General features: G+C 44.4%; 46 protein-coding genes and 1 tRNA gene (1 of these 47 running past the window's edge). 29 read left to right on the forward strand and 18 right to left on the reverse strand.

What is annotated here, in order from left to right; translation table 11 throughout:
* The coding region (gene tssD, locus F453_RS15315) for a type VI secretion system tube protein TssD (protein ID WP_309546380.1) at window positions 1-135 on the reverse strand (135 nt) is incomplete at its 3' end.
* A gap of 1,268 nt (window positions 136-1,403) precedes the next feature.
* Here tssD and F453_RS0109000 point away from each other — a divergent pair.
* The 11 genes from F453_RS0109000 to F453_RS0109050 all read left to right on the forward strand — a co-directional run bounded on the left by F453_RS0109000 (window position 1,404) and on the right by F453_RS0109050 (window position 14,343).
* Window positions 1,404-1,826: a GPW/gp25 family protein gene (locus F453_RS0109000; RefSeq protein WP_009236140.1), complete on the forward strand. Its 423-nt coding sequence runs from the start codon at window positions 1,404-1,406 to the stop codon at window positions 1,824-1,826.
* A gap of 13 nt (window positions 1,827-1,839) precedes the next feature.
* Complete coding sequence (locus F453_RS0109005; RefSeq protein ID WP_018967725.1) at window positions 1,840-3,615, forward strand: type VI secretion system baseplate subunit TssF; 1,776 nt, start codon at window positions 1,840-1,842, stop codon at window positions 3,613-3,615.
* Complete coding sequence (locus F453_RS0109010; protein ID WP_018967726.1) at window positions 3,612-6,053, forward strand: AAA family ATPase; 2,442 nt, start codon at window positions 3,612-3,614, stop codon at window positions 6,051-6,053. The genes F453_RS0109005 and F453_RS0109010 overlap by 4 nt, the downstream gene beginning before the upstream one ends.
* Complete coding sequence (locus F453_RS0109015) at window positions 6,038-6,973, forward strand: hypothetical protein (protein WP_018967727.1); 936 nt, start codon at window positions 6,038-6,040, stop codon at window positions 6,971-6,973. Before F453_RS0109010 ends, F453_RS0109015 begins: the two co-directional genes overlap by 16 nt.
* Before the next feature lie 14 nt (window positions 6,974-6,987).
* The gene (locus F453_RS0109020) at window positions 6,988-7,878 is read left to right on the forward strand and encodes a TssN family type VI secretion system protein (RefSeq protein WP_025790035.1); all 891 of its coding nucleotides are present in this window, start codon (window positions 6,988-6,990) and stop codon (window positions 7,876-7,878) included.
* Window positions 7,865-9,016: a hypothetical protein gene (locus tag F453_RS0109025; RefSeq protein WP_018967729.1), complete on the forward strand. Its 1,152-nt coding sequence runs from the start codon at window positions 7,865-7,867 to the stop codon at window positions 9,014-9,016. Before F453_RS0109020 ends, F453_RS0109025 begins: the two co-directional genes overlap by 14 nt.
* Before the next feature lie 15 nt (window positions 9,017-9,031).
* Complete coding sequence (locus F453_RS0109030) at window positions 9,032-9,502, forward strand: type VI secretion system TssO (protein ID WP_018967730.1); 471 nt, start codon at window positions 9,032-9,034, stop codon at window positions 9,500-9,502.
* Window positions 9,503-9,782: 280 nt separating this feature from the next.
* Window positions 9,783-10,229, forward strand: coding sequence for a type VI secretion system TssO (gene tssO / locus F453_RS0109035; RefSeq protein WP_009236149.1), 447 nt, complete (start codon window positions 9,783-9,785; stop codon window positions 10,227-10,229).
* Window positions 10,230-10,241: 12 nt separating this feature from the next.
* Complete coding sequence (locus F453_RS0109040; RefSeq protein WP_018967731.1) at window positions 10,242-11,183, forward strand: PKD domain-containing protein; 942 nt, start codon at window positions 10,242-10,244, stop codon at window positions 11,181-11,183.
* Window positions 11,184-11,215: 32 nt separating this feature from the next.
* Window positions 11,216-13,453 carry a type VI secretion system protein TssR domain-containing protein gene (tssR, locus tag F453_RS0109045; protein ID WP_244869416.1) on the forward strand — a complete coding sequence of 746 codons (2,238 nt, stop codon included), beginning with the start codon at window positions 11,216-11,218 and terminating at the stop codon, window positions 13,451-13,453.
* A 341-nt stretch (window positions 13,454-13,794) separates the two neighbouring features.
* Window positions 13,795-14,343 (forward strand): hypothetical protein, encoded by a 549-nt coding sequence (locus tag F453_RS0109050; protein WP_148295825.1) that lies wholly within the window; start codon window positions 13,795-13,797, stop codon window positions 14,341-14,343.
* 261 nt (window positions 14,344-14,604) lie between these two features.
* Here the strand turns inward: F453_RS0109050 and F453_RS0109055 are convergent, their stop codons facing one another.
* The 3 genes from F453_RS0109055 to F453_RS0109065 all read right to left on the reverse strand — a co-directional run bounded on the left by F453_RS0109055 (window position 14,605) and on the right by F453_RS0109065 (window position 18,896).
* The gene (locus F453_RS0109055; RefSeq protein WP_018967734.1) at window positions 14,605-16,032 is read right to left on the reverse strand and encodes an aspartate ammonia-lyase; all 1,428 of its coding nucleotides are present in this window, start codon (window positions 16,030-16,032) and stop codon (window positions 14,605-14,607) included.
* A 166-nt stretch (window positions 16,033-16,198) separates the two neighbouring features.
* On the reverse strand, window positions 16,199-17,614 hold the full coding sequence (locus F453_RS0109060) for a hypothetical protein (protein ID WP_018967735.1): 1,416 nt from the start codon (window positions 17,612-17,614) through the stop codon (window positions 16,199-16,201).
* An 811-nt stretch (window positions 17,615-18,425) separates the two neighbouring features.
* Complete coding sequence (locus tag F453_RS0109065; protein WP_018967736.1) at window positions 18,426-18,896, reverse strand: hypothetical protein; 471 nt, start codon at window positions 18,894-18,896, stop codon at window positions 18,426-18,428.
* Window positions 18,897-19,242: 346 nt separating this feature from the next.
* Here F453_RS0109065 and F453_RS0109070 point away from each other — a divergent pair, with 346 nt between their 5' ends.
* Window positions 19,243-20,604 carry a TrpB-like pyridoxal phosphate-dependent enzyme gene (locus F453_RS0109070; protein ID WP_025790033.1) on the forward strand — a complete coding sequence of 454 codons (1,362 nt, stop codon included), beginning with the start codon at window positions 19,243-19,245 and terminating at the stop codon, window positions 20,602-20,604.
* A 314-nt stretch (window positions 20,605-20,918) separates the two neighbouring features.
* Here F453_RS0109070 and F453_RS0109075 read toward each other — a convergent pair whose 3' ends face one another.
* From F453_RS0109075 to nusB, 7 genes are all read right to left on the reverse strand, one after another.
* Complete coding sequence (locus F453_RS0109075; protein ID WP_025790032.1) at window positions 20,919-21,602, reverse strand: hypothetical protein; 684 nt, start codon at window positions 21,600-21,602, stop codon at window positions 20,919-20,921.
* A 102-nt stretch (window positions 21,603-21,704) separates the two neighbouring features.
* Window positions 21,705-22,685: a calcium/sodium antiporter gene (locus F453_RS0109080; protein ID WP_018967740.1), complete on the reverse strand. Its 981-nt coding sequence runs from the start codon at window positions 22,683-22,685 to the stop codon at window positions 21,705-21,707.
* A gap of 318 nt (window positions 22,686-23,003) precedes the next feature.
* On the reverse strand, window positions 23,004-23,453 hold the full coding sequence (locus F453_RS0109085; RefSeq protein WP_018967741.1) for a DUF5606 family protein: 450 nt from the start codon (window positions 23,451-23,453) through the stop codon (window positions 23,004-23,006).
* A gap of 13 nt (window positions 23,454-23,466) precedes the next feature.
* Entirely contained in the window at window positions 23,467-24,060 is a 594-nt protein-coding gene (coaE, locus tag F453_RS0109090; protein WP_018967742.1) for a dephospho-CoA kinase, read from the reverse strand.
* An 8-nt stretch (window positions 24,061-24,068) separates the two neighbouring features.
* Window positions 24,069-25,055: a CdaR family protein gene (locus F453_RS0109095; RefSeq protein ID WP_018967743.1), complete on the reverse strand. Its 987-nt coding sequence runs from the start codon at window positions 25,053-25,055 to the stop codon at window positions 24,069-24,071.
* Window positions 25,056-25,058: 3 nt separating this feature from the next.
* Window positions 25,059-25,388: a preprotein translocase subunit YajC gene (yajC, locus tag F453_RS0109100; RefSeq protein WP_018967744.1), complete on the reverse strand. Its 330-nt coding sequence runs from the start codon at window positions 25,386-25,388 to the stop codon at window positions 25,059-25,061.
* A 46-nt stretch (window positions 25,389-25,434) separates the two neighbouring features.
* Window positions 25,435-26,553, reverse strand: coding sequence for a transcription antitermination factor NusB (gene nusB, locus F453_RS0109105; RefSeq protein ID WP_018967745.1), 1,119 nt, complete (start codon window positions 26,551-26,553; stop codon window positions 25,435-25,437).
* A gap of 663 nt (window positions 26,554-27,216) precedes the next feature.
* Here nusB and F453_RS0109115 point away from each other — a divergent pair.
* The 6 genes from F453_RS0109115 to pdxT all read left to right on the forward strand — a co-directional run bounded on the left by F453_RS0109115 (window position 27,217) and on the right by pdxT (window position 36,122).
* Complete coding sequence (locus tag F453_RS0109115) at window positions 27,217-30,363, forward strand: SusC/RagA family TonB-linked outer membrane protein (protein ID WP_018967747.1); 3,147 nt, start codon at window positions 27,217-27,219, stop codon at window positions 30,361-30,363.
* A gap of 7 nt (window positions 30,364-30,370) precedes the next feature.
* Window positions 30,371-32,017: a RagB/SusD family nutrient uptake outer membrane protein gene (locus F453_RS0109120; protein WP_018967748.1), complete on the forward strand. Its 1,647-nt coding sequence runs from the start codon at window positions 30,371-30,373 to the stop codon at window positions 32,015-32,017.
* 252 nt (window positions 32,018-32,269) lie between these two features.
* Window positions 32,270-33,094: a class I SAM-dependent methyltransferase gene (locus tag F453_RS0109125; protein ID WP_018967749.1), complete on the forward strand. Its 825-nt coding sequence runs from the start codon at window positions 32,270-32,272 to the stop codon at window positions 33,092-33,094.
* 475 nt (window positions 33,095-33,569) lie between these two features.
* Window positions 33,570-34,676, forward strand: coding sequence for a hydroxymethylpyrimidine/phosphomethylpyrimidine kinase (locus F453_RS0109130; protein WP_018967750.1), 1,107 nt, complete (start codon window positions 33,570-33,572; stop codon window positions 34,674-34,676).
* A 2-nt stretch (window positions 34,677-34,678) separates the two neighbouring features.
* A complete protein-coding gene (gene pdxS, locus F453_RS0109135; RefSeq protein WP_009236169.1) occupies window positions 34,679-35,554 on the forward strand; it encodes a pyridoxal 5'-phosphate synthase lyase subunit PdxS in 876 nt (291 codons plus the stop codon).
* A gap of 4 nt (window positions 35,555-35,558) precedes the next feature.
* The gene (pdxT, locus tag F453_RS0109140) at window positions 35,559-36,122 is read left to right on the forward strand and encodes a pyridoxal 5'-phosphate synthase glutaminase subunit PdxT (protein WP_018967751.1); all 564 of its coding nucleotides are present in this window, start codon (window positions 35,559-35,561) and stop codon (window positions 36,120-36,122) included.
* 266 nt (window positions 36,123-36,388) lie between these two features.
* On the opposite strand, the gene F453_RS0109145 is transcribed toward pdxT, so the two are convergent.
* Both F453_RS0109145 and F453_RS0109150 read right to left on the reverse strand, forming a co-directional pair.
* Entirely contained in the window at window positions 36,389-37,162 is a 774-nt protein-coding gene (locus tag F453_RS0109145; RefSeq protein ID WP_234398495.1) for a hypothetical protein, read from the reverse strand.
* A 301-nt stretch (window positions 37,163-37,463) separates the two neighbouring features.
* Window positions 37,464-38,660 carry a hypothetical protein gene (locus F453_RS0109150; protein ID WP_244869417.1) on the reverse strand — a complete coding sequence of 399 codons (1,197 nt, stop codon included), beginning with the start codon at window positions 38,658-38,660 and terminating at the stop codon, window positions 37,464-37,466.
* Between the two features lie 229 nt (window positions 38,661-38,889).
* Here F453_RS0109150 and F453_RS15695 point away from each other — a divergent pair, with 229 nt between their 5' ends.
* The 3 genes from F453_RS15695 to F453_RS0109165 all read left to right on the forward strand — a co-directional run bounded on the left by F453_RS15695 (window position 38,890) and on the right by F453_RS0109165 (window position 41,645).
* On the forward strand, window positions 38,890-39,105 hold the full coding sequence (locus tag F453_RS15695; protein WP_148295824.1) for a hypothetical protein: 216 nt from the start codon (window positions 38,890-38,892) through the stop codon (window positions 39,103-39,105).
* Window positions 39,106-40,689: 1,584 nt separating this feature from the next.
* Window positions 40,690-41,040, forward strand: a complete 351-nt coding sequence (locus F453_RS0109160) for a hypothetical protein (RefSeq protein ID WP_025790028.1) — start codon at window positions 40,690-40,692, stop codon at window positions 41,038-41,040.
* Window positions 41,041-41,285: 245 nt separating this feature from the next.
* Window positions 41,286-41,645 carry a hypothetical protein gene (locus F453_RS0109165; RefSeq protein WP_244869418.1) on the forward strand — a complete coding sequence of 120 codons (360 nt, stop codon included), beginning with the start codon at window positions 41,286-41,288 and terminating at the stop codon, window positions 41,643-41,645.
* Window positions 41,646-41,868: 223 nt separating this feature from the next.
* Here F453_RS0109165 and F453_RS0109170 read toward each other — a convergent pair whose 3' ends face one another.
* The 4 genes from F453_RS0109170 to htpG all read right to left on the reverse strand — a co-directional run bounded on the left by F453_RS0109170 (window position 41,869) and on the right by htpG (window position 46,754).
* The gene (locus F453_RS0109170) at window positions 41,869-43,443 is read right to left on the reverse strand and encodes an Rne/Rng family ribonuclease (RefSeq protein WP_018967757.1); all 1,575 of its coding nucleotides are present in this window, start codon (window positions 43,441-43,443) and stop codon (window positions 41,869-41,871) included.
* Between the two features lie 517 nt (window positions 43,444-43,960).
* On the reverse strand, window positions 43,961-44,290 hold the full coding sequence (locus tag F453_RS0109175; protein ID WP_255346234.1) for an HU family DNA-binding protein: 330 nt from the start codon (window positions 44,288-44,290) through the stop codon (window positions 43,961-43,963).
* A 181-nt stretch (window positions 44,291-44,471) separates the two neighbouring features.
* A tRNA-Arg gene (locus F453_RS0109180) sits at window positions 44,472-44,545 on the reverse strand.
* Between the two features lie 154 nt (window positions 44,546-44,699).
* A complete protein-coding gene (gene htpG, locus F453_RS0109185; protein ID WP_018967758.1) occupies window positions 44,700-46,754 on the reverse strand; it encodes a molecular chaperone HtpG in 2,055 nt (684 codons plus the stop codon).
* A gap of 249 nt (window positions 46,755-47,003) precedes the next feature.
* Here htpG and F453_RS0109190 point away from each other — a divergent pair, with 249 nt between their 5' ends.
* The 5 genes from F453_RS0109190 to F453_RS0109210 all read left to right on the forward strand — a co-directional run bounded on the left by F453_RS0109190 (window position 47,004) and on the right by F453_RS0109210 (window position 54,013).
* Window positions 47,004-47,930 (forward strand): WYL domain-containing protein, encoded by a 927-nt coding sequence (locus tag F453_RS0109190; protein ID WP_018967759.1) that lies wholly within the window; start codon window positions 47,004-47,006, stop codon window positions 47,928-47,930.
* A 60-nt stretch (window positions 47,931-47,990) separates the two neighbouring features.
* Window positions 47,991-49,721, forward strand: coding sequence for a DUF262 domain-containing protein (locus tag F453_RS0109195; protein ID WP_018967760.1), 1,731 nt, complete (start codon window positions 47,991-47,993; stop codon window positions 49,719-49,721).
* Window positions 49,711-51,459, forward strand: a complete 1,749-nt coding sequence (locus tag F453_RS0109200) for a DUF262 domain-containing protein (RefSeq protein ID WP_018967761.1) — start codon at window positions 49,711-49,713, stop codon at window positions 51,457-51,459. Before F453_RS0109195 ends, F453_RS0109200 begins: the two co-directional genes overlap by 11 nt.
* Window positions 51,460-51,583: 124 nt before the next feature.
* Window positions 51,584-53,233 (forward strand): ATP-binding protein, encoded by a 1,650-nt coding sequence (locus F453_RS0109205; protein WP_018967762.1) that lies wholly within the window; start codon window positions 51,584-51,586, stop codon window positions 53,231-53,233.
* A 207-nt stretch (window positions 53,234-53,440) separates the two neighbouring features.
* A complete protein-coding gene (locus F453_RS0109210) occupies window positions 53,441-54,013 on the forward strand; it encodes a metallophosphatase domain-containing protein (RefSeq protein WP_018967763.1) in 573 nt (190 codons plus the stop codon).
* Window positions 54,014-54,131: 118 nt separating this feature from the next.
* Here the strand turns inward: F453_RS0109210 and F453_RS0109215 are convergent, their stop codons facing one another.
* A complete protein-coding gene (locus F453_RS0109215) occupies window positions 54,132-54,905 on the reverse strand; it encodes an amidohydrolase (protein WP_244869419.1) in 774 nt (257 codons plus the stop codon).
* A gap of 615 nt (window positions 54,906-55,520) precedes the next feature.
* On the opposite strand from F453_RS0109215, the gene F453_RS0109220 reads away from it, so the two are divergent.
* The 3 genes in view from F453_RS0109220 to F453_RS0109230 are tightly spaced (each overlapping or abutting the next) and all read left to right on the forward strand, a layout consistent with a single transcriptional unit that may run on beyond the window.
* The gene (locus F453_RS0109220) at window positions 55,521-56,516 is read left to right on the forward strand and encodes an AAA family ATPase (protein WP_009236183.1); all 996 of its coding nucleotides are present in this window, start codon (window positions 55,521-55,523) and stop codon (window positions 56,514-56,516) included.
* A complete protein-coding gene (locus F453_RS0109225; RefSeq protein ID WP_018967765.1) occupies window positions 56,517-57,395 on the forward strand; it encodes a DUF58 domain-containing protein in 879 nt (292 codons plus the stop codon).
* Window positions 57,392-57,671: the 5' end (the start) of a hypothetical protein gene (locus F453_RS0109230; RefSeq protein ID WP_018967766.1), read on the forward strand. The gene runs 800 nt beyond the window's last position; 280 of the gene's 1,080 nt are visible here — the first part of the coding sequence; the start codon lies at window positions 57,392-57,394; its stop codon lies beyond the right edge, outside the window. The genes F453_RS0109225 and F453_RS0109230 overlap by 4 nt, the downstream gene beginning before the upstream one ends.

Here is a 57,671-nt window from a genome sequence, read left to right on the forward strand (position 1 = left end):
CACCGACACGTACCCGCCAGTAACGCTCGAGGCGGGCTTGCCCTTGGCGTCGGTGTTGCGTTTGAACTCGTAGTTGGAATACAGAACGTCGTACTCCTTACCTCCCATTTCCAATGTGGCTCTGAATGAACTCATAAATCTTGTTTTAGGTTGTTGTTGAATATTTACACTATGCGTCTTGTCCTTCCATTTCCCCCATGCGCGAGGGCAACGAAAAGAGAACGCCGTCAACGCCGCCTGATTCCGCCTCAGCCCCTCATGCGCAGCTGTTTTCCATGGCAGAACGTAAGGAACGCGGCCAAACGTGGTTGATGTTGCAAATCTAGACATTTAATCCCAAAAAATCAAGAAAAAGGAATCCGAATCTCAAAAAATTAACCCTCTTTAAACCTAGGAGGTGCGTATCAAAATTTTACATAACGAATCTTAATTCCGGGTGTGTGGGCAGCCCGAAAAGACACGAGGGCACCGAAACGACAAATGGGCCATGTCCCTTGGCGTGCCCTTCGGGCCCTTCGGGGCCTGTCGTGCGTGCGAGCGACCTTATGCCCTAAGGCGTTCAGGAGCAGTTCACCATCCCATAGCAATAAGCCCTGAAACCCCAACGGCAAAGCCCAAGGACACAACTCGCTAACCGCCCGCCTCGTTACAGGTAAGATGGAATGCCATTACAGACAAGGCGGAACAATGCTCCAGATAAGATGGAACAGTGTTCCGGGTGACATGTAACAGGGTTACGTCTTAGCGATAACGACACATGATTTAATCTACTGACAACCTATTAACTACCCTTTGGTCATGAAAACCCATCAAAACCGCCTTCGGCTTTATGCCGAACAGTCGCCTGCGCTACATCGGTCAAGAGGGAAAACATAACGCCATTGCCACGACATCAGTATAAACCCTGCCTTATATATATTAAGGTACGCGCGCACGCGAGAATTAGAGAATACAAAATGCGATGATAACTTGGTGCGTTTTTTGCATATCTTTGCAGCCTTCCACCAAGGCAAGCCGCCTCAAAACGCATCAGAATTCTTACGCATGGTTGTTTTCTCAGACAGAAGCACAAAAATACAATGTTGCGCCCTTTCGACCCGTTAACACATCAAGAAACCAACCACAACAGTCAGCACACGGAGGTATTGAAATTTATACAGAAATATTTAAAGATCACTTTCTCCCGCTCAGATAACAGAGTGAACTTAAACACTTACAAGCAAACGCAGAAACACCGTATAACATTGATTGTAAACGACTAACGAAACAAAGCCGCAAATTGAAAGTACCTGTTCACTTATTATATGCACAGAAATAATGGAGATCGCCACAAAATTTAAGCGTAAAAATTTTTGTCTTTCAATAAAATGTTATACATTTGCGGAAGTTATCCTAATAATATCATGGACTACCTAAAATTACCATTAGATTTGCCCTCAGCCTTAGAGGGAGATTTGGAGCGATGCTCCTATGAGGAGTCTATCGCCCAGCATATCATGCTGCTCGTCGTTTCACGATATGGAGAAATGGAGAGTAAGGACGATTATGGTTCCATGATTTGGAACTTGGAGTATAACCAAGCGGTTTTCAACAAGGATTGGGAGGAAGACGTGCGAAAATCGTTAGCGGCTACCATTGCCAAATACGAGCATCGCCTGAAAGACATTAGTGTAGATGTATACTTGACGGCTGCCGAAGAAGAGGTAAGAAACAAATATCCCAACGCCCGTCGGCGTGTACAAATAACGGTAAATGGGTTGCTGATTTCGAATGACAAACCTTTCTATTTCAACACCTACCTTTACATTAGTCCCCTTTCCCAATAGTAAATTTACAACCATGATAGACAATCGACAGCAAGACATAAAAGAGCGGATTTCGCGGTATGCAATGAACCTTTGGGGAATAACCGACCCAAGCAAGATGGATCCAGTAGTGGATTTGCTGCTAGACGCGTTTGCCTATAACAGCAATAGACTGTATCAAGATATAGAAGCAGCTGATGCGGCAATCTTGCATCGGTTAGCACGCTTGTTGGTTCCACACAAATGGTCTTTACCCTTCCCTGCCCACGCGTTGCTAACAATCTGTCCAGCTTCAGGCAACATTCGTGAATGTTCAATAGAAGATCAATTCTATGTGGACAAGATGTTTTTCGGTAAAGGCACAGTCCGTCTTTTCTTTACACCTCTTGCCGCATACCCGTTGGTTGATGGGCATGTGAGATCTATTGTTGACGGTAACAGGATGCGTACATGTTTCACAGACGGCAGACGAGCCGTATCAATATTGCCAAACAAAGACGAAGACAACGAACTTTCCATTTGGGCTGGTGTCTCCATCTCAGAAATGAACCTTTTGAGCACGGATTCATTAACATTTTGCATCTTACCAGAAAACGATAGGCTTTCACCCCTTATCAGGGACATACAAGTATATGATACGGATAATCATATCATGCGTACACATACTCCGATGTTTTCTCTGCCCGAGAAGGAAAAGTATTATTATTTTGAAGACATCAACGACTACTATGCCGACAACTATGTTACCATAGACTTGGCAGGACATGAGCATAGGGAAAGCTTATGCTGCACCCCATTGCCACGTATATGGAACTCCGACGGCATGGATGGCAAGCTAGAAAAGCTCTGTTGGTTTAGGCTACAATTTCCCAACACATCGCAAGACGTAGATTTTGATGAAATACGTATCTTACTCAACACCTTTCCTGTGGTGAATAGACAACAAGCCTTTAAGAAACATGATTTTTCAAAAGAAGGCTCTATCGTCTCTCTTCCATACAGTGCAGAAACACATTTTCTACATATCGATAGCCTTCAAGACAACGAGGGGAGAAACTATACTGATATACAAAGTCACTATGAAGGCAACCCAAGCGGTGCTTTTAGCGTATACTTCGGAAATCTTGAGAGATTTGACACAGATAATGCACGTAGCCTTATAATAAAGCTAATGCACCTGTTGCGTGAAGACGGAATGGCTTTCTCTTCCGAAAACTCGGAAATTCTTGGCGGTAAACTTACTGAACTTTATGAGAGTATAACTTCGATGGGTAAGAACAGCTATGATTTGGTACAACGCGGGAATAGGCCTCGCGTATTTCTGCTGACTTATCCTGAAAAAGGAGCAGAAAATGTGGAAGTAAAATATTGGCTTTCTAATGGACCTACAGGTAACGGATTAGACGAAACGACCCCGTTATCCCACCACATGACAGACAAGTACCTAAACGCAGGCTTCCGCTTCCAAACAGAAACCAAGCAGGGAACTGCGCACAAAAATGAACAAGAGCTAATAAGCAGCCTGCGTTATGGCCTACTAAGCAGAGACAGAGTTGTTACTGAAGAAGATGTGAGCAGTTACATCTTCCATAAGCTAGGCAATGCTGTAAAAAACGTAGACATTCGCGATGGAGTGGCGATTTCTCCTGATATAAAAAAGGGAATTGTACGGACTACGGAAATAAGGATAAGCTTGAAACGTAGTGCAGGAGGCCATGCGACAGACTTCTCTATCACTGCTCGGTTCTTAGAAAAGGAATTAACGAAACGAGCCATCAGTAAAATACCTTTTAAAGTGTCTTTCGTATGAGTGAGCAAAATTACAGCAACAGCCTGTTGTCAGCCATTAAACTGGCAAAGGCGATGGCACGGCAAGACAGACATCAATCGTATGGTGTTGCCCATCTAGCAACGGCAATGATGACAGAACAGACAGGGTTGAGGGACATCCTTACATCCATGCAGAAAGATGTGGCATACATTATGGATTGGTTCGACACGCATAAAGAAATGTATGTGTCGGTAGGGAATAACACTTCAGACATCGTTGCCGATGGTGAAGTAAAACTTGTGATGGACGAGGCAGAGAGGTCAAAAATTAAGTTGGGAACCGACTATGTAGACGCCCTCTGCGTGTTTACAGCAATCGTAAGAGATGGTGTAGTGTATTCACATCAACAAATAGAAGGTTTGGGTGTCTCTGAACAAGACATCTTGGAATATTTCAATGCTGCAGCTTCTCCTTTCGCAAACGCAATGGGACAAGAACTACCAACTTCTATCCAATATGCTTCAGATCTAAAACGAGGTGACATCTTGGAAGAAGGAAAGACCATCATAGGCCGCGGTAAAGAGGTAAGACTTATTCTTGAAAACTTAGAAAGGGCGGAGAATAAAGGCGTCTTATTGGTTGGAGCACCTGGTGTCGGCAAAACGGCAATCGTAAAAGCATTGGCACATGAAATAGCAACCAACAAGGACGAAATGATCAACCAGACTGCACTTATTGGACTGAACACCTCTAAGGTTTTGGCACAAACGTCTTCAGAAACCGAAGTAGGGCAAAAGATAACCACTTTACTTCAAAAACTGAACCAAACCAAAAACAAGACTGTTGTTGTTATAGACGACTTGCAGATGCTCTTGGAAAATGGAAATGCCTCTAACGCTATCGGACTGGTGAATATCTTGGATGCGCAAATTAGCGAGGGGACAGTAACACTATTGTTGCTTCTTTCGACGGACGCTTATCGAAAGCATCTAGAAAAACACCCCATAGCCAACCGTTTGAATGTGGTGAATGTGGAACAACTTGAACCCAATGTGTTGAAAAGTGCCCTTCTGGAGCATCGGACACTATTACAGGCTCATTATGGGCTGAATATTACGGAGGAAGCCATAGACAATGCCTGCTATTTGGCAAACAGATATTATAAAGAAAAAAGTCAGCCTGCATCTACTTTAGACCTTATTGACAGCACAGCAGCTTCGGTAAGATTAAGCAACAAGAACGCACCGGAAACAATTGCACAACTAACCAATAGCTATAACAAATGGCTAAACCAACCTGTTGAGGAAATAAACGAACGCGACCTACATCTGCTTTATCATACAGTGTTTAGTAAGCTTAGTGTGGTTATCACCTCTAAAATTGCAGACAACTTCGTGCTTACCGATGATGATTCGACCAAAGATAAACTGGATAAAATAGGCCTAATATTAAAAGAGCTAGCCGATGTAGCAGCCCAAGGCATCCAGGCTGTTTCTTCTCTTGAAGTGGAAGCGGTAGTTGCAGGAGACACCGGTATACCCATAGGGAAGATACAGGCTCAGGAAAAAGATCGTCTACTGGGCATCGAATCCAAATTAAGAGAGCGGGTAAAGGGTCAGGACAAGGCAATAACAACACTATCTGATGCCATTATCGAGTCACGAAGCGGACTTAGTGACCCCAAGAAGCCCATTGGTTCTTTCTTCTTTCTTGGACCAACAGGAACAGGTAAGACAGAACTAACCAAATCGTTAGCCGAACTTCTCTTCGACGATGACAATGCAATGATACGTTTTGACATGTCGGAGTTTAAGGAAGAACATTCAGCCGCATTACTCTATGGAGCTCCTCCTGGATATGTAGGCTACGAAGAGGGCGGCCTACTTGTTACTAAAATACGACAGAAGCCCTATTCCGTAGTGTTGTTTGACGAGATAGAAAAGGCCCACAGCAGTGTTTACGACGTGTTCTTGCAAATGATGGATGAAGGGAAGATACATGATAAGCTGGGTCGTGAGGGTGATTTTTCTAACTCTATAATCATCTTCACCTCGAACATCGGCAGTCAATGGATTACCCAACAGATACAAGAAGGACGCCAACCAAAATCTAACGAACTGATAGAGGTGATGTCAAAATACTTTCGGCCAGAGTTTCTTGGCCGTCTGACAGAAATCGTCCCTTTCTCTCCGATTACAGAGCCTGTGGCACAAGAAATATTCACGTTACAGTTCTCGCGTCTACAAAAACAATTACTGGACCAGAAGAACATCCGAGTGGACTTGGCTCCGGAAACAGTTTCTTATCTCACAGGCAAAGGATTCTCACCACAATATGGCGCACGACCGATAGCAGGCGTAATCAGAACTTACCTGAAAAAGACGATCTCAAAACTGATTGTTTCGGAATCCGTCAAGCAAGGCGACAGCGTAATCGTTAATTATAAGGAAGGAAACTTGCAATGGGAGTGCAAATAAACACAAACGAAAGAAACATGGAAGAATTCTCAAAAAGCGAGGTAGGAAGATTACTTGCCGAGGTATTCTTTAGAGAACTCCTATTCATCTCGGGAGACGAAAATCTCTCAGATAAACTTGTGGTGCGTAACCATGGGATGAATAGTCGTGTGCTATCGCAAGACGTTTTGGCTTTTCAAGTGGAAGATCTTCCTGGAACTTCGAAAGAATGGTTCGTATTACACCTTGCCCGTAATGGCATTTACCACCAACTGCCTGAATTTCTTTTCCACCCAATCTCTCTTAGCACACCAAGTATGACCAATAACGAGGTCGTAGAAGCAATGCGTGCCAATAGAAAGAAAGAAGCTGATGCCATCAAGTTCTTCCAACCTTTTGATACAGAGTTCTTTTTGGATGGAGTTAACGTCTTTAAGCGCAGCTTGAATCTCTTTACGAACCCATACGATAGCCGCATATTACGAGGTGTAGGCTCTCTTTTTTGTCCTCAAGAAGGTTTGTTAAACTATGGAGAGCGGTACAGACTCTTCTTGTTCTTATGCGACGCTGATAAATATAAGGAGAATCTGACTAAACTAGAAAGCCTTCTTGACACAGTATTACGTGTGCCCATATCCTTACAATATAAATCTCACTACATAGAAGAATCACCATACAAGACCTTAGGGGATTGTCACTTAGGAGTAGATTCTGGACTCTTTGGCCGCTTTATTGGCGAGTTAGACGATGTAGAAGCAAAACTCTGTTTAGTGAAAGGTATCGAAAGCGACAAATTACTTAAAGAAAGGACAGAAGCACTAAAGTTTGTCTTGTCATTCTTCATCGTGTCTGCAAGGCGTGTTAATGTCGTTTATACAATTAAGTCGAATAATGGGTTTGTGCTAGGAACAAACTTCCTAGGTTATGACACAGAGCTATAAAAAACATCAACAGAATGAAACCATTAATATTGTTTTTCCTAAAATACTTGTTAGCACCTCTACTTGCAATGCTGCTATTGTTCATTGCAAGTGCCTTGAAATCTGTTAGGCAAAAACTCAGCATGAAAAAAGTCATCATTTTTTCGTTAATTGCTGGAATTTGCTTAGGAATACCTGCCCTCTTTGGTTTTCTGAGAAACGAGTTTGTGTGGGGCGGGCTAGTTCTTGCTCTCGTTTCATACCTCTTACTTGGTGTGCTTTTTCTCATCGCTTTAAAGGTTATGACAAAAGACGGAACTAAAGGTCCAAACGATGGTATTAGCATCCTACTCATTGTCGTATCCTCCGTAGTGGGCGGGTGGATATACTATTTGGTCTTTGACTGGGCGAGTGAAGGCTTAACTTATTCTGTTTGGGCTATGACAGTCGTGCTTTGGTTTACAATTCCCTATTTTGTTTATCAAAGCTTTGAGAAATTCCGCAATATACAACCACCTGTATATGCATTATGGAGATGTGATAATGGCGGATTTAACCGTAACTATTGGGACACGTTCGACAGTTTTAGGGCAAGGACCGTGAAGGTGAAAGTAAAAAGGAGAAGAGGAGATGTGGGCTATACAACATTAACCGTTCGACTTTCTGACGGTATTCCCTTGGGAAACTGGTTCGACTGGTTGATCGAAGACCAGAATAGACGTTTCCCCCAAGCTCAGATAGATACGAAGACTGAGAATCCAGATAGCGGTTGGATTTTTTATACCAGCAAATGGTTTAAGTACCCGCTCTTTATACGTATGCTGGATCCAAATCTGCCCGCAGGGGAGAACCGCATTAAAAAGAACCAAGTGATCTATATAAAAAGAGTAATGAGCATAAACAACATACAACATGAAGAAGATTGAATACCTGCCAATCAATTGGGTTAATGGTCTTAAATTGAACAATGGCCATTTTTTCGAAACTTACTATAACATGATGGAGACGGTAAGGCTGAACCGCGAAGAAGGTCTTACATCCTATAACTATGGATTTGGCGAAAGACTCGAGCATGCCAGTTCGCCCATTGAGTTGGAAACAAAGGGAGATACTATTGACACACTCTCTATACATTTGAAATCATGCAATGCCATAACTCGTGGTGGTTTTTCCATCATTTACAACCAAAGTCTCTATGGGGAGTTCGTCCCATCTGTGAAGATAAAGACACCAGATGCAGATCTAGAGAAGGAGAAAGTAATTTACATCATCCTTTCTGTCAGTCCAGATAAAATGCTCCCTGTGGGTGTACCCGATCCCGAAGCCACTCCCCTACACCATCCCTATGCCCTACCTAAAGTATGCATACAACTGATGACAGAAACGCAAGCTAATAAAGACTTCATGGAAGGTAACTGCATCATCGCAGGAAGAGTTATAGCAGAAGGTGCACTATTTGAAATAGACAATCAATATGTCCCGGCAACACAGCGCGTATGCTATGATACACGTCTGTCGTCGTTTCTTGATGAATTTAGAAAAAGCATTGAGGTGATTCATAACTATTCACTGTTAATTTGCCGCAAAAACATTAGAGATTCGCGTAGAGATAAATTAATGGAAAATACTTTCGTTCTTTGCCGTTCTGTACAAAGGTTCTTCGATATGCATTCCTTCCATCTAGAACAACTGGCTGCTGAGCAACCTCCCGTGTATATGGTAAGTCTAGCTAGTATGCTTGCACACAGCTTGCACACGGCTCTGCATACCATGCCTGAGAATGAAGCAGAATATCTATTGCAATATTATAAGGAATGGACAAATATCAATCCTGCCGATTTTCAGCAAGCGATAGGTGACGTGAAGAATGTCAGATACAAGCACACGGATATTCTTCCCTCATTGAAGAGTGTCGGTAACTTGATGGCATTGTTAGAAAGACTCTTTAAAAAGATGAGTGAATTGGAATATGTCGGACTGATGCGAGAGAATATTGTGTTGAGCGAAGACAGTGCTGGTCATTCTCCTGAGGAAGAGAAAAAGGGATGGCGTGTGTGGGAGTAAAATTAACCTTTGATCATGGAAGCAAAAAACAAAAAAGAACGTAAGAAAGCAAGAACCGCATTCCTGGCATGGTTTGCACTCACACTGCTACTGTTCTTCACCTTTGGAGTATTTACACTGACAATAGCCCAAAAAGGCATCAGTATGCTCGAAGAGAAGAAAGCACGTTATGACGGGATATTTAGGAAGCAGGCCGATTACAACTTTCGTATGGATGAGATATACAGAAACATGCACAGCTTAACCATCAAAGAAAGGACAGGTAATGAACACAGACTGCTACAACAGATCATTACCCAAGAGCGCGACAAAATGCTTGACGAGATAGGTATGTCAGACAATGACAGTAACAATTACATGCTCTACAAGTCTGTGTTGGCGCAAATCCGTACGACACAAGAGACCATAGACAATTATGACAAGGAAGCTCGCAAACGAGTGTATAACCTTGGCCAATTGCAAAAGGGTCGGCAAAGGGTCCAATAAGAAGTGGGCTAGGAGTTTGCATTAACCGGTTAATCCCTATAATCAAATGGATGGCTTGGGCGTTTATTGGAAAGATACGGATAGGGTACTCAGTCAAAAGAGACACTCCAATTATGAGGGGCAATCAATACGAGCCTTCTCGTTAACTTTCCCTCTAGTTGTCTATCTAACCCCAAGCTAAAGTAATGAAACAGTATCACACAATGGGCACTAACTTATAATAAGCAGGAAGCCATGCTGTGTAACTAGAAATATCATTTTGTATAATAAAATATAGAATATGACAAAAGACGAGAATATTTGGACAGGAGTTAAATTTGTCTTATTACTGGTTTTCTCAGTAGCGTTGGCGTACATTCTTCTATGTAAGTATGTTATACACATCCCTGAATCAAAGACCGACTTGCTTATAAAAGAGATCAACGAGTCTGAAGCGATACTTACCGACCAAAAAAAGATGGCTCAACAGTTTGAGCGGATTAAGGCAGACATCGACTCTCTGAACTTCGAGATACAGCAAGTGCAGCATACTGGTGAAATTAAAATGAGAATTTCACGGATGCAAGAAGCATACAAGAAGCACGGGAGTAATCCCAAGTACTTATACTGCGTACAGGCATACAAGTTTCTACAGGGGTATTTCGACGTACGCGAAAACTTAAGCTATACCATTAGCGACAACAAACTCATTGAGGAAGATATCGAAAAGATAAAGGCGAACATCTAAACACGAGTTGTTATGAATGAAAGACAAAAAATCCTATTGGCAATAGCTGCCTTCTTAGCCATTGTCGTCATTGTGCTTCTCTTGCTGCTTCCTTCACGAACGTCTTCAAAAAGCTTAGACTTCTACATCCATGACAGCAATGGAAACAATCAATTGGAAGTGAATGAGGCTATCAGGTTCATCATCAACAATCCTGACGGTGTGGCAGACAAAGCTGTGCTTTGGAAAATGGGCAATGGCGACAGCGTAATAGGACATCCCAACATTCAGTATAAGTATAAGAAAGCTGGGAGATACCTCATAACACTTCAAGTTGATGGAAAACGCATTCTCGAAAGGGCAATACTGGTGATTGCCGTAAAAAAGGATGTGGAAATAGACTCTATCCCTAAAATTAATGGTGTGTCGCAAGGATATGAGGGTGAAGAACTTGTCTTCTCTGCAGAAGGACATGGGATGGACACATGGTATTGGGAATTTGGCGAGAGTGGCACTGTTGACGCTTTCGACCGGCAAGTAGTATACAAATACGATAAGCCTGGCAAGTACATCATCAGGCTTAAAACCAACACAACACTTTTACCTATAGAACACGAGATTACTATTCTGCCCAAAATAGAAGACATTATGGATCAAGCGCAAATCGATACCCTCACGCTTGTACAAAACGATATCAAGAGACATTTACAAGCGATAGCCAACGCAAAGGTATCAGATAGAGCTACCTTCTATTACAATATGAACTACATTAAGGACACCTATTTTTATTATGATGCAGACCAGGTAATGGTTGAGGTGAATGGTAAACGCTTCAATGTTTTCCCTGATTATTGCCAAGGTTTGCATTTCTTGGAAAGCAATCGTAACAATCGGGTTCTTATTGAGGATGCTAAGATCGACGATTTACATCGAATCACCAAAATTCAAGTAACTCAAAAATTTGTCGGAAAATGAAATTGTCTATCTACAACATACATTATTCTTGGATGGCAAGAACTACTGCTGTCCTTCTCTCCCTACTATTCCTTAACAGTGTTTACGCACAGGTTACAAAGTACGAACGCTTGCATTGTGTGGGCCATCAATCCTTTAACTTTGTACCTAGCACTAGCCAACATCCGTATTTGCATAAAAATAAAGACTTGCTTGTAGTCTATTCCGACAGAGATGGGAATAAGGCTTATTCAAATCGTTTTGCACAAAGGGTACTAGGAGAACAGAAGATGGGCAGTCCATATTACGTTGTCGACGAGAAGAATGGCTTTTGCAAACTAGTAGCTGCATCGCCAAGTATCGTAGGAAAGCCCAAGGGAATGCTAAGCCTATTCTATGGCAGTAAAAGACATCTCAAGGATGCAGCAAGCGCTCCGTTTGTTGGATGGATACCCAAAGATCGTTTATTGCCTTTTGGACATGCTTTTGTCTCTCCATCAAACAACTTACCCATTAAATTCCGTGTGGGTACTACTGCTATCAACAGGCTCTTCAACCTACACCCATATTGTTCAATCGATAGCATACTAGTGTTCAAAGATCCTTTCTTTGACAATAAAACATCAAAGAGTGTCTGTTGGGGACAGATTGTATATGCCTATAAATACGATGAAAGTAAGCAGGCCGTTCTGATTTCCGATAAACCCACGCTGAACGATACAGAAAGAAAGGTATTGGGATGGGTACCAAGCGACATGGTTGTTGAAGTAGGACAAAATAGTTCCTGTTTGTTGGAAAACGAGCAGATAGGCGAATTTCCTTTACAATCTAACTTTATTCTCTTCCACAATATCAACAACAAAAGTAAAGACAATGTAACAAAGCTGCCAGTGTCCGTGTGGGATGACGAGCGCAGTTATATCATCAACATAAAAGGCGAAAACTTCCCCGTAGCTGAAATAAAGCGGATGAACAACGGAAGTAGGCGCCTAAATGTTCATTTATTGTTTTTTGAGAAAGACAGGGCAGAAGTTCGGGCGCTGGCAAGTTCCTTACAAGACATTGCCATGAAAATACCTCACACATTTCAAACGGCATTTTCGATGACCTCTATTTCCGAAAATGGTAACCAGCATCTAAAATGCACACCCAACTATGCGCAATGGCTAACCTTTCTTGAGAAAACAACTTCCGGTCATACAAACGGCACTACATCCTCAGTGGGTTTTGAAGCAGCTATCAATACTATATTCAGCGAAACACCTTATGTGAAATTTGAGAATGACGTCTTCATTGTTTTAGGAACGGATGAAATTCCCACCTTCACTTCCGACATCAAATCTAAGTTAGCAGCCCGATCCGCCTGCCTATTGTTTGTGCAACTATATAATAAGGACAACACCTCTTATCAGAATTTTATTCTCCAATCCAAAGAACTACTCGATGCCAATATTGCGGGATATATGAATTTCATTACCCAATATATTGCAGACCCCAAGCTAGACAAGCCCAGCCTATTTAAGGAGTTAAGCACTGATAATGAAAATGCCTATCTACTAGATGTGCCACAGAATAGCATAGCCACAGGCGGACTAGTCTTTCCAAAAGCCAATGGCAGACTATCAAATCCTGGCCTCTCCAATATACTAGACACGCTATTTGTACAGATCTCCACAAAAGATAGCGAACTGATAACATCACTCACCAAATGCAAGAACAAGTTGGGCGTGCAACGCGCCGTTCCTACAAAATATGTTGAACAATTATGCAAAGCCTCTTTCCTATCTATCAAAAACCTAGATAGAGTAAGTATAAACGAGACTATCTATGCCAAAATTCAACCAAACGACTCTGTCCTTAATGATACCACAAGCGGTTATCTTTTCAATGCAAACGAACTGAAGGCTCTATTTGATGGGTGGCGAGAACTCATGCCCTATTTTACATCAGGTATGGGAAAGAAAGAAGTCAAAATTTTGCGGAAGCTGTATCATAGGCAATGTCGCAGTATTAATGACATATATCGACGGAAGGTACTCTCAGGCAAATCTTTGCTTTCCTATCTTTTCTATTACAAAACAGGCGTTCCTCCTATAGAAGAAAGGAGTAGGATGATGAGAATAAAAGACCTGACATGGAAGAAATGCCAACTAAACAGTTGGGACACGTCCTACCATAATATGTACCAACGACTTCTGCGTTTGGAAAAGCTTTTTAAATCTAACAAGCTTCGAACGATAGAAGTATCTGGCGTTACCTACCACTTTATACCCACACAAGAAATGCTTTAAGCCTGATTATAGAATCTATGCTTACACAGCTTTATTGTACGTTATAGGAGATTCAAAGATACTAAAAACAAGATTCTATTGACATGACTAATTTAGGGGCATTAAAGGAGTGGATTGTAGTTTGTAATAGATGTCTTCAAGAGAACAATGATATTAAGTCGTTTATAGACAACTATATCAAGACATTCCCTAAAACACGGAAAAGGCATATACAACTCTCAATATTGATACGTTCTTCCATGAATTTAACTTCTATTGCCTTATTGGCGAAGTTTATGGTTCAAAACAGTATGCCCTCATATCTCAAATTATCCGTAGGCATTCTTTTACGCAATTGTTTTATGGATATATTACTGGGATTGTATATTGGAACTATGGATGATGCAAATGTAGATGAAATTGCAGAGGTTCTACAGATTGACTATGTTAAGTCCTTGTTTGAGCAGTTTGAGGTTTATCGTGACAAAGTGGGAGACATAGGTTTAGAAGAGGAACTTATTGAACACATATACACACTAGAACTTGAAGATAACTATCTTAATTATCTTGAACCTAACAAGAATCCAAGCGATTTGATTCCTGGGAGTGAACGTGAAATGTGGAAGACAATTCCAAAGAAGAACGTTAGAACTCTTCTTGAAGACAAAGAATCTAAAAATGAACTAAACCTCAGGAGAATTTATGAGATCTTAAAGAACTCTAGTTTATCAGAGTGTGCAATCAACTTGTATGCATACTACAAATATTTTTCACAATATGAACATTTTTCTGAATTAGGATTTGGAAATGCTATTGTCTCATACGATTCTGACAATATCAATATGGAAAAGTCGATCATTCGCTTATCCGAATCAATATCATTGATAAAACAGCAACTTACAAATAAGTGATTGAGAATATAAAGAAGCACAAGATAGCCAACGCATTACAAGTGGGGTATCTCCATAAAAGACACTAAAAAACTTTCACTGCTGTATACCTATTTTAACGTGAGTTCGATGAATTATAAGTGTCTGTAAATTTCGCTAATCACGTTATTTACAGACACAATCAAATGAGGAAGAAAAAGACGAGTGATACCAACAACTTGAAAAAGAGACTATCTAGCTTATAGATAGTCTCTTTTTTACTAAACCCAAAACAACAAATACTTATTTCTTAGGTTTTATACCGAGTTTTACAGGTTTTATCATATTCTCGGGTTTCATTATTGTATCGAGGTCTTCTTTCGACAATATGTCGTGTTCGAGAATAAGGTCATACACGCTGCGTCCCGTTTCGATAGCCTCTTTTGCTATCTTTGTCGAGTTTTTGTAGCCTATCACAGGGTTCAGAGCCGTTATGATGCCGATACTGTTGTGTACGTAGTTGCGGCACACCTCTTCGTTGGCGGTGATACCGTCGATACAGCGGATACGAAGTGTATCGAAGCCCTGTATCAGTATTTCTGACGACTCGAAGCAGCACTGAGCTATAACAGGTTCCATCGGGTTGAGTTCCATCTGAGCCTCTTCGCTCGACATAGCCACACAGAGGTCGTTGCCGATTACTTTATAAGCAATCTGATTCATCACCTCAGGTATGACGGGATTTACTTTGCCTGGCATAATGGACGAACCCGGCTGCATCGGAGGCAGGTTTATCTCGTTAAGTCCACAGCGGGGACCCGACGAGAGCAGACGTAGGTCGTTGCATATCTTGTTCATCTTCAGAGCTATCATACGCAGAGCCGATGAGTAGCCTGCCAGTGAAGAAGTATCGGAGGTGGCTCCTACAAGGTCGTCTGCCAAAATGTATTTATGCCCTGTTATCTTGGCAATAGCCGCCGTGCTCTTTTCGGCATATCCCGGTTCGGCACAGATACCCGTACCGATAGCAGTAGCTCCCATATTGATAGTCAGGAGTTCTCGTGCAGCAGCTTCGAGGTGTGGCAATTCGTTGCGTAAGATGCTTGCAAAGCCCGCAAAGGTCTGACCCAAAGTCATAGGTACGGCATCTTGCCATTGTGTACGTCCCATCTTTATGACGCCTGCAAACTCTTTTGCCTTACGTTCGAACGAACGGATAAGCTCTTCGAAGTGCGGCACGAGAGCCAGATATGTGTAATACAGACCTATATGTATGGCTGTAGGATAAGCGTCGTTGGTGGATTGCGAACAATTTACGTGGTCGTTAGGAGAACAGTGTGCGTAATCGCCCCGTTTATATCCCATAAGTTCCAGAGCACGATTGGCAATTACTTCGTTGGCATTCATATTGGTGCTCGTGCCAGCTCCGCCCTGAATCATGTCTATCGGGAACTGTTCGTGATGCTTGCCGTCTATCAACTCCTGGCACGCCGTCTTGATGGCTTTTGCCATATCGTCTGTGAGCAGACCCAGTTGGTGATTGGCTTCGGCTGCTCCCATCTTAGTGATAGCCAGACCTTTGATAAACAAAGGATACTGGCTTAGTTTGAAGTTGCTTATTGGAAAGTTTTCCAAAGCCCTGAGTGTTTGGACTCCATAAAGAGCCTCTTCGGGTACTTCTCTCGAACCGAGCAAATCGCTTTCGATACGTGTTTTTACTGATTTATTCATGTCTAAAATTTTAAATGATTATCTGTATTTATACCTAAACTCATTTCATGTTTAATGTCATGAAATGTGTTATAGCCTCTACTTTTACACCGTCATAGCTTACAGAATGTCCTATGCGCAAGGGTAAGTTTCTCATTTCAATGCAGTGGAATTATGACGAAACGAATTAATAGCCCACCTCAATAGATGCAGGGAAAATTCGACATGGGTCGAAGTATTCTGTGCAGCTGTTAATCATGTCCTGCAAAGTAGGCTTCACATAACCGCGGTAAAGCTGTTTGCCATTTACGATGAGCGTTACAGCCTTGTTCATATCCACAAGCTGATCGTTAAGATATATGCGCAGCTTTCCGCCTTTAGACTTCTTATAAGAACGGTTGAACTTCATTTCAATGCCCCACTGCTTATCCTTCTCAACAGTTGTGTATTCCACATCATTGATATTCATTGTAATGACATTGTCATTAATCATCATCTCATAATAAGTGCGATGCTCCGATGGAGACACTAGAACCTGTAGGTTGTGGAAACCCGAACGTCGACGGCCGTCCATTTCAAAATCTTCCCAAAGAACGGTCTTAGGATACGGATTCCGAACAAAGCGTTTGAGCCATGGGGTTGTTAGGCTATAGTTTATTCTATGCTGCATATTTGGAAGCAAATTGATGCGATGCCGAAAGAGCGGACGATTGTCTGCCGAAAGGGGACGCACCAATTGTGCAGAGTCGAAAGCAACTTGTGTGTAGTGGGTTAGAATATTACGATAGAATCCCGTATCGTCTGCACCTGTGAGAAAAGAAAAACCCATGTTGGCACAATTCTCAACAGGAGCATTCTTTAGAGGTTCACCACCGGCCATCGGACCAGCTGCAGCCCAATAGTCTGCATAGAATGAGGCTAGCCGTTGGCTACCATAACCACCTTCGGATATGCCAAACACGTAAAGGCGATTGGCGTCAACAGCTCCGTCAACAAGAACTTGTCGTATAAGTTTCTCCCAAGCAAACTGTTTAGATAGTTGCCACCAACGATAGTAGTTGCCCTCGTTGGGTATTTGGGGAATAAAATAAAGCGACGGAGCATCTTGGAACAAGTTTCCCAATATCAACCCATTCTGCCACTCTTGTTCTTTTGGACCCGAACCATGCAAATATAAGAAAAGCGGCATCTTCCCATCCGCCTTACCTTTTGAGCCAAAGTAGTAGGGCATAACCGCATTCGGTTCCAATTCTTGTGGTAGGCTCCATGATGCACCACCACCATTTTGCAAACTTTCGGGCTTTATGAGTTTCTCTTCCTGCAATTCGCGATTGGCCTCACACCAAGCACTCCACACCATCTCCTTGCTACTAACTACGTCGTTGTCCTTCAATTGCTTTTGTATCTTGGTAGCATCGTTCGTGTTGCGAGTGTAGTTCGCCTTACTCTTCAGCGCTGCGTTCTGCTTTGCCTTTAAAGTTTGCAGGAAATAGTTCTTCACCTTCTCCTGTAGGTTGTGCGATTGTGCATCCGCGCTGTTTATAGTAGCAAACAGAGCAAGAGTTACCGACAACGTTGCGGCAAGTTTATTGAAATGTATCATAAGGTATATGTCCGACTTTTACTGCTCAGTGTATTTTATGATTTAGGCTGACTGTTTAACCCTCTCACCTGTTAGAACAAGTTGATACGGCTAAACATTAATACCATTTACGGTTGTCAATAGTTTTGATGGACAAAGGTAAACATTTCCCAATGATTGTGCAAGCATATTTCTCCAATTTATATTCACAACATTATACCCCTATCCTTAAACCCATCTACGTCAAGCACCCTACAGCCCCATGCTTATTATTAAGTGAAATGCTTATGACTTATTTTAAATAACACGTTAATTCGTCATCCAGAAGCATTAAGCTATGTTGTACTGCTGTTCCAGATGACATGGAACAGTGTTACAGCTTATATGGAACAAGATTCCAGATGGCATGGAACACGGTTCCATCTTACATGCAACAAGGCGTCTTACTAGAAAGCTCATCGCTAGGGCATATCTCATCGTGGCTGAAAGCATAAATCTATGAATAGGAGAAACTATCTATCTGAACGCGTGGGCATAAAAAATGATGTAAATAGGGCATGGAGTAACGATTAGCCAGTGCAAGTCACACTTTACATGCCCTACCCTATGCATGGACGCAAACATACGTGTGTGACACAACCTGGCGAACACGCAGATTTTGCGAGCCATATAAACACCAATCGGCCATTAGCTCTTCTCAATGCCATAATGGTTTGAAGAAGATCTAATGGCCGATTAAGCTTAAATCAAAGCGCCATGGCAGGCCATGCACGTGCATGATAAAATGCCGTTTGTAAGGGCCTATACGCCTAAACTTTTTTATCAGTCGTCCTTATGATGCCCTAACATATACCGGACCAGAATAGTTTCCTCGTTCTGCTCTTACGCCATTTTTATTTACCTGTCGTACTCTATACGAAAGCCAAATATAGCCGTTGGAGTATTTATCCACAGCAATGTAGCTGCCTTCGGCCAAAGCCACCTTTGAACCATTAACATCAATATCTTCACCATCAAACTCCCACGAGCCTCTCTGAGACAGGTCTACACTTTTGCCAATTCTATTCTTGGGATAAACCAAGGTTACGTCTATATCTCTAGAATTAACCTCCAACCTAATCTTATAGGTTGCGCCCCGGTCCTCAATGGTTGCACTTTCTATGGGGAATATACCCCTAGAGTAGCTAATTGTGTTGGGCTGCTGATCTTCTATCATACCGTCGTCTTTACGACAACTAGTAAACAATGTACCAAAAACCAAAAGGGCTACTGCCAGTAAAGATAAAGCTTTAATCTTTTTCATAATCTTATTCTTAGTTGATTGTGCGTGCAAAGATAGGCAAAAGCCATGTCGAGGCATCTACATACCCTGCAATTATAAGTAAAGCTATGTTTTTTTAACTTTTCGAAATTACACAGAATAGAGCTACTTACACGCGCTTCACCAAATATATTTGGATAACTTGCAAGCCCGTTGCAAGGGGGATAACCTAAGGAATAGACTTAAAATAAGACTTAAGGTTTGCTGTTTTCGATGATATTTTATAAGTTTGCAAGACAAAAGGGCGATACCATTGTATGGCAGGCCTTGAATTGTTACACACACGTGGGTTATAAAATACGCCACCAACAACTAAACACTCAGAATTATGAGCAGACAAAAAAGATTTTTATTGCAAGAAAGCGACTTGCCAAAGCAGTGGTATAACATTCAAGCCGATATGCCGCATAAGCCCTTGCCACCACTAAACCCCGCAACAAAACAACCCGTGAGCGTGGACGACCTTGCTCACATCTTCTGTAAGGCATGTGCCCAACAGGAACTTGACACCAAAAACGCATGGATTGACATTCCCGAAGAGGTGCAAGAAAAATACAAATACTATCGCGCAACACCGCTTGTGCGAGCATACGCTTTGGAAGAGGCACTCGGAACGCCCGCACACATATACTTTAAAAACGAAAGTGTGAACCCATTGGGCTCGCATAAGGTGAACTCAGCCTTGCCTCAATGCTACTATTGCAAGCAAGAAGGCGTTACAAACGTTACTACCGAGACCGGCGCAGGACAGTGGGGAGCAGCCCTGAGCTATGCTGCCAGCGTGTACGGACTGTCGGCTGCCGTGTACCAAGTGAAGATTTCGATGCAACAAAAGCCCTATCGCTCACTCGTGATGCGTGCTTTCGGCGCGGCTGTCACTGGTTCGCCATCGATGTCTACTAGGGCAGGTAAAGACATTATCACGCGCGACCCACTACATCAAGGCTCGCTTGGCACCGCCATCAGCGAGGCGGTGGAGTTAGCCACCACAACACCCAACTGCAAATACACATTAGGCTCGGTGCTCAACCACGTTACGCTGCACCAAACCATTATCGGATTGGAGGCCGAAAAGCAAATGGCCATGGCCGAGGAATACCCCGACGTGGTGATAGGTTGCTTTGGTGGAGGCAGCAATTTTGGCGGTTTGGCCTTCCCCTTTATGCGACACAACATCTTGGAGGGTAAAACCACCGAGTTCGTTGCTGCCGAACCAGACAGCTGTCCCAAACTTACGCGGGGCGTATTTAAGTACGACTTCGGCGACGAAGCTGGTTATACGCCATTGTTGCCCATGTACACATTGGGCCACGATTTCAAGCCTGCAAACATTCATGCAGGCGGATTGCGCTACCATGGAGCGGGCGTGATTGTATCGCAGCTTATAAAAGACGGCTTGATGCGTGGCGAAGACATACCCCAACTTGAAACGTTCGAGGCGGGTACGTTGTTTGCTCGCACGGAAGGTATCATCCCTGCACCCGAAAGTAACCACGCTATCGCTGCCGTTATACGCGAAGCGAAACGCTGTAAGGAAAGTGGTGAGAAGCGTGTTATATTGTTTGCGCTGTCGGGACATGGACTAATGGACATGACCGCATACGACCAATACCTCAATGGCGACCTGCACAACTATTCGCTTTCAGAAGAAAGCATTGCACAAAGCCTTAAAGCGGTTCCAGAGGTTTAATAGCACATTAACAGGACTTGTGGGCTCGCGAGCTACTCACCTCAAATCATGAGGTTACGTAACTTGCTTGCTTAACAAGTCCTTTTTTAATGAACAAGTGGAAAAGTTTACGAGTTAACAAGATGGCGAATTGACGAGTAAACAAGTTAACAAGATAACTAGCTAATGAGTTAACGACGGTTGGAAGTTCACAAACTTCTCCAGCGCAGACAGGTTTGTTGGCAGATTTAGCCACATGTAGCTGAATAAATGAGATAAAACAAACGCTTGGCTTGGAGAATTAACTGCCTAAGCCAAGCGTTCAGTTACATCACTTACTTGCCAGATGTAAGTATCTGGTCTAGTTTTTCGAGCAAAATAAACGGATTCTTCTTAAAAGCCTTCAAGTCAAATTCCTTGCTGTCGATGTATTCTTCCATCTGTGGGAAACGTTCGAACATGCGTTTCAAGTCGGCCTGTTTGCCTATCACCGTTCCACCCATCGGCACATGGTAAGTCACGGCAATGTTATCACCATCTACGGAATAGCTGAAAGGCAAAGAACGTTCGGTAAAACTACTCCTAACACCCGTTATAACGCGAGTTGAAGCCATAGAGATGTAACCCGTAACCTTCTTTCCCTCGTACATAACCAACCAAAAATACCGCTTTGGCGAGGGACTCATGCTCTTGGGCATAGTGAAAGATTTCACGGCATGAAGCGACTTATACACCAAGCTTTCGCCACTTGTCTCGTCGGTAAGCTTCATTTCTTTAACGTCATCGGCATTGTAGTTGGTGCCGTCTTTGCTTTCGGCCGAAGATGCAACAACAACATCGGTGGCATTCTTAACCATGTATGGCCCATAAGATGAACTTTTCTCTTTCACCAACCAGCCTTCTACCTTCTTGCCGTCGTTTAGAATTAGTTCGCATTTAATGTTGCTCGACTTCTTTGCAGATACACTGAGCGCACACAATAATGAAAGTAGTAATGAAAGTAACAAACTTTTTCTCATACGTTTGATTGTTTTTAATGGATTAAACAAATAGTTGTTAACGCCACGAAGTTAGTCAAAAGTACAGAAATAAGAAAGATAATGGGCCGTTTTTTTTGTTCGTTATTTCACCGCTTGCATAATAAGATAACCCATATATATAATATAGGTAGAAGTGAGGAGGGCACCTTCGAGGCGAGAAATGGTGTACTTGGTGAACGAAAGAAACCATAACAACACCATCGAACCAAGAAGAACGGAGAGATCTACAATACCTATTCCTTGTATAGTCATGGGCGAGATAACGCCCGTTACACCTAATATTAGCAGGATATTGAAGACGTTAGAGCCCAGCACATTGCCAATAGCAATGCCGCTATTACCCTTACGGGCAGCCACAGCACTTGTTGCCAGTTCGGGAAGCGATGTTCCGCCTGCCACAATAGTTAGTCCAATGATGGCGTCACTTACGCCCAAGGTCTTGGCAACGGTGGTTGCACCATCCACAAAGAGGTTACTGCCAAGCACCAAACAGCCCAACCCAACCAGCAACCAAGCTGTTGCCACAAGGGGTTTTATGGGTTTCTTCGTTTCAGTTTGCGTACCCTCGTCGGACTTTGCCGTAGTAAGGGTGAAACCCATAAAGAAGAAAAACAAGATAAGTAGGAAACCTGCATCTACACGACTAATGTAGCCGTCAAGACAAAGCAGGAATAGCGCACCCGAAGCCAATACTGCAAAGGGGATATCTTTGCGCACGGTGGTCTTCAAGATGGTCATTGGCGCCAGCATGGCAGCCACACCCACAATGAGCAAACTATTGAAAACATTACTACCAACAATGTTTCCAACGGCTAAATCGGGTGTGCCTTTCAGTGCCGACACAAAACTCACGCAAAACTCGGGCATAGATGTTCCCATGGCTACAATGGTCAGTCCGATTACCATTTGCGACACTTTCATACGTTCGGCCAAACCTACCGCACCCTCCGTAAGTCGATCGGCTCCCCATAATACAAGCACTATACCTACTAAAACAAAGAGCACGTTTAACCAAATGTTATCGGAAAAGCCACCCAAAGCGGCACAAAATAGTTGGAGCATGGAGTTTTGAGTTCGTGAATGAGTGAGTTTGTGAGTGAATAAGTTTATAAGTGGGTGAATTATTGAATTTATTAGTTTGTGAGTTTATTAGTTTGTGAGTTATTGAGTTTGTGGGGAATAACCGAGTAAGTGATGTTCTTAGCTTTATACGTTCGTTGGGTAATGGGGACACACGCATAAGTCTGCAATCGCATTTGCAAGTACATCAGCAGGCCAACCCATTAACTAACAATCTTAAGAACTCAATAACTCGTAAATTCAAACACCCATTAACTCAATAACTCACTAACTCGCAAAGTCATAAATTATACCCGCGGTTTATTCAGCCGCAGGTTGTTCGGCAGCCTGTTCTTCTCCATTCTTGGGTTTAAGAGCCTCTTCGAAATTGGTAATGCCATTCTTTACCAAGATGTCGTACCATTGAATGAGCTTACGAATGTCGCTATCGTGTACGCGGTCGCGGTCGAATGCGGGAAGCACTTCACCGAAAAAGTCGCGCAACTCTTTGCCCGATGCTTTCTTGTAGTTTAGCGAACAAGGTTTGAGCTGTTCTTTTTCGCCGAGGTTTTTAAGCACTTGCCACAAGGGTACATCCTCTGAATCGGTGTACATGGCAATGTCGGTAAGGCTCGTTACACGATCGGTTGCGAAGGCAGGCATGCGACGGTGTGTTTCATCTATAGCCTCAACGATGAGCGAAGCCTTTCCGCTAGATACAAGTTTGTATAGCCCAGGCTTCCCTGAGATAGAAAGAATTGTCTGTAACATGTTGTTTTTCTGTTTATGCGTTTGTTAGTTGTATTAATAATTCGTTTAATTGTTGGCTCACATCTTGCACGCCATCGTTCACTATCTCGAAATGGCTCATCGCCCTAATGCGCTCTTGTGGCCATTGGCATTCAATCCATCCGAGTGCTTTCTGGCGGTCTAGCGCATCGCGTTGCATCACCCTTTGTATGCGCACTTCAAGCGGGGCGGTTACACACACCACCTTATCTATCTTCACCCTAGCATCGAAACCGCTTTCGAAGAAGATGGCGCTTTCGAGCCATTGATAGCCCGATTGTTCGAAATCGCGCGCCACTGCGGGATGAACAAGTGCGTTAATACGCTGCTTATTCTCGTCGGAGGCCAATAGATAGGCAGCTAACACCTGCTTTTGCAAACGTCCGTCGACATAGAGATGGTTTCCCACAAGTTGTCGCATGCTTTGCATCAGAGGCTCGGAGCTACGCAAAAGGCGTTTGGCCGATGCATCGCAGTCGAACACTTCAATGCCACGAGCTCGCAACAATTGTGCTACATACGATTTTCCACTACCTATTCCGCCCGTCAAGGCAATGCGTAGGTTTGGAGAAATGGAATGGGAACTCATGAAAATACCTACTTTTGCTCGATAAGATAATCCACCTGATTGATCTCCAAGCGAGCTTTGCGCACTCCTTGCGGTACCTTACGCAAATAAAGTGTACACTTATCGGTTGGCTGATTCACCAAGTCGGCATAGTTTACCACGACCTTAAAGGCATCTGCCTTTATGGAACGCACGCGACTAACGCCAACGATAAAATGCACTTTCACCTTCGAGGGGAAGGTGCGCAACACTTTATCGCCAGGAAGATTCTCGGCCGAGACGGGCACTTCTACGCTTTCTTCGGTAAGTACATCTGGGTAAAGGGCCAGCCTAACCGTTGAAGGCACAATCTTTACGCCCTCTATACGATGCAGGGCAACCGTTTGTACCATGGTGTCTGAGAAGTTCACGATATTCAGTTCTTCGGTTTGCACCTCCTTGATATTGCGTAACTCCTTGTTATGGGCATACACAGTGACATACTCGGGAATGAACTTATAGTTGGCCAAATAACGCTGATCCCCAGGCTGAATGTTTCCCAAAAGGCGTACTGGAACACGTTTGCTCTCACCATAGTTGAAGAAAAACTCCAACTTATCAGGCTTTACCGCAACGATTTTGGTAGAACCCGACAGATGCGTGTAAAGCTGCTTCTGTATGTCGGCTGCAGGAATGACTCCCTTTCCACGAGACTTATTGGCGTAATTGGCAAAATTAAGCACAATTGGACGTAAGCGCTCGGTGTAAAGATAGCCCATGATAGTAAAACCTTTGTCTCTTAAAGTAACTCGCACAACATCATCGTCGTTTGAAGTTATCACCACATCCTTTGGCAAATTGGTCAGATGGATGGGCACGATAAAGTCTTTCTCGTAGGTTTCGTTGAGGGTGGCGAGTAGCCAAAAACCTCCACTAAGCCCGAGAAAAAACAAAAAAATCAGAAACTCCTTGTTCACAGTACTGAACACGAAGCTCCTGACTATCGAATAGATCTTTAAGAGCCGAAGCGGTTTCATTACCTAGTTCTTGGTGTTGACAGACTGCAAAGAAGCAGGGTCGGCAAAGACATAGTTGCGATCAACGGTAACAACCACGCCACGAGCCACCTCTAGCTCCACCGTGTTGTTTTCGATATTAATGCGCTTTACCTCGCCATATACGCCCCCACTGGTAACAACACGTGTACCTTCTTGCAGTGCATTCTGGAAGTTTCGTATAGCCTTTTGTTTCTTTTGCTGTGGCCTAATCATGAAAAAGTACATGATAGCAAAGATCGCCACCATCATTAGGATGGGTGCGGCAGAACCGCCGCCAGCTGCTTGAGCAGCCAATACTGTTGTTGAAATCATATTTTAATTGTTGAGTTGTTGGTTTATACGGAGAAAACCTATTGAACTAGGCCTCCTCTGCTCTTGCTTCCACAGCCTCGGTGGGTTGGATGTCGCCATTAACAGCATCAGCATGAGCTTCGTTGTCGATGTTTACAACTTCTTCAACGCTTGCATCCGACTGGTGAGCGGGATGCTGTTCCTGCCTTTGTTCACCGTTCTTGTGGTCGTGGCCTATGTGCTTGCGTGGACGTGGATCGGGCATAGCCTTCATCATTTGTCCGTGAGCAATGAGCCCGCGAGCAATAGTGTCAAGCATGCCGTTGATGTATCCGCCACTGCGATGCGTGCTATACAGCTTGGCCAGTTCAACATATTCGTTGATAGTTACGCTTACTGGGATGTTGGGGAATGTCAGCATCTCTGCAATAGCAATCTGCATGATAACCACATCCATGTAAGCCAACCGCGAGAAATCCCAATTACGCGAGTTCTCGCTCATATAACGCTGATACTGATCGGCATTAAGGATGGTTGATCGAAACAGTTTGCGAGCAAAATCCTTATCTTCCTCATCCTTATATTCGGGTAAAAGTTCTTGCTTTGCCTTGTTTGCAGGGTCGAAACGCTTAATGGTCTTCAGCACGAAGGTGTCTACAATCTCCTTGTCGTCGTTCCAATACAAGCTCTTTTCTTCGAGCAAGGCATCCAAGTCCACGTTGTTCTGCACAAGTTGCTTATATAACTTACGCCAAACTTCACGGTCTGCCTCGTACGAATCATCGTCGCTCTCCATATATTCGCGGTAAATTTCCGACTGTTCGATTTGATTACAGAGTTTCCTAACGGCTTCAATATCGTCTTCCCAACGCTGTTTCAGCGTCTCCATGAAGTCATTCAGTTGCTTATTTTCCTCTAATTGCGTTGCGAATTTATTGTACGCGAACTTCGGCGAGGGCACCTCTGTGCCTTCGCGCTGAGCTTGTTGTGTCGCGATATCTACACGATGTCTCTCTTCACGCATGATTGCCACTATCAACGCCAGCAGGTAATTATATAGGTCGTATGCCTTAGAAAGACTGAAAAGCAGCTCTTTCTCAGCATTATCCATATTTCTATTACCGTTCTGGTAGTAAGCATAGGTTAACTGGACAATCTTTATACGTATTAATTCCCTATTTATCATCGTTCTGTTTTTCGTTTATTGATATGCAAAATTAGGAACTTTCCCACGATTATGCAAGTACAAAGGGCTTTTTCTACTTTTTTTAATAACTGCCAAAGCATTATGCCGTAAAACACAATAAACCCCTTAACCTCTGAATATCAAGTGTTTTATAAGTCTAGCGCTGTGTATTTAGCCCCTATTTTACCCTAAACATGTTTTATAACAAGTATTACAAAAAAGGCTTTATATGGGGCCGTGCACCTTATATATTAACACGTTGTTATACAATAGCAGACAAAAGAAATAAGAATCAACAAGCATTTAGCAATAAATTATTTTACATATTTGTACGTTTTTACGATGATTATCGTTATCTTTGCTCTCGACATTTATTGATTGATTTAACTAACGAAATCGACAACCCTTTGAAAATGGCATGAACCGAGGTCTATCATCATGCCCGTCAACCATATACGCGTGCATCAAACTAGTTCTATCCAATGTGCCAATCATCACCGAACATCGTTCGAAGGATGATGCGCAACGATTGGAACGATTACATAACACGGAACGTAAAGTGGAAGACGTGGCAAAGCGTGGAGTAATCTAAATCTTCCTTACACAAAAACAAGAACAAACACTAAAAGTAAATATGATACTCTAACTTAACAAACCTTAGCAATGAACAAACAAACGAAACTTTTGACAGTGGCTGTTGCATTGCTTGGAAACCTCAACTTGGCGGCCGCCACTTCAACGGCCGACAAGCCAACAGGCTCATTTCCATCAACACCAACAGCAAAACGACTGCCGCATGTACATGGCGCTATTGCAGTTAACGCACAAGACAACCGCAACGTGCAGGCCAAAGGTCGCATAACCGACCAAGAGGGCGAACCCATTGTGGGCGCAAGCGTCATTCAAAAAGGTACAAAAAACGCCACGGTTACCGACATCGACGGTAACTTCACACTGAATGTTCCCACTGGGAGCATGCTAGTGGTGTCGTACATTGGTTATGCCGAGCAAACCGTTACGGCTTCATCCAACATGAACATCACCTTAAAGAGCAACGTAGAGAAACTAGACGAGGTGGTGGTTGTGGGCTACGGCACGCAAAAGAAGGTGAACGTAATTGGCTCCATCGCCTCGGTAGACAGCAAAGCGCTTGAAAGTAGAGGCGTGGCAGACGTGTCGAACATGCTCACGGGCCAAATGTCGGGCGTTACGATCACACAAAACAGCGGCAACCCAGGCCAAGATGGCGGAACGATTCGCGTTCGTGGCGTGGGTTCGTTCGGCGCTTCACCCGACCCTTTGGTGCTTATCGATGGTATGCCAGGCAACTTCTACGAACTAATGCCTGCCGACATCGAGAGCATCTCGGTACTAAAAGACGCCTCATCGGCAGCTATCTATGGCTCTAGGGCTGCCAATGGCGTGGTGCTCATCACTACAAAAAGGGGTGCAATGGGGCATACAAAGGTTACTTACAATGGTTCGGTGGGCCTAAGTAAGGCCGTAGCTTTGCCGCAAATGGCCCATTCTTACGAGTATGCCGAATATCTAAATATGGCCATTGGCAAAGAAAACTTCTCGCAAGAAGCCATCCGTAAGTTCCGTGATGGCTCTGATCCCGACAACTACGCTGATGAAAACATGATTGAAAAGTTGCTTGGCGGACACGCTTTCCAAACTAAACACGAACTAAGTGTGAACGGTGGCAACCAAAACATCACTTATGCGCTGTCGGCTGGGTACTTAAGACAAGATGGTTTGCTAAAAAACAATTACATGGATAAGTACACGGGACGCGCAAACATCGGTCTGAAGTTTAACGACAAGCTTAAACTAGACGTACGATTAGCTGGTGCTGTGAAAGACCGCAATGAGCCATCCACCCCTGGTCCGCTTGATTTCGACGGTGTGAAAAGCATCATTCAGCAGGCGTTACGTTTCCCTGGACTAACCCCCACTTATCTTCAAAACGGCGAATTGGGCCTTGGTCCGAAACAACAAGGCACACCTGTGGCTTGGGCAAACAGCTCTTCGTTCTTCAACGAGGGCGAAAAGAACCTCAAAGCCAATGCCGAACTAACGTTCTCGCCAATCAAAGGTCTGTCGTTAAGGGCCATCGGCGGCTACAACTTCGGCTTGACAGAAGAGAAACACTATCGCAACGAACTGCAACTCACCGAAGGTAGAAAGGTTGGCCCTTCAAAACTAACGAACACGATGTTTTGGAATGCCTACAAAACTTTCCAATTTATCGCCAACTATAACCTCAAAATAAAACGGCACGACGTATCGTTGCTGGCCGGATATACGTGGGAAGACGAAAGCCAACGCTTCGTTAGCGGTTCGCGAAACAAGATTGCTACAGACGATAAGCCATATTTGAGCATGGGCGATGCCAACGGACAAACGAACAGCGGCGACGGATACGACTGGGCTTTGCAATCGGTTATCGGTCGACTAACCTACAACTACGACCAACGCTACCTCTTCGAACTGAACATGCGCTACGATGGTTCGTCGCGTTTCCCCACCAATAGCAAGTACGCCTTGTTCCCTTCGGTGTCGGCAGGATGGCGAATAACCGAAGAAAAATTCTGGAAAGACGAACCTGCATTTGATTTCGTAAATAACCTTAAGCTGAAAGCGAGCTACGGCGTGTTAGGAAACAACAACATCGGTAACTATCCTTACCAAACGGTTTACCAACTAGAATCCAAGCACAACTATGTGTTTGGCGGCACTTATACGCAAGGAGCGGCCATAACCACCTTCACCGATCCCAACCTAAAATGGGAACGCACCCGCACATCAGACGTAGGCATCGAGGCCGCATTCTTCAACTATGCCCTCACCTTCAATGCCACGTATTTCTATCGCAAAACCACAGATGTGCTATACACACCCGCTGCTAGCGTATCCGACATCTTCGGACTAAAACTTTCGAAAGTGAACACGGGCGCGTTAGAGAACAAGGGTTGGGAATTTGAAGTGGGATACACCAACCACGCAGGCGATTTCAGCTACCAAATTAACGGTAACTTCTCTATCATTAGCAACAAGGTGCTCACTCTTGGCCTTGGAAATGTGCAACAAAAGAATGGCATGGTGGGTAACGGCACCGACCTTTTCATTGGCTATCCTATGGAAATGTTCTACGGCTACAAAACCGACGGACTATTCCTTACCGACGACGAGGTGAACACATGGGCAGATCAAAAGGCGATTGCCAGTGGTTCGAAAGCGGGCGACATACGTTATCGCGATCTCACGGGCGACAATAAGGTCACGCCCGACGACCGCGTGTACCTTGGTTCACGCATTCCCAAATACACCTTTGGCTTAAACTTGGCCTGCAACTACAAGCAATTCGATTTCTCTATGCTGTTGCAAGGCGTTGCCAAAGTAAAAGGTTTGCTTACGCGATATGCAGGATGGGCCTTCAATCAAGAAGGAAACATACAGAAATGGCAGATGGAAGAAACTTGGAACGTGCAGAAAAACAATCGTTATGCCAAATATCCGCGCCTGGAAGCCACTAGCAATGCCGGAGGCAAAAACACGCTCACGTCCGATTATTGGCTGCTCGATGCTTCCTATCTCAAGGTGCGCAACGTGCAATTGGGCTACACCCTGCCTAAGAACATGGCCAGAAACATGGGTATTGGCTCGCTGCGTATGTATCTCTCGCTAGACAATCCGCTGGCATTCCACCATTATCACAAGGGTTGGGACCCCGAAAACACGAAAACCGAGGGCAGCTACTACCCCACCCTAACCACCTACACATTCGGTTTAACACTTAGCTTATAGGCACATTATGAAACAGATTAAAATCAACCATATCATCGTCGCCACCCTATTGGCAATGCTAATGGGGGCGTGCAGCCTAGAAAGGTCGCCCTTGTCGAATATCTCCGACAACGAATTTTGGAAAGACCCCAATAGGGCTTCGATGGCACTCACCGCGCTATATCGTGGTGAAATAACCAACGGCGTGGAGTTCGCGCCCAGCGACTTTTGGTCGTATGGCGGATTTCTCTACACCGAGCACCTCACCGACAACGGTTTCGACCGACGCGGGGAAAATGCGCCCTACTTCCAAATTTCAAGCGGAAAGCTGCTCAACAATAACAACATGATCAGAATTTATTGGCGAGCCGCCTACCACCGCATTGTAAACTGCAACCGTTTTCTTCAAAACATCGCTGCCATACAACAAACGCCTGCCATTGTGCGCATGACAGCCGAAGCACGCTTTCTTAGGGCTACACAGTATCATTACTTGGCCAGCTACTTCAAAGATGTGCCCCTTGTGACGACCGTACTCACCAACGAAGAATCGAATAACGTGAAAAAAACGCCACAAGCAGACATCTTGAAGTTTTGCGCAGACGAGTTTAAGGCCGCAGCCGAGGTACTTCCGTCATTCAACAACCTACCTGCCAGCGACAAGGGTAGGGCTTGCAAGCAGGCTGCACTGGCCTTCTTGGGGCGCACTTACATGCTGATGAAGGATTGGAAGAATGGCGCAGAGACTTACAAACAAATCATCGAGATGGGCGAAAACGCCATCCATCCACGTTATCAAGAACTGTTTTGGCCCAAAACAGGTATCGACAACAAGGAGAATATCTTCTACATCGCCTACTTATCCAACTACTTTGGATGCGGAATGCCTCAACACCTGATGTCGGCCAAAGACAACGGATGGAGCAGTTCGAACCCTGCTGGCGGTTTGTTTGAGGCTTACGAATTTAAGGATGGCACGCCTTTTAGCTACGACGACCCGCGTTATAACCCCAACAACCTAGGTGAAAACCGCGACCCCCGACTAGATTATACCATCTATTATAATGGTGCAACCTTCAAGGGAACAACCTACATTATCTCGCCCGACTCGTCGGCTGCCAAGAAACAAAAGCTAGATTATGCCACCGAAGCATCGAAAACGGGTTTTCTCTGGCGTAAATACTTCAACGAAGAGCGTATCGAAGACATCACCAGTTACAGTGCCGTAACGCCTATTATACGTTATGCCGAAGTGCTGCTTAGCTACTTGGAATGCCAATTGGAGAACGGCGAACCCATCACCCAAGCCCTATTAGACCAAACCATCAATGCCGTTAGAGGTCGTAACGATGTTAACATGCCTGCCATCAACGAAACCGACGCCAACAAACTGCGCGAAATCCTGCGCCACGAGCGTCGCATTGAGTTGGCCTACGAAGGCATACGCTATTGGGATTTGCTAAGGTGGAACATCGCACACGAGGTTCTTAACGGACCAATATGGGGTGCACCCTACCCCAATTCGGCTGCATACGAAAAGTCAACCAAGGTGGTAGACCCCACAGGACATTTCCGTTGGTATGTGGGAAGGCGCGATTTCAGGAATCCACAAGACTACAGTTGGCCTATCCCACTGAGTGAACAGAACATCAACCCCAACCTACGCGAAGAGTAATCCCTATATCGTCGGTGTGTTGCCATAGGCCATCGAGCCTCGCGCAACACACCGATTTACATTTATCGGCCTAACAAACAATCCTCCCCCTACGCATTTATAGGTATAAAATCACTTGTAGAAACAACGTTCTTTTTTACAAATCATCATTTTTAGCGATTGTCGACAATAGCAGAAAAGCCTACCTTTGCTATGAATAAAAACTGCACAAGCCAAGAGGTAAGAAGACTTGCGCCATAAAAACGACATGCAATGAACGATAAAATTGAAAGTAAACTGGGCAACGTACCCGAAACGATGCTCATCACACTTTGGGCTAAGGCAACCGAAACAGGACGCACCGACGCACTGATTAAAGACGAAAAGGCCGTAGAAATGATGGGCAAGATTGACTACGACTTCTCTAAACTCAAAAAGGCTTCGTTCTCGCAATCGGGCTGTTGCGTACGAGCTGGCCTCATAGACATGGAGGCAAAGGCTTTCTTAAAAGACAATCCCGACGCTGTGGTGATACAGCTGGGGGCTGGTATCGATGCCCGATACGAACGACTTGGTAAGCCCAAAGTGAGCCATTGGTACGATCTTGACTTGCCCGAAGCCATCGAACTGAGGCGCAAACTGCTGCAAGAGTCGGAAGAAAACACTTTCCTGCCACAGTCGCTCTTCGACTACTCGTGGTGCGACAAGGTGAAAGCCGCTGGCAAACCCGTACTCATTATCATCGAAGGCGTAATGATGTACTTCGAACCAGAAGCGGTTAAGAGCTTCTTCACCAACATTGCGCAACGCCTAGACAATGCCATTGTACTATTCGACATGCTGGCTTTTTCGCTTGTTGGCAAATCAAAGGTACACGACTCGTTGAAGAAAATGGATAAAGAAGTGGAATTTAAGTGGTCGGTGCTTAACACCAAGGAAATGGAAACATGGAGCAACCGCCTACATCTAGACAAAGAATACTATATGAGCGACTACGACCACGGCCGTTTCCCCTTTATCTTCCGTATGCTTTACCACATCCCCTACTTCTATCGTCGCTTCAATCAACGCGTGGTGAAGCTGATGATTGGGCAGTGAAGAAGTGACTAATTCGCCACAGATGGTAAGAAAAAACATTCGATTTTAGAAGTAGCTTATAGGCGAAACTAACTGCGTGTTTGGCTACAAGCAGTTTGTAGCCCCACTACAAGTCGTTTGTAGTCACACTACAAGCCTTTTGTAGTCACACTACAAGCCTTTTGTAGTCACACTACAAGCCTTTTGTAGCCGCACTACAAAGCCCTTTGTAGCCACACTACAAAGCCGCTTGTACTGGTACGTTGAAGGCAAAACATCTAGCAAAACGGCAATAATAATATGGGGAAGCCTTAACAAAGGCAGGCTGAGTGATGGTCTCACACATCCCCCCAACAACCCTTCGTGCTTATACATTTCGACACAATCGTTATAAAAAAGGGAACTATATTTCGGTAGTTCCCTTTTTTTTGTTTACTTTGCAACGCGAGAACAACAAGCATTAAACCGCAGAAAGAAACAGACAACAACGCAAACATTGGAACAGCAGGTCACACCCATACTCACCATTAACGGGTCCGACGGCACTGGCGGGGCAGGCATACAGGCAGATATCAAGACGATTTCCGCCCTAGGAGGTCGTGCGCTCTCGGCCATCACCTCGATAACAGCCCAAAACACATTGGGCATTCAAGAGTTTTTCGACCTACCTTCCGAAACCGTTAAGGGACAGATAGAGGCCATTGTGAACGACATACAGCCCACCGTAGTGAAGGTTGGCATGATAAGAAGAGCCGACACTGTGGCCCAAATAGCACATCTGCTAAGGCAACACAAGCCCAAGCACGTTATCTACGACCCTGTTATCGTGTCGTCGCAAAACGAGATGCTCATGGCGCAAGAGGTTGTTGACGAGGTTCGACGCAGTCTGCTGCCCCTCTGTTCGCTGGTACTGATGAAGCGTGCCGATGCCGAACGGCTTACACAAACTGCAATTAACACGGCAGCCGACCTAAACCTTGCGGTGAAAAGTTTGCTTGCCGGGGGTTGTCAAGCGGTGCTGTTACAGGGCAGTCACACGCCCCCGCAAAGTCTTACCGACGTGTTCGCCACGGCAAAAGACGGTGAGCCCACCTTTCTCCCCTCGCTGTTCGGAGAGGGTGAAGGAAATACTCGCCACGGACTTAGTGGTAGCCTGTCGGCCGCCATCGCCACTTTCGTAAACGGTGGCAATGCCATCTTCGAAGCAGTGGTAAACGCACGCAACTACATTGCCCAGTTGCAACCCCACCATACGGGCATCATCGGTCGGAGTGGAGAACTGTTTAACGAGTTCACCCACGAGATAACACAACACCATCGCACCAACAGCGACGTGAAGTTTTATGCCGACAAGCTGAACGTTAGCGCGCGATATCTGGCTCAGGTAACGCGTCGCATAACGGGAAAGGCACCCAAGGCCATCATCGACGAATACCTTACGCACGAGATTGAGCAGCAGTTGGCCTTCACCCAGAAAACCGTTCAAGAGATTGCCTACGCCTATGGGTTTCGCTCGCAGGCACATCTGGCCAAGTTCTTTAAGAACATTAACGGACTTGCACCTAGCGAATTTAGAAAAGAAATACATTTAAACAAACAATAAAAATGAAAGAGAACAGACAAGAACTTAACCGCAACCTGGCGCAAATGCTTAAAGGCGGTGTTATCATGGACGTTACAACCCCCGAGCAGGCACGCATTGCCGAGGCTGCTGGTGCATGTGCCGTTATGGCATTGGAACGCATCCCCGCCGATATTCGCGCAGCTGGTGGCGTTTCGCGCATGAGCGACCCCAAGATGATTAAGGGCATTCAAGAGGCCGTTTCCATCCCCGTGATGGCCAAATGCCGCATCGGACACTTTGCCGAAGCACAAATTTTGCAAGCCATCGAGATAGACTATATCGACGAGAGCGAAGTGCTTTCGCCTGCCGATGATGTTTACCACATCGACAAGAACAAGTTCGACGTACCTTTCGTTTGCGGTGCCAAGAACCTTAACGAGGCCCTTCGCCGTATTGCCGAGGGTGCAACGATGATTCGTACAAAGGGCGAACCCGGTACGGGCGACGTTATTCAGGCTGTGCGCCACCTGCGTATGATGCAAAGCGAAATACGTAGGCTTACCTCGATGAGCGAAGACGAGCTGTACGAAGCAGCTAAAGCCATGCAAGCTCCCTACGAATTGGTGCGCTATGTTCACGAGAACGGCAAGCTTCCCGTTGTGAATTTCGCCGCTGGTGGCGTAGCTACGCCTGCCGATGCAGCCTTGATGATGCAGCTTGGAGCAGAGGGAGTGTTCGTTGGTTCGGGTATATTCAAGTCGGGCGATCCTGCCAAACGTGCCGCCGCCATCGTAAAAGCCGTAACCAACTACAACGATGCCAAGATGCTGGCCGAACTGTCTGAAGACCTAGGCGAAGCCATGGTGGGCATCAACGAGCAAGAGATAGCGCTGCTAATGGCAGAGAGAGGGCAATAAGACGATGCGAATTGCCATTCTTGCACTGCAAGGCGCATTCATCGAACATAGCAAGATGCTTGCGCAACTCGGTGTGGAGAGTTTCGAAGTGAGGCAAGCTGCCGATTGGGAACAACCCAAAGACGCGCTTATCATCCCTGGCGGAGAAAGCACCACGATGCTCAAACTGTTACGCGAACTGAACTTACTCGCCCCCGTTAAGCAAGCCATAGAAGACGGAATGCCCGTTTTTGGCACATGCGCAGGTCTTATCTTACTGGCCAAACACGTGGTGGGCGACGTTCTGGAACGCATATCAACGATGGATACCACCGTTTGCCGCAACGCATACGGACGTCAGCTGAGCAGCTTCTATATAGAAAGCAACGTAAAAGGCATAGACCATGCCGTGCCAATGACCTTTATCCGCGCGCCCTACATTACCAATGTGGGCAAGGATGTGGAGGTATTGGCCGAGGTTAATGGCCATATCGTTGCGGCTAGGCAAGGCAAACAGCTGGTAACAGCTTTCCATCCTGAACTGAACGACGACCTTTCTATACACCGCCTGTTTGTGGAGATGGTGTAAACAGTTAGGCCAATGCCTCTTTTCAAGGGGGAGCGCAGAACACATAGCCATGCTACTTTGGTAGTAAAGGCCAACTTCAATCGGCCATTAGCTTTTCTACTTGCCCATTAAGGATAAGCAGAAAAGCTAATGGCCGATTTACTTTATACTTTAACGCATGCTCTAAATGCTTGGATGCAAAGCCTTATACGCACTTCCATCACTGCCCAAACGAGCGCATGCGGGCAGCATTTACCAAATGATTTGCCAAAATCAAAACCCAACAGTTATCGTCTACCAACCTTTTTCTTTGCGCCTTTCTTCTTTTGGGCTTGCTTTTTCTTATTCAGTTCGTAGAGGTACTTCCCTTCTATGGATGTGGGCAAACCTTTCGCCGTAGTATAGAAATCACTCAAATCACCACTTCCACATTCATTCCACTCTTCATGTTTTAGCACATACAAAGTCTCGCCTGTTGTGCCGTCTATCAGGTATCTGTCGCCATAGTGCGAACGTTCATTTTCTAGGTAAAACACCGAGTACCAGGGCTTTTTAAGGTCTCTCTCGCCCTCGGAGCGATGCACGCTAACAAGCCTTCTCTTATTCAGCAGGTCGCACCTATACTCGCTACTCATCTTCTCAATGAGGTTGTTCAGCTTAAACTTATAAGGCCTGCTGTAATCTTTTATTTCCGTTATGCACCCTAACGAGTCGTAGCGATACGAATTACCTATACTCACCCCATCGAAAGACACGGACAAGTAGCGCAGTCTTCCTTTTGTGTCGTAATTGTAATAGTAGCTATATGGCGTGTGAAGTTCTTTGCTCTCCTCAACATAACCAACAAATTTCTTATCAGAATCATACATTTCATATTGCCTTATCGACCTATCGCCGGCCTGAAACTCATAATCACCCAAACAATTTTGGCTCACCTCAAAGTCCCTAACGTCAAGGTATTGCACCAAATCCTGTGTCTCTTGGTGATAAGCACTATCCGCCTGCGCACTCCCACGTGTGCAGGCAAGCAGCGTAAGGGCTAGAATAACAAGTATTTTCATTGCACGTTCGTTTATTATGTTCTTTTTTCGTTCCTCGAAAAGTGCGTTTTCTCGCCATGACAATGTCCGAGCAAGCTCGGCATTATTCATTTGGCTTAACGAAAACGTTGTTTTACTTTATCCGTTACTAAAGGCCAACTGCACATCATAGGCAGCGTTGTTTCAGGGCAACATGGGGTAAAAATGGCCTTACATTCCCCCACTCCACCCCGCTCTTTCCGCTTTTATCCCATCCGTGCCAGCCATTTAAACACAGCCCATCTAGGGATGAAAAGGCGCACGCTGATGGCCACGAACAGCGTTATTGCCCAACAGCTTTGTTGTAGTTGAGAATGTTCTCGCTCATCTTATCAAAGCCAGGTAGGTTGAAGTAATGCTGCTTTTCTAAATATTGCCTGAAACGGTTGTCGTTGCGCAGTGCATCATCATAAAAGGGAGCGCCTTTGCGGTTGTACTTTTCCCTAAGCTTAATAAGGTAGTATGCCGTGTACGCCGCAATCATATAGCGTTCGTTTTTTGTGAACAACGAAAACCAATAGGCACAATTCGAGAGGTCTTTTTTCAGCAAGGTTTCGCCATAAAAGTCGAGTACATCCATCCATAGGCTGTTTTTATCGCTCGTAGGAAGTTGCAAAAGCGTCTTAAACAACCCTTCGCGTATGGCTACGTATGGTTTTTGCGTATAGATTTTGCGCGCAAAGGTGTTGTACATAAATCCCAATCTTGTTTCTCGTAAGTCCGACTCCCACATGTCGCTCTTTAACTCCTGCATCATTCGCTTTAACATCTGCCTGTTAATCAGTTCATTCTTGTCGTATCCGTATGTTACGAAGAGGTCTTTCAGCCATAACGGGGCATACTTACACAACCACAGGAAACTTTCCTTGTCGTTGTTAAACAAGAAACGATTAATATGTATGATGTCGTTACTTAACCTAAAACACATCTTCCCGTGTATTTGCCGTACACTCTCTATGTCCATCGGAGGAGACGAAATAAAGTTGTAGCCCTTAATAAAGAAATCGTTCATGCAACTAAACTTAACGTAGTTTTCATCGTTTAAAGACTTCCTCTCGCTTTCTGTCCTGTCCGACCACCCCCGCACGCAGCTAGGAATAGTAAAGTAATGCTGGTGGTCGAAAACGTAGGGCAGGTTCTTTCTTTGTACCGAGTCTATACCCAATTCTGCCAATCGCTGTTCAAATTGTTCGTTAGATATGGGCTTAAAGCCGTGTTTCACCAAGTCGTTAAAGGCGTATGGTATGTAGATGTCCACCATTCTTTCATCAACACATATCTCGTCTTCTCCCTCTTCTTCCTCTTCTTCCTCTTCTTCCTCTTCTTCTCCTGCCGAGTCGCTTGGCGTTACATCAAAAAACGCTTTGTAGCCACTAAGCAGTGAATCCATTCCAGCCGAATCAAAGGGCAACACCAAATCGGGAGATATGCCCAAATGGTATTGTGCATTGAGGGCCAATGCCATCTTTTGTTTATTCATGCTTATTTTTTTGGCAGGATGTTTCTGGCTGCTTGTTAGGAGTAGAACACCCAATATGGCTACGAGTATGGTCTTTTTCATGCTCAAATCGTTTTGTTTAGACGTACCCTTAGTTATTTGCAACAGGCTTTCTTGCACAGGGATGCCAACATAAAGGGGCGAAGGGTTTTACTGCGTTGGCTGTTATGCTGCAACAAAGCTAGTAAATATATTTCACAACTGCAACAGAATGGAAAAGAAAAAGAAAGCTGCAAAGCCCATTCAACCCTTAAGCAGCTCGTTATGCTCCACTTTACATCAGTTTCAACAACTCATCACCTTACACACATATAAATTAAGGCTGGCTCTAAAAATTGCCTTACACAACTCAAAAGTTTTTGAACTCATTAACTCAAAACCTTACCAACTCATTAACCCCAAAACTTATAAACTCAAAAACTTATAAACTCATTAACTCAAAACCTTACCAACTCATCAACCCAAAAACTCATCAACTCAAAAACTCATCAACTCAAAAACTTATAAACTCATTAACTAATAAACTCATTAACTCAAAACCTTATAAACTCATTAACTCAAAACCTTTATAAACTCATTAGCTCAAAACCTTACCAACTCATTAACCCAAAACATTATAAACCTATTAGCTCAAAACCTTACCAACTCATCAACCCAAAAACTCATAAACTCAAAAACTTATAAACTCATTAACTAATTAACTCATTAACTAATAAACTCATTAACTCAAAACCTTACCAACTCATTAACCCAAAATCTTAATTTCTTTATTTTTATTCTACAACACATTTCTAATTTTCACGCCGTTCTGGAGAAAATACTGGCTAAAAAGTAGGTAAATTTCTACCATTTTCAACCTTTCACATCCCTCACTCTGTCTATTTTTAAAAACAAAACCCGCATTTCGCACCATTTTACCTTTCTAGTTTGGTTAGAAGTCCGATTTATTTCAAGCCCAAATACACCCATTTTACCCCTAAAAACCCACTTTCCGGTAGACATTTTGCCCTTTTCAGCCATGTTTTTAATGGCTCTTAATGGTTTTATTTATACCATTACAGAGGATATTTATACTTTTCATCTCGCATTTAGCACCATTTTACACTGCATTTAGCACCATTTTGCCTTGCATTTAGCACCAAAACACACGGTATTTAGCACCAAAACGCAGGGCGTTTAGCGGCATATTGCACCGCATTTAGCAGCAAAACGCACTTCATTTTGCTGCAAACAGCCCGAAATCTGGTGTAAAGGGCGGTATTTTTAAATAAACATTCATTTTGCCGCATTCACAAACTAGCCCCAATTTGCATCAAAACAAACCTGCGCGAGAATCGATTATTTGCGGTCGAACAAACAACTGGTGAGAGAAACAGGCACTCATAATGTTAAAATTCGCACCTAAAAATTGACAAGTTGACGAGTTGACGAGTGTGTCGGTTCGTGAGTTTACGAGTTGACAAGTTAATGAGTTCATTCCATCTTCAAGGCACAACCACATTTTGCCACAGACAAAGAAACCAGATTTTCAAAAATACAGAGCCTGGGTAAGGTTCTTCGTCATGATCAGGGTGGTTTGTCTTGGCTTTACAGCGCAAAGACAATACCCCTCTCTCAATTTAGAAATAACAAAAGTCAAAACAGCTTCTATCAGTGAATTTAATCTCACATTCAATTTTTCGACAACAAAATATTGCAAATTAGAACTTTTTTACCTAACTTTACGGCATAAACGCAAGTTTCATTCGCACGTTTTCGGTTAGTCACGAGTTAATGCAGAGACATACAAAGCCACCTTGTAAACTTGCTTATTCGTAAGCTCGTCAACTAACAGCTGGCCTTGTCAACTTGTATACTCGTAAACTTGTTCACCCGTAAACTTGTCAACTAACAATACAACGCCTATGAATACCGATACGCCACCCTTCACCTATTGATACCGGCAAGCCTTTGTTTGTCGACAGTGTTTATTAACCCCCTACTACGTAATAAATAATTAATTCAAAACAAGATGAAACATAAAATACTTTTATGGCTCATGCTTTTCTTTTTCCCCTTAGCTTTGGGTACGGCCTGCAACACGGAGGTGGATCTTAAAAGCATAAGGTACGAAGGAGAAGTACTCGTGCTAGAAGGCAAAAGCAGGCCTTACAACATCATTAGAGTTACAAAATCGTCTTCTAGGAAAGGGGTACCGGTAGGGGTAACCCTCGGTTTCATTGGCATGGGATACGACAAACAGATGAGCGAGGGCGACATTGTTCATTTCCATGTGATAGATTTCAAAGAATGGCAATGGCCTAAGACAGCAGATCTCCGATGGCCAATGTTTATCGGAATAGTAGAATTTTATGATAACTAACAACGACAAATAATAACGATTAAGAAACGACTATTCATTATTACATTCCTATTATTTTTCTAGAGTTGCATCCAAACAATAATATTGTAACAACCAAAAGCAATATATTGCAGGGCGAGGATTACGCCTCGAACATCTACAAGAGTGAGGGGGAAAGCCCTATTATTATTCGTCCAAGGATTGTTCTGATGCTTAACACTGGTAAAACAATTGAACCCATCCTAAAAAAAATAATTCAAAACAATATGAAACATAAAGTACTTTTATGGCTCATGCTTTTCTTTTTCCCCTTAGCATTGGGTACATCATGTAACACCGAAGTGAATCTTGAAAACATAAAGTATGAGGGGAAAATACTGTCACTTATCAAGAGCAACAATAATGAGCATTATAACATTATTCTAATTACACGTTCTACATCCAGAAAAGGAGTACCTGTGGGAAGCTCTATCGGTTTTTATGATAGAGACTTCGGCGAAAAGATGAACGAAGGCGACATTGTTCATTTCCGTGTGCCGATGTTTAAAGAATGGGTTGGCCCAGAAACAGCCGACCACCATTGGCCAGAATATGTAGGAGTAATTGATTTTAATTATAATGAATAACCACTAGAAGATAACAAATAATGAAGAAAACATAGACACGCATGATCAGCCTACTTATTGATGACTAGCCTACTGACTTGTAATCAATAAAAAAGGAGAAAAGCCACACAAGGCCTCCCCCCCTTCTTTAATAGTTTACTTTTCTTTTCTCGTCAGTTCAATTCGTGGCGTTGGCATGTCGAAAGTCAATGGCTTTCGTTCATGGCCGCTGCCGTTTGAAACGCTACTTCGTTTCGATTTCTTCCTTCATGTCGATAAACTGCTTCTTTGCATCGTAAAACTCGTATTGCAAAAAAGCCAACTTCTGAGAAGGAACGATGTGCAAGCCAAATCCGTACTTCAACTGCCACTGCCTTTTTAAGGAAACAAATCCTTTATTGATGTAAGCAGCAACATACGGGTGCACATGCAAATAGAATTTCTTTACGCCAATTTTGTTAACCAGTCGGTCTATCTTACGTTCCAGTTGGTCGGTAAACAGAATGCTCGACTTTATTTTTCCTTTTCCGAAGCAGGTTGGGCAGGTCTCGTCTACACTTAAGTCCATTGCCGGACGCACGCGCTGCCGTGTTATCTGCATCAGTCCAAACTTACTTAGCGGCAGTATGTTATGGCGTGCGCGGTCTTTCTGCATGTTTTTACACATCCGTTCGTAGAGCATTTGCCTGTCTTCTGCGAGGTTCATGTCGATGAAGTCTACCACAATGATACCTCCCATGTCTCGCAGTCGCAGCTGTCGGGCCAGTTCGTCGGCAGCGCCGAGGTTCACTTCGAGTGCATTTGCTTCCTGTCCCTTTTCCGAACGCGTACGGTTTCCGCTGTTTACGTCCACCACATGCAGCGCTTCGGTATGCTCTATGATAAGATATGCGCCATGTTTGTAGTTAACGGCTTTCCCAAAACTCGATTTAATCTGTTTGGTAATGTTGAAGTTATCAAAGATTGGCACCTTACCCGAATAGAGTTTTACGATGTCTACCTTATCTGGGGCGATCATCGATACATAGTGCCGCACTTCCTTGAAAACGTCTTCATCGTTCACATAGATGTTCTCGTAGGTTGGGTTGAACAAGTCGCGCAACAACGCCACAGCCCTACTCGTTTCCTCGAATACCAAGTGCGGTCTCTTTTGAGATTTCTGCACCTTTTCGATAGCTTCTTCCCAATACTTGGTTAGGGTTTTAAGCTCGGCGTCTAGTTCGGCCACCCGTTTGCCTTCGGCTACGGTTCGCACGATAACGCCACAGTTTTTGGGCTTGATGCTGTGAATGAGCTGCTTTAGTCGCGCCCTTTCTTCGCCGCTTTTAATTTTAGAAGAGACAGAAACCTTATCGTTAAAGGGTATGAGTATGAGATAACGGCCAGCGAACGAAAGCTCGCACGTTAGTCTCGGCCCTTTGGTAGATATGGGCTCCTTAACTATTTGCACCAGCACCTCTTGCCCCGAAGTGAGGGTTGTTTGCACGCTACCGTCTTTCTTTAAGTCGGGTAGTCTAGATGCCTTTGCAAAGGGATAAAGCTTTTTCCTGTCGCTTTGCACCTGTTTAAGGTACTTGGCGTATGAGTCGAATTGACTTCCTAAGTCGAGATAATGAAGAAAAGCGTCGCGTTCAAATCCTACGTCTACGAAACAGGCGTTGAGCCCTGGCATCAGCTTTTTTACCTTTGCCACGTAGACATTGCCAACAGAAAACGACACCTCTCGTGTTTCGCTCTGATATTCCACTAGCTTTTTGTCTTCTAGTAGGGCTATCGAGATTTCTTTCTGTTGAACGTCAATTACTACTTCGCTAGTCATCTTCTTCTTGTTAGCTCCTTAGTTTTCGTCCAAAATATTTGTTAGGCATGTTCTATAAGTATCTTTTGCGCATGATGCATCGATGCACCTAAACTGCGCGAGACAAGGAGTTTGGCGTTTGACGGGTTTTGCTTACATGGTGTTTGTTGGTGTGAGAGTTACTGTTGTTTGGCCAACGAGCACGCCAAAACCCACGAAGAAAGCCGCACTGCCTATGAAAGAAACTTATAGGCGCGTTCTATAAAAGTGCGCCAAAGGCCTTTTTATAGAACTCGCCTGTAAAGAACTGCTGCCTAAAAGGACAAGTCGAGATGTCCACCACGGATGTGTCGACATGCCCCTCAATGGCGAATAAGCTCTTGGCAAGTGCGGTTACTTGCTCTTGTGCCTATTCTTTCTCAGTCTCTTTTTACGTTTGTGAGTAGCCATCTTGTGGCCTTTTCTTTTCTTTCCGCTTGGCATAGCTGTAATTTTTTAATTGTTATTTATAATATATATGTGTTGTCGCAACGTTTTATTATTCGCCTCGCATGCTCTCAACGAAACTCTTGGCGGGCTTGAAACACGGCAAATCGTGTGCAGCGATGGTAATAGTGGTGTTCTTGGCGATGTTGCGTGCCGTTTTGGCAGCACGGTGCTTGATGATGAAGCTACCAAAACCACGAAGGTAAACATTGTCTTTCTTGTCCAACAAGCTGCCCTTAATCGTCTCCATGAAGCTTTCAACCACTACGGAAACGTCTTTCTTTTGAATACCAGTCTGTATGGCTATCTCGTTGATAATATCTGCCTTTGTCATTCTTATTTTTGTTGTTATTTGTTTTACATATTTCTCCCTATCTCGGATATGGAGTGCAAATATACGAGTTTTTTATGTGATAAGAAAATATATTTACCTTTTTTTACGCTCCACGGAGTGTTTTTGTTCGTTTCAAAACCTGCTTATTCTCAACGAATTACACTTCAAGGGATAAGTGAAGGATACAAAAAAGGCCGACACATCAATGATGTGTCAGCCTCAACTCTTGTGATTCCGGCGGGATTCAAACCCACAACCTTCTGATCCGTAGTCAGATGCTCTATTCAGTTGAGCTACGGAACCTCTTTCCGAATTGCGAGTGCAAAGGTATAGAGTTTTTTTCTTTCCGCCAAATGTTTCGTTAACTTTTTATTGAAAAAAGTGCAATTTGGACTACTTTAAGTCCCATTTTGGGGTGCAAAGGGGCTGTTTTAGCCCCTCCGCCACACCCAAAAACTTATTTTATCAATGCCACCGAACGCTTCAAGAAGGCATCGAGAGCAGCGCCTTTTAGCAGGCCATTTTGTAGCAATGCCAAATCGATAAGCTGGTGAACGATGTCGTTACCCTTACCGAAGTCGGCCAATGTGGCTTGCTTCTTTGAACGTTGGTCGGCAATATCCTTTTCGGTCTTGCTCACCTCGGCACGTTCTTCCTCGGTAATTTCTTCGGGTTTCTTTGCCGATTGTTGCTGACGCAATGCGGCCAAGCGCGCTTCCAAGCCCTTTATTTCGGCCTCAACGGGCTTCAAGGTATCGGCCGTTGATTGCTTGCAAGCCTCCAACACACGTTTTATCAAGGCATGGTCGCTGTTCAGCACCACGCTATACGCATCGGGCATCTGAGCATAGAAGGCCATGCCAGTCTGCAAACGGCTCATATCCTTCATGCGGCGCATGTACTCGCTTTGGGTGATGAGTATAGGCTGTGCCGTTTCGCCCATGGCTTCGACTTCGGCATTAAACTCGGCCTTGTCGATGCGCGGCATCTGCGAGCGGAACACTTGCGACAGACTTTCGCGATCGGCATCGTCTAGATTGCTCTTCGGGGCATCGTCTTTTTGTATCAGTCGCTCTACGATATCACTGTCTACGCGTACGAAGTGGCATTTTTCCAACTTCTGTTCCAGCATCGATGCCACGGGAACATCAAGCTCGCCTTCGAGCAGCAGCACGCTATAACCCTTGGCGCGAGCTGCTTCAACATAAGAGAATTGCTCTTCTTTGTTGTTGGTGTATAGGCAAACCAATTGTCCGTCTTTGTCGGTTTGGTTGTCTTTAATCAGCGTGCGATACTCGTCGTAGGTGAAATACTTGCCATCTACATCCTTAAGCAGGGCAAAATCTTTAGCTCGATCGTAGAAATCTTCTTGCGAAAGCATGCCATAGTTTATGAAAAGCTTCAAGCTGTCCCACTTGTCTTCAAAGCCCTTGCGGTCTTCCTTAAACAGACTTTGTAGACGATCAGACACCTTTTTGGTGATGTAGGTCGAAATTTTCTTCACGTCGCCATCGCTTTGCAGATAGCTACGGCTTACGTTTAGAGGAATATCGGGCGAATCGATAACACCGTGCAAGAGCGTGAGGAAGTCGGGGACGATACCTTCAACTTGGTCGGTTACGAACACTTGGTTGCAATATAGCATCACCTTGTTGCGTTGCAGCTCGATGTTGCTATGTATTCGGGGGAAGTAAAGCACACCCGTGAGATTGAACGGATAGTCTACGTTGAGGTGAATCCAGAACAAGGGCTCATCCTGCATGGGATAAAGCGTGCGGTAGAAGTTCTTGTAGTCTTCGTCTTTTAGAGTACTTGGGGCCTTCGTCCACAGCGGTTCCACATCGTTAACGATGTTGTCTTCTTCCGTGTCCACTTGCTTTCCGTCCTTCCATTCGGTCTTTTTGCCAAAGGCGATAGCGATAGGCAAGAACTTACAATACTTGTTGAGCAGCTGTTGTATGCGTGCTTTCTCCAAGAACTCTTTGCAATCGTCGTCGAGATACAGCACGATGTCGGTTCCACGATCGTCTTTTTGCACCTCTTCGATTTCGTATGCAGGCGACCCATCGCAGCTCCACTTCACGGCTTGTGCGCCTTCTTGGTAGCTGCGCGTTACGATTTCCACCTTCTTGCTCACCATAAAAGCCGAGTAGAAGCCCAGTCCGAAGTGTCCGATAATGGCGTTGGCGTTGTCTTTGTACTTATCGAGGAAGTCGGTTACGCCCGAAAAGGCGATTTGATTGATGTATCGGTCAATCTCGTCGGCCGTCATTCCCACGCCTCGGTCGCTGATGGTTAGCGTACCCTTGTCGGCATCCAAGCTCACGCGCACGGTTAAATCGCCCTGTTCGCCTTTGAAGTCGCCACGCTCGGTCAATGTTTTCAACTTCTGTGTAGCATCAACGGCGTTAGAAACTAGTTCGCGCAGAAAAATCTCGTGGTCTGAATAGAGAAACTTTTTTATCACGGGGAAGATGTTCTCTGTTGTAACCCCAATGTTTCCTTTTTGCATGTTATATATATAATAATGTATTAAGTTCGTTTTTATCGCTATACATTTGCATGATATGCAAAATATGTGCCAAGATGAAATGACGTGTTGGGGGATGGCAGAGAGATATGCAGATTGAACCTTCAACTCACAAATATAGAGGCTCGCAATTCTAAACATTAAATTATTTTCTATGAAAAAAGTTAAAGCTATGCCTCATTATTACATAGCTTGTATGTATCTTTGTACCATAACCAATAACCATAAGCCATGGCTAAGATACTAAACAAATACATTTGGTTAGCCGAAACCATATATAAAGCACGCAAAATAACCTTCGAAGAGATTAACGAAGAATGGCGGAGAGATATCGATTTCAGTGGCGGAGAAGATCTCCCTTTACGCACTTTCCATAAATGGCGCATTGGGGTGGAAGACTTACTCGGCCTTGTTATCGAATGCGAGCGCAAGGGGCGCTATGCCTATTACATCGCAAACGAAAGTGAAATAGGGAACGGAACACTCAAACGATGGATTTTCGACACCATCACGGAAGGCAAACTGCTGATGGAAAACCAACGAATGAAAGACCGAATACTGCTACAACACACGCCTACCAACAACCAACAGCTAAAAACAATATTGCAAGCCATGCGCGAGAACCACACGCTGCGCCTTACCTATCACAGCTATTACCGCCCATCGGCTACCACTTTCGAGGCAGAACCTTATTGCGTTAAGATGTTTAGGCGACGTTGGTACATGGCGGCACGCTCTCCTCATTATAATAAGGTGATGGTGTATGCGCTCGACCGCATCGTTAACTTGGAGTTACTTACGGGCAACAAGTTTGCGCTGCCACCCGATTTCGATGCGAAAGCGTTCTTCAACGATTGTTTCGGCGTTATCATTGGCGACAACACTGCGACAGAAGAAGTGACACTAAGGGTCAGCGAATGGCAAGCTCATTATCTTCGCGACCTGCCTTTGCATGCCTCGCAACGCGAACTCGCGCCCGAAGACAACCGCTGCACCTTCGCCTTTCGCCTTCGTCCCACTTTCGATTTCCAACAAGAACTGCTCTCGCTTGGGGCGGATGTGGAAGTGATTGAACCCCATTGGCTGAGAGAAACGATGAAAGAGAAGATTAGGGAGATGGCAGAAAGGTATGGGGAGGAAAGAGAAAAGAGACCCTAAACTTGGTAGATTAAGGAAAAAGAACTTTATTTATTTAACTAATTTTTAAACATTAATAATATGGTTAACATTGATTCAAACCTGAGAGACTTTATAATAAAAAAGTTTCCCGACAGGACAGTAAAAGGCAAACATCACGATCATAGTTGGCAATCAAGCCGCTGGCTATACGTCACGACCGTTCTAACAACAGAAGAAAAAATCCATTATGAATATCTTGGAGGTAAAAACGGCTGTGTTGAACTTCACCTTGAGGGTAAATATCTAGAAGAAGAATACCGCGACTTCAGGCGTAAACTATATGAGAAGACACGGCAAGACCCGAGGTTGCGTTGGAAAACACCTCAAGGTAGAAATCTTCGCGCGTGTGAAATTAACTTCCAAATAAACAATAGGGAAGATGTAATCGACGCATTTAAGCAGATGATGGACATCTTCGATCCCCTAATAGAAGAAGCGAGCAGAAAGCACAAGGAACAATATGACACAAAACCGTACGAAGGAGAAGTTAGTTTAAACGAGAACTTAAAAAACGAACAAGTCTGTATGTTAGGATGCAGCCTTGGACAACTTATCTCCAATTCATTGATAATTCCCGATTATCAACGCAATTACTGTTGGGAAGACAAAGAGATAACGGCATTATGGAATAGTTTAAAAGAGATTCCCAAAGAGGGGAAAAAGTATCATTTGGGAACAATTATTCTTCAAAAGCTTGACGAAAACAAGTACGCCGTAATTGACGGACAGCAACGCCTCGTAACTTTGGCACTCGTCCTAAAGGAGCTGAACTACAAAGGTCCTATCCCACTACTAGGACAAACGTTCCGTTCAAAAGAGTCGGACAAACATGTCTCTAACTGCAAATGGCTCATCAAACAATTAAAAGCAGCCGGGTTTGCAGGTGATCTTTGGCATCGCATTCTTTACAACCTGAACTTTTCTGTGCTGATACTTACTGAAAGTAGATTAGACCTGGCATACACATTCTTCTCTAACGAGAACTCCAAGGGGGTCCCTCTCTCCGACTTCGATATTCTAAAAGCACACCACCTCCGTTATATTCACATCGAAGAACAAGCTGAGCACATGGCGATGAGATGGAACAAGATGATGAGTGACAATAAGGAACAACTCAACAAGAGTATTGCCAAACATCTGTTCCGCATGAGAAAATGGATTAGAAAAAGGTATTACAACCCAAATGCCAAGCGAATCGTAAAAGACGAGTTCTCTGCTTCGCCCATCATTCCCGAGATACCACCTTTCGGCGAAAGTTTCAATTTCAATGAAAAGATACAGGGCGGCACACACTTCTTTGCTTACATCGAGTTCTTTGTCAATAAGTACGAGCATTTTTCCTCGCTACGCCAGGTTAAAGAACTGCAAGATAAATTGCAAAGGGAGTCGCATTGGAAGTACGCAGACGTAATAGAAACGTTGCTTTTCGCCTATTATCTCAAATTTGGAGACCAATACTTAACGGATGCATTGTTCTGCATTGCATCGGTTATAGCACAACATAGATACCAAACCAACCGTGCCATGACGTATAAAATCCAAGAATACGCGATGAACTCTGAAATTGTGATGATGATAGAACAAGCCACTTCGCCTACGTTCTTCTTGGCCGAATGCCTACAAACAGCAAAAGTAAGCGGCAAGACATTAAACGATGAGAATATAAAAAAGCGATTTTATCATCAACTCAAAGAGCTATTCGAGCAACTTTCAGATGAGCTAACAGAACCTACAATTACAAAAAAATACAATTATGAATATGAACACTAACAGATATACCCCAGCTATAATAACAGCAGAGAATTACACTTTCTCCATCCCTCTTTACCAACGCCTTTTCGCATGGGGAGAAGAACAAGTGAACGGACTTCTTTACGATTTGAAAAAACATTTTGAAAAGGAAGGCGAAGTGCCCTACTACCTTGGAATGCTTTCGTGTATTGAAAATGAGGGAAGATACGACCTTATTGATGGGCAACAAAGGTTTACACTGATGATGCTCTTAGGCATTACCTTCCAAAAAGAAGGCAACGGATGGGACAAATTCCTAGCAGGGGGAAACCGTTTAACCTTTAAAGCTCGTTCAAAGGACACTGAATACATCAAGTCTTTAATACATAAAAGTTCGTTTGTTGCTGAAAAGAACAAGCAGATGAATTGTGGAATACAGGCTATTCGCAACTTCATGGACAAAGAATTTGAAGATGAAACTACACGCGAAACCTTTGCTCAAAGGGTTTACAACCATCTATCGTTCTTCTTTTCTGAGTTGCCAAAAGAATATGCACAGCATCCTGAGTCTTTAAATAAATACTTCGAGGCAATGAACAACAGTGGGAAAGGCCTGGAACAACACGAGATTTTGAAAGTGGACTTAATGCGAGGAGAAGAAAATCAAATGTACTTAACGAAGATATGGAATCTTGTTTCAGAAATGAACAGGCCAATAATCAGGTACTCAGAAAACACAACCGAAAACGAATACCGTAACGCGTACATCGCTGCCATCGGTTCTTGCAGAAATGGCCGATATGAAGATGCTCTATCACAATGTGAAGAACTTACAGATAAAAAATCGGATAGAACATTAGAAAGCATTGTGGCTGAAAGACATGAATTTGCAAGAATAGTGGGTCATAGCGAAAGGAGCATCCTCTCTTTCCCCGACTTTCTTAGACTTAACTTTGCTATATTCAACAAGGTTGAGGCATCATATAACTTCTATCGTGAAGAATTACTTCGTATTTTCAAAACAGATTCTATAGCAAACAAGCAGAATTTCTATCATCAGCTGCTCTTTACAAGGTTGCTAATAGACTATTACTTCATATATAAAGAAGGAAACGAAACTATTACAAGATATAATTTGCTCTTTAATGCAGGTGAGCAAAAAGAAGCGTTAACCCAATATCAGTCGATGCTCTATGTTTCGACCACATTCTATAGTTGGATGAGACCAATACTTCAAGAACTCATAAACTCGCCCATAGAAAAAACAGACAAGCTTCTTGATTTGCTAAAAGTAACTGACAATGGCCTGCATCCTATGCCCACCAATACAGAAGACCTGTCATATGGGAAAGTAGACCGCTATTATTTCTGGCGACTTGACTATTATCTTTGGGAAAATAGAGATGCTTACTTCGAGCATGAAGAAGATAGAATGATTGTGAAAGACTATGTGTTTAAAGCCAACCGTTCTATCGAACATGTACATCCTCAAAACCAAGACCACAATAGCGAATGGGGAGAAGACGCAGTTAATTCCTTTGGAAACCTTGCTTTGATTTCACAAAGTTTCAATTCGCAACAAAGCAATGATTCTGTCAATATTAAGTTTGCAAGAATTGAAGACCAAGCAGACAATGCAAAACTAGAAAGCATTAAAATGTATCGGATATATTTAGATGCCAAAAGGACTCCCGAAGGATGGGATGAAAAAGCAAGAGAAAAGCACGAAGAAGATATGTACAACTTACTGAAAAAGTCGTACAGCATGGAAGAATAAATCCTAAGAAACGTTTTGAAAGTCACATTTTATCTCTATCCACCCACATTCCCCAAGGCTGTGCCCCAATTCGGCACAGCCTTACTCTAAATTTGCACCATCAATCAATATAAAAGAAAAAAAGATGGAAGCAAAGAAAGAAATGAAGGACATGAACCTGCTTGAAGCAATGGAGCACATTGTGGCATTGGCAAAGGGATCGGAACTAAGTGACGAGTTTTATAACAAGGCCGACGAATATATCTGTTTCATCGCCGATAAGTTACAATTGAGCAAAGAACAGAGTGTGATGCTGTCGCTTTTCGTCGACAACAGCGACAGCAGAAACATACTTGCAAGCGACATTGCAGAGTTTCTGCAATGCACAACCATCCAAATTATCAAGTGCATGAACGATGTAGACGAACTTGTTCGCCGCGAGTACATCCTCAAACGAGAAGATGAGCGACAACTCTCTTTCCGTGTCCCCATAGATGTTATCGAGTCGCTTAGGAACAACGAGGCGTTTGTAGTGAAGGCCAAGACCAACCTTTCTGCTTCTGAGCTGATGATGGAACTAGAAACCATCTTCGAGAAGAGAGGAAACAAAGAATTATCATACGAGCAAACCGCCAGTAAAACAAAATGCCTACTGGAGAACAACGTGGACCTAGCGTTCTCGAGAAAGCTGCGGGAATATGCCCTAAACGAGGAAGACCAAACGTTGCTCATTCTCTTTTGTCATCTATTTGCAAACAACAACGACGATGAAATAAGATTTCACGACATCGAGTTTCTCTTCCCAAAAAGGCAATGGAACAGAATTAAATGCATGCTTAACGCAAAATGCCACACCTTACAATACTTGCAGCTGATAGAATATGGGAATGACAACGGGCTGGCAGACCGAGAAACATTCCGCCTTACCAGAGAGGCCAAGCGCGAACTGCTAAGCGAGTTGAACCTCTCCAGCATGTCTCAAGCCTGCAAAGGCATGATAAAATCGAAAGACATTGTTGCCAAACAACTGTTCTACGAGAACGACACCCAACAGCAGATTGCCGAACTGGAAGACCTACTCGATGAAAATCGCTATCAGCAGATACACAGCAGGATGAAGGAGGCAGGCTTTCGTTGTGGCTTTACTTGCCTTTTCTACGGTGCGCCTGGCGTTGGCAAAACAGAAACCGTGTTGCAGCTGGCACGTAAAACGGGGCGCAACATCATCCAAGTGAATGTAGAACAGATTAAGAGCATGTGGGTGGGCGAGAGCGAGAAGAACATCAAAGCTCTTTTCGACAACTACCGCAACCAGGTGGAAAGCCAATCGCTAGCTCCCATCTTGCTCTTCAACGAGGCCGATGCTGTTATTGGCATGCGCCATAAAGGTGCCGAACGGGCAACAGACAAGATGGAGAACGCGTTGCAGAACATTATCCTTCAAGAGATGGAAAGGATTGACGGCATACTTATTGCCACAACAAATCTGGTGCAAAACTTCGACAAGGCTTTCGAGCGTCGCTTTCTTTATAAGGTGAAGTTCAACGCCCCTTCCATCCAAACGCGCCGCCATATTTGGCAGTCGATTATGCCCGAAATAAGCGAAGAAACGGCTAGTTGGCTAGCCAGTCATTACAACTTGTCGGGCGGACAAATAGAGAACGTGGCGCGCAGGTACGCCATCAACACCATTCTCTATGGCCAGCCAGCAGAAGAACTGCCCACGCTCTGCAAATGCAGTGAGAACGAAAGCAAAGAAACTTATGGCACTTCGCAGATTGGATTCAGCAAATAAATTGCTTGAGGAGTTAGGTCGTTGTTCTGAGAAGTTAAGGAGTTAAGGAGTTAAGCCAAATGCCTAGTTGCAGAGTAGTAAACATTCTTTTCAGCTCACTAACTTCTTAAATCCTAAAACCATTAACTCGTTAACTGCCCATACCTCCAAGCGACAAAGCATTTGGCTTAACTCCTTAGCTCCTCTACCCCCTTAACTCCTCACAATATGACCATCCTACAAATCTCCGACACCCACAATCGCCACGGCCTATTGCAAAACATGCCAATGGCAGACGTACTGATTCATTGCGGAGACTTCACTGACAGAGGCACGGAAGCAGAGACGTTGAACTTCCTTAACTGGTTCATCGCCCTACCCCATCCGCACAAACTCTTCGTAACAGGCAATCACGACCTCTGCCTTTGGGATGCCGAGGACATAGACGACCTACCCCCAAACGTGCTATTTCTTCAAGACAAGGCATGCGGAATAGAGGGTGTAAAGTTTTTCGGACTAGGCTACAACCATTCCGAAATACTTATACCCAACGACGTTGACGTACTGATTACCCACGAACCACCGATGATGATACGCGACAAGTCTAACGGAACACATTGGGGTAACCTGCCACTCCGCAATCGCGTAATGGAAGTTAAGCCCAAGTTCCACCTCTTCGGCCACGCCCACGAGTCGTATGGCACAGACGTATTTGGCAATACCGTGTTCTCCAACGGCGCAGTGTTAGACGACCAATACCGCCTAGTCAACGCCCCCGCACTGCTTACACTCGAAACATAAACAAAGACTGGCTAGTTGACAAGTTAACAAGTTGGCAAATTGACCAAGACGTTATCGTCTTGCAACAAAGCATTTGGCTTAACTCCTTAACTCCATAACTCCTTAACTCCTCTACCCTTTACAATATAAACACATCCCCATCCTTCATCACAGGGAACGTGTGGCGCAATTCTTCCAGCCCCTCAAGAGAGAGCGAGGCGCTTGCCACACCCATCTCGTTTTCGCGACATTCGGCCAGCGTTTGACCTTGTGGGTCTAGCGCAAAAGTCCCTCCGCTGTAAGCATTGGCAGGGTCGTTGCCCACGCGATTCACACCCAACACAAAGCATTGGTTCTCAATGGCACGCGCCCTAAGCAACGTTTGCCATGCAAAAAGGCGCGACGTGGGCCAGTTGGCCACATATATGGCAACATCGTAATCGCCGCGGTTACGACTAAACACAGGGAAACGCAGGTCGTAACACACCTGCAAAAGAAACCGCAGACCACCATAACGAACCACAACGCGATCTTCACCCTTGGTGTAAAGCCTGTCTTCGCGCGCGTATGTAAAAAGGTGTCGCTTGTCGTAATGCCATGTCGTGCCGTCGGGCGTAACGAAATAAAAGCGATTACGTCGCCTTCCGTCCACTTCCACCGCCACACTTCCTGCCACGGCACAGCCCCTACGCCTAGCCACATCCACCATCCAACGATGCACTTGCCCCTCGGTGGGTTCAGTTACAAGGTCCTCGCCCACCATAAAACCAGTGGCAAACATCTCGGGCAACACAAAAAGTTGTGCCTCGGGATGCTCGTCCATCAACCTTTCCACTCGCAACAGATTCTCTTCCCTATCACCCCAAGCGATGTCGGTTTGCAATAACGCTATTTCCATTGTTTCTTTCCTCATGCTTTGTTTCAACCGCAAAGCTAACATTTTTCAACCGAAACACCAAACGAAAAGCACATAACCCACCCCCGATTTCATTCCAAAAACATTCGGCGAAGGCCACTCCATTCGTCAAATAAAACGCTGTTTCAATACCACTTAATAAAATAAGGTCAAACATTCCTCACACAAAGGCATGGAAAATGCCTTATGCAGGTGCCAGCACAACAAAGCTCACCACGCCCTTCTCTCCTTAAGGAAATATCAAAAATAAAGCTTCTTTTAGTCAGATGTTTTGACATCTTTACGCTACAAGCCTTTTGTAGTGTGACTACAAACAAGCTGTAGTGCCACTACAAACGAATTGTAGCCACGCTACAAAAGGCTTGTACTCGCCCTACAAAGGCTTTTGTACTCACCCTACAAACGCATTGGTACTCGCTTACTGCTATGTAAATATTTCACATTATGCATTTCTTCGTCTTCTTACTTCTAAATTTCCCTTTACGCGTTAATTGTTCTTGACTTATGCAAAATCCACGCGTTATTTAATATTATTTAGATACCAACATGATGAAATATGTTATTAAAGTTGTACTTTTGCCATAAATTAATACTTTAGAAAAGTAATACATTATGGCAGAATCTTTAGACATCCGTGAATTAAACCAACTTATCGAGCAACAAAGCGCATTTATCACTAACCTGACTACAGGTATGAACCGTGTAATCGTGGGGCAAAAGCACCTCATCGATTCGTTGCTCATTTCCTTGCTTAGCGACGGACACATCCTTTTAGAAGGTGTTCCTGGACTGGCAAAGACTCTTGCAATTAAGACTTTGGCGCAACTTGTAGACGCCGATTACAGCCGCATACAGTTCACCCCCGACCTCTTGCCGGCCGACGTGATAGGTACGCTCGTATATTCGCAAAAGGAAGAGAACTTCCAAGTAAAGAAAGGACCCGTGTTTGCCAACTTCGTGCTGGCCGACGAAATAAACCGCGCACCCGCAAAGGTGCAAAGTGCACTGCTCGAAGCCATGCAAGAACATCAGGTAACTATTGGCGAGAACACCTTCCCCTTGCCTAAACCTTTCCTTGTGATGGCCACCCAAAACCCCATTGAGCAAGAAGGAACTTACCAACTGCCTGAGGCACAGGTAGACCGTTTTATGCTAAAGGTGGTTATCGACTATCCCACGCTTGAGGAAGAAAAGCTCATCATACGCGAAAACATACACGGCGGACTGCCACAGGTACAACCCGTAACTACGGCCAACGACATCATGAAGGCCCGTGGTGTGGTTAACCAGGTGTATATCGACGAAAAGATTGAACAATACATCGCCGACATCGTTTTCGCTTCTCGCTATCCCGAACGCTATCAGCTTGCCGACCTCAAGCCGCTCATCAACTATGGCGGTTCGCCACGTGCCAGCATCAACCTCGCTAAGGCAGCAAGGGCTTACGCCTTCATCAAGCACCGCGGCTATGTAGTGCCCGAAGACGTGCGCGCAGTGGTTCACGACGTAATGATACACCGCATCGGACTCTCTTACGAAGCAGAAGCCAGCAACGTATCAAGCGAAGAAATCATCAGCAAGATTATTAATAAGGTGGAGGTTCCTTAAATGGATGCGCTCGAACTGTTTAAACAGGTACGGAAAATAGAAATAAAAACCCGGGGATTAAGCAGTAATATCTTCGCGGGGCAATACCACTCGGCCTTCAAAGGACGAGGTATGGCCTTTTCGGAGGTGCGCGAATACCAGGTTGGCGACGACGTGCGCGACATCGATTGGAACGTAACGGCCCGCTTCCGCCGACCTTTCGTCAAGGTGTTCGAAGAAGAACGCGAACTCACCGTGATGCTACTCATCGACGTGAGTGGTTCGCTCGACTTCGGAACAACAGAACGCACCAAACGACAAATGGCCACAGAGATGGCCGCCATCTTGGCATTTAGTGCCATACAAAACAACGACAAGATTGGCGTCATCTTCTTTTCCGACCGCATTGAGAAATACATCCCTCCTAAAAAGGGACGCAAACACATACTGTACATCATCCACGAGATGCTCGACTTCAAGCCCGAAAGCAAACGCACAAACGTTGCTGCGGCCATCGAATATCTCACAAGGGTGATGAAACGCAGGTGCATCGCATTCGTGGTGAGCGACTTCTACGCCGAAAACAGCTTCCAAAAAGAGCTGCAAATAGCCAATTCGAAACACGATGTCGTGGCTATTCAGGTGTACGACCAACGCGCCAAGACCCTACCCAACGTGGGGTTGATGAAGGTAAAGGATGCCGAAACAGGACACGAGATGTTCATCGACACGGCCAGCGCCAAACTAAGGCGGGCGCATACCGAGTATTGGCTCGAAAGAATGAACACCCTTAAAACCACGTTCGCACAAAGCAACGTAGACTGGGTGTCGGTAGCCACCAACGAAGACTATGTTAAAGCAATGATGCTTTTATTCATGCAAAGAGGACAAAACAGATGATTAAACGACACATAACGCTGCTTATTGTCGCGCTCTTGGTACTAGCCGCCAAGGCTCAGGTGTCCGTTGAACAGAAAATAGACTCGTTCGCCATCTACATCGGACAGCAAACGGCCTTGCGGGTAAGCGTAACGGCACCGAAAGGACAAGCCGTGGTGTTCCCCAATTTCACACCGTCGCAAGAACTGGTGCCAGGTATTGAGGTGCTGCATGCCGACGAGGAGGAAACCGCCGAGCTAGACAATGGCATGCAAAAGACCACGAAAAGCTACACAC

Origin of the sequence: Hoylesella loescheii DSM 19665 = JCM 12249 = ATCC 15930 (assembly GCF_000378085.1) — a bacterium.
GTDB classification, from domain to species: domain Bacteria; phylum Bacteroidota; class Bacteroidia; order Bacteroidales; family Bacteroidaceae; genus Prevotella; species Prevotella loescheii.

Bases quoted from the DNA above. Each gene is read 5' to 3' on its own strand.
- F453_RS0109000 (WP_009236140.1), top strand. From the start codon at position 1,404: ATGGACTACCTAAAATTACCATTAGATTTGCCCTCAGCCTTAGAGGGA.
- F453_RS0109005 (WP_018967725.1), top strand. From the start codon at position 1,840: ATGATAGACAATCGACAGCAAGACATAAAAGAGCGGATTTCGCGGTAT.
- F453_RS0109010 (WP_018967726.1), top strand. From the start codon at position 3,612: ATGAGTGAGCAAAATTACAGCAACAGCCTGTTGTCAGCCATTAAACTG.
- F453_RS0109015 (WP_018967727.1), top strand. From the start codon at position 6,038: ATGGGAGTGCAAATAAACACAAACGAAAGAAACATGGAAGAATTCTCA.
- F453_RS0109020 (WP_025790035.1), top strand. From the start codon at position 6,988: ATGAAACCATTAATATTGTTTTTCCTAAAATACTTGTTAGCACCTCTA.
- F453_RS0109025 (WP_018967729.1), top strand. From the start codon at position 7,865: ATGAAGAAGATTGAATACCTGCCAATCAATTGGGTTAATGGTCTTAAA.
- F453_RS0109030 (WP_018967730.1), top strand. From the start codon at position 9,032: ATGGAAGCAAAAAACAAAAAAGAACGTAAGAAAGCAAGAACCGCATTC.
- tssO (WP_009236149.1), top strand. From the start codon at position 9,783: ATGACAAAAGACGAGAATATTTGGACAGGAGTTAAATTTGTCTTATTA.
- F453_RS0109040 (WP_018967731.1), top strand. From the start codon at position 10,242: ATGAATGAAAGACAAAAAATCCTATTGGCAATAGCTGCCTTCTTAGCC.
- tssR (WP_244869416.1), top strand. From the start codon at position 11,216: ATGGCAAGAACTACTGCTGTCCTTCTCTCCCTACTATTCCTTAACAGT.
- F453_RS0109050 (WP_148295825.1), top strand. From the start codon at position 13,795: ATGGATATATTACTGGGATTGTATATTGGAACTATGGATGATGCAAAT.
- F453_RS0109055 (WP_018967734.1), bottom strand. From the start codon at position 16,032: ATGAATAAATCAGTAAAAACACGTATCGAAAGCGATTTGCTCGGTTCG.
- F453_RS0109060 (WP_018967735.1), bottom strand. From the start codon at position 17,614: ATGATACATTTCAATAAACTTGCCGCAACGTTGTCGGTAACTCTTGCT.
- F453_RS0109065 (WP_018967736.1), bottom strand. From the start codon at position 18,896: ATGAAAAAGATTAAAGCTTTATCTTTACTGGCAGTAGCCCTTTTGGTT.
- F453_RS0109070 (WP_025790033.1), top strand. From the start codon at position 19,243: ATGAGCAGACAAAAAAGATTTTTATTGCAAGAAAGCGACTTGCCAAAG.
- F453_RS0109075 (WP_025790032.1), bottom strand. From the start codon at position 21,602: ATGAGAAAAAGTTTGTTACTTTCATTACTACTTTCATTATTGTGTGCG.
- F453_RS0109080 (WP_018967740.1), bottom strand. From the start codon at position 22,685: ATGCTCCAACTATTTTGTGCCGCTTTGGGTGGCTTTTCCGATAACATT.
- F453_RS0109085 (WP_018967741.1), bottom strand. From the start codon at position 23,453: ATGTTACAGACAATTCTTTCTATCTCAGGGAAGCCTGGGCTATACAAA.
- coaE (WP_018967742.1), bottom strand. From the start codon at position 24,060: ATGAGTTCCCATTCCATTTCTCCAAACCTACGCATTGCCTTGACGGGC.
- F453_RS0109095 (WP_018967743.1), bottom strand. From the start codon at position 25,055: ATGAAACCGCTTCGGCTCTTAAAGATCTATTCGATAGTCAGGAGCTTC.
- yajC (WP_018967744.1), bottom strand. From the start codon at position 25,388: ATGATTTCAACAACAGTATTGGCTGCTCAAGCAGCTGGCGGCGGTTCT.
- nusB (WP_018967745.1), bottom strand. From the start codon at position 26,553: ATGATAAATAGGGAATTAATACGTATAAAGATTGTCCAGTTAACCTAT.
- F453_RS0109115 (WP_018967747.1), top strand. From the start codon at position 27,217: ATGAACAAACAAACGAAACTTTTGACAGTGGCTGTTGCATTGCTTGGA.
- F453_RS0109120 (WP_018967748.1), top strand. From the start codon at position 30,371: ATGAAACAGATTAAAATCAACCATATCATCGTCGCCACCCTATTGGCA.
- F453_RS0109125 (WP_018967749.1), top strand. From the start codon at position 32,270: ATGAACGATAAAATTGAAAGTAAACTGGGCAACGTACCCGAAACGATG.
- pdxS (WP_009236169.1), top strand. From the start codon at position 34,679: ATGAAAGAGAACAGACAAGAACTTAACCGCAACCTGGCGCAAATGCTT.
- pdxT (WP_018967751.1), top strand. From the start codon at position 35,559: ATGCGAATTGCCATTCTTGCACTGCAAGGCGCATTCATCGAACATAGC.
- F453_RS0109145 (WP_234398495.1), bottom strand. From the start codon at position 37,162: ATGAAAATACTTGTTATTCTAGCCCTTACGCTGCTTGCCTGCACACGT.
- F453_RS0109150 (WP_244869417.1), bottom strand. From the start codon at position 38,660: ATGAATAAACAAAAGATGGCATTGGCCCTCAATGCACAATACCATTTG.
- F453_RS15695 (WP_148295824.1), top strand. From the start codon at position 38,890: ATGGAAAAGAAAAAGAAAGCTGCAAAGCCCATTCAACCCTTAAGCAGC.
- F453_RS0109160 (WP_025790028.1), top strand. From the start codon at position 40,690: ATGAAACATAAAATACTTTTATGGCTCATGCTTTTCTTTTTCCCCTTA.
- F453_RS0109165 (WP_244869418.1), top strand. From the start codon at position 41,286: ATGAAACATAAAGTACTTTTATGGCTCATGCTTTTCTTTTTCCCCTTA.
- F453_RS0109170 (WP_018967757.1), bottom strand. From the start codon at position 43,443: ATGACTAGCGAAGTAGTAATTGACGTTCAACAGAAAGAAATCTCGATA.
- htpG (WP_018967758.1), bottom strand. From the start codon at position 46,754: ATGCAAAAAGGAAACATTGGGGTTACAACAGAGAACATCTTCCCCGTG.
- F453_RS0109190 (WP_018967759.1), top strand. From the start codon at position 47,004: ATGGCTAAGATACTAAACAAATACATTTGGTTAGCCGAAACCATATAT.
- F453_RS0109195 (WP_018967760.1), top strand. From the start codon at position 47,991: ATGGTTAACATTGATTCAAACCTGAGAGACTTTATAATAAAAAAGTTT.
- F453_RS0109200 (WP_018967761.1), top strand. From the start codon at position 49,711: ATGAACACTAACAGATATACCCCAGCTATAATAACAGCAGAGAATTAC.
- F453_RS0109205 (WP_018967762.1), top strand. From the start codon at position 51,584: ATGGAAGCAAAGAAAGAAATGAAGGACATGAACCTGCTTGAAGCAATG.
- F453_RS0109210 (WP_018967763.1), top strand. From the start codon at position 53,441: ATGACCATCCTACAAATCTCCGACACCCACAATCGCCACGGCCTATTG.
- F453_RS0109215 (WP_244869419.1), bottom strand. From the start codon at position 54,905: ATGAGGAAAGAAACAATGGAAATAGCGTTATTGCAAACCGACATCGCT.
- F453_RS0109220 (WP_009236183.1), top strand. From the start codon at position 55,521: ATGGCAGAATCTTTAGACATCCGTGAATTAAACCAACTTATCGAGCAA.
- F453_RS0109225 (WP_018967765.1), top strand. From the start codon at position 56,517: ATGGATGCGCTCGAACTGTTTAAACAGGTACGGAAAATAGAAATAAAA.